Origin of the sequence: Halosolutus gelatinilyticus, from assembly GCF_023028105.1 — an archaeon.
Classification (GTDB): Archaea; Halobacteriota; Halobacteria; order Halobacteriales; family Natrialbaceae; genus Halosolutus; species Halosolutus gelatinilyticus.
The window spans coordinates 3542413-3598433 of the sequence record NZ_CP095491.1 but is presented as its reverse complement, the minus strand read 5'-3'; the positions used below and the strand labels follow the sequence as shown (position 1 = coordinate 3598433).

Sequence of the window (56021 nt, the reverse complement as noted above, 5' to 3'; positions counted from 1 at the left end):
GCTCGCGCTTCCGTACCTCTTGTTCGTTCCGGGGTACGTCGTCGCCGCTTGTCTCCTCCCCGGAGGCGGCGGAATCGGTGGGGTCAAACGCGTCGCGCTCTCGGTCGGGCTGAGCCTCACGATCGTTCCGTTGGCTGCGCTCGGGCTCGTCGCGATGCAGCGGGATATCCACGCCATCCCCGTCGTCCTCGTCGTGAGCGGGCTCGTGCTGGTCATGACGCTGATCGCGGCCGGTAGACGGTGGCGTCTTCTCGACGCCGAACGGTTTCGTCTCGTCTCCCGAACGGGGACTGCGTCGGAACGGACGGGCGCTCGCCGGCAGCTCGCGTGGCGGGAGGTTGTGGTAACCGTTCTCTTCGTGGTTGCGGTGGTGGTCCTCATCGGGGTCGTCGGATACGCCGCCATGACGCCGCAGACCGACTCGTACTCGGCCATCTACCTCCTGACCGAGGACGAGGACGGCGAGCTGGTCGCCGACGATTACCCGACCGAGTTCGAACTCGGCGAGGAACGCGAGGTAATCGTCGGCATCGACAACCACGAACACCGGCCAGTGAACTACACTGTCGTCGTCGCGGAACAGGATATCGAGTCGAACGAATCCGAGGTAGTCGTCGACGAGCAACGCGAACTCGACAGGTTCGACATCCGCCTCGAACACGACGAGACGCGGCTCCGGACGGACGAATTCCAGCCGACGATCACGGGCCGGGACGTCCGAATCGTCTGGCTGCTGTACCTTGATGGGGACGTGCCGGACGACCCGTCCGTCAAAAACGCGGACTATTACGTCGACCTCTGGGTAGAGGTGACTGACGACGAAGCGTAATGCTGCCGGCGGTTCGATCGGCGGACCGTCCGGTCGTCCATGGCGCTGCAGTGCACCGTTCGGGGACCGAGTCGGGGAGAGCCGGTCGAGCGACGGGACCGGTTCGTTGTCGGTGGCGATTCACCTATCGCTCGTTCACCGGGTCGGCGACGACCTCCCCGTCCTCGACGGTGATCCGGTAAGGGGCGCCGGTCGAACGGTCTCGGACGATCACACCGTTGCCGTCGTCGCCGCCGCAGTAGAGGTCGCCGTTGACGCTGTACTCCGCGAGCTGGGAGTCGTCCTCGAGCTCGAGTCCGTACGAACTCAACACCCACCGGAGGTCGAGGTCGCCGCCCTCGATCGAGGCGAACCGCGAGTTCTCGAAGTGCAACAGATCCGGATAGTGGGTCTGGTTCTCGCCGGCCGCGTTCACGGAGACGACGGGAGCGTTCTGCGGTTCGACGAACGAGACGAAGTTCGACACCGTGATCCGGGTGAACGCGTTGAACGAGAGCATGGGATGGTCGTCGCTGGGATCGTGGACGTGCGGCGCGACGATGTGCGCGTTGTTGATGCTCTCGAGGTAGTAGGCTTCCGCTGCCGGCCACTCGACGCCGCAGTGGTGGATCTCGAGCGCGATGTTTCGGTGGCCGTCGGTCCCGTGAAGGGAGTAGCCGCGTCGGGTTCTGTCCGCCGCACAGTTGACGAGACCCGCGTAATCCATCAGGTGAATCTCGTAGCCGTGACCGTCGTTGTCGAGGGAGTAACAGGTGGTAAACTGGGTCGACGTTCCGTGGCCGGTGACGAGAAAGCCGCTCCCGCCGTTGTACTGGGCGCGACAGGTGCCGATTCGCGAGACGATCGGCCGGTGGATCGCGAAGCCGTGACTCGCGGCGCGGATGCCGTGGACGTTCGTCACGTCGAGTACGATGTTCACGTCGGCACCCGATGCACTGATTCGAAGTGCGTGATCGGCGGCGCCGTTAGCGTCGACGGTCAGATCGCGGACGGTCAGATTGTGACCGTCGATCCACTCGGTTCGTTTCGGTCTGTTCAGGACGCCGTTTCCGTCCGGCCACGTTCCATCCGGGTCGGCTCGGATGGTGACTTCGCCGTTCCCGTGGAGGTACCGCGAATGCCCCCCGTGGCCGAATTCGATCGGTTCGGAGACGAGGTAGGCGTCCTCGGGTTCGGGAAAGAAGACGCCGAAATGAACGTCGTCTATCGCGTCCTGGATCGCCTGCGTGTCGTCGGTGACGCCGTCTCCGACGGCGCCGTACGCGGTAACGGGGACCGTCTGTTCGGTAACGTTGCCGCGGTGTTCCCAGTCCGTCTCGGTGCCGACGTAGACGTCGCCCGTATCTCGGGCGAGGAACACCGAGTTTTCGTACGGGGTGTACCCGTCGCGATCGGCGTCGTCGGCGACGACCGGGACCCGCTCCTCGAGCGTTTCGAACTCGTCGTTGTAGTCCCACTCTTCGCCGCTCTCGTAGCCGAGATCGAATCCGTGGTTGTCGGATGGAGTTGGCATATGCGTGATTACGCTCCGTAGTGTTGGCCGTACGCAGAGAGACGTCCCGTCCTTCCGGCCTCGGCGTCCGATATCGTTCCGTTCGGGGATGCACCCCGACGGTGGTCTCCGGCCAGATACCGATCGCCCCGCGTGACAACGGCCACGAGAGCGGTAGCGATGAGAGCGAGAAGCGACCGTCGTCGGTACGTTCGAGGAGGGCGCTGCATGCCTACCGACAAGCACTCGTGCGTTTATAAAGAGATCGCCTAATATAATGTGAATTATTGGCAGTATGAGCAAATATATTTAAAAACCAAACGTTGCACAACGAGAGACGAACGGCGACCTCGTCGCTCGCATCCGAGGGGCAAGCGCGTTACCGGCCGGAGCGAAACCGATCGAGCGCTCCTCGACTCGCCCACTGACTTCCCGTCGCGTACTCATTAGCGACGCGACACTACCCGCATATATAAAATGTGCTGAATCCACCTATAATACCGTCGAGATCATACGTGTGCTATGACCGCCGTCTTCTTCCCGAACCCTTCATCAACCGACGGTAGAACGTTGGCGAGGATGACGGTAATCACGCTGTGCATTTACTGGCTACTCCAGTATCTTTGGCACTTCCTTTCCCCACAGTTTGCGGAGTATCTCACCGTCTGGATACGTCTGGGTATCGGAATCACCGGATTCGTTCTATTCGTCTGTGCGCCGGGTCTGCTGCTCTTCAGTTTCGATGATTCGGAAACCTTCTCCCCGGGCGAGACGACGATCCTCTCCGTCGGAGTGAGCCTGTTCATCTTCTCGGTGTTCGGAATAGCTATCAGCCTGGTCTCCCCTTTTTTCGACGTCTTTGCTCCCCTGGGCGAACCGTGGATCCACGTCGTCGCCACCGGATTGGTGCTCGGCCTCGCCGCACTAGCCTTTTTCGGCGCGAGTCGAGAACGGCCCGGTGACGACGTTATCCGCGTTCCGATATCCCCGGCCATAATCATCGCGGTGCTCCTTCCGGCGCTTTCGATCGCCGGAACGACGCTCTTTAACGTCCGCGATTCGAACGTGCTGTTACTGGTCCTCGTCCCTCTCGTAGCGGTGATCACGGTGCTCGTCCCCAAGATATCGCTTTCGAGAACGGACCGTTCGCTGCTGTTGTATTCGATCGCGATTTCGGTCCTCTTCCATCACGTCTTACTGACCGAGTACGTGACCGGGGCGGACGTTCAGATACACTATTATTTCGCCGAAATGGTGTACGCGGAGGGGAGATGGACGTCCGAGATCCCCAGCCTCGGCTCGCTTCCGGTGCTCACGATCCTTCCGGTCGTCTTCTCGGAATTACTGGGACTATCGCTTCACTACGCGTACAAGGTCGTATTTTCGATCGTCTTCGCGGCCGTGCCCGTCGGAATGTACTCCCTATTTCGGAGGTATATCGCCGAGACGGGCGCGATGCTCGCCGCCCTCTCGTTCGTATTTTACTTCCGATACTTCCACGAGACCCCCGAAAAGGAGCGGCTAGCGATGTTCTTCATGGTCTGCTTGCTCCTCGTGATCGTCGCTCGCTCCTCGTCGAAGCGGCTCACGTATCTTCTCGTCCCGACGTTCACCGTTTCGATAATCTTTAGCCACTACGGAACCGCGATTATCTTCTCGTTCAGCGTGCTGTTCGCGGCGGCGTTTCTGTTCCTGCTGTCGCTCTTCCACCGCCGAACGCAACCCAGCGTGTCACCAACCTTCGCGGGAGTATACGGTGTCGGAACGCTCGTCGGAACGCTCGGCTGGATGTTCCTCGTCGGGGAAGGGTCGACGTTCTTCTCTCTGCTCGACGTTCCGGGACACCTGCTCTGGGAATGGAACGCCATGTTTTCGGAGACGGACACCGCCTCGAGATCCGGTGCAGGGATTCTCAGTCAGCACCGCTCGCCGCTCGATCTGCTCACTGCCGGTGTGTTTGCCGCTATTCTGCTGACGATATCGGTCGGATTGCTCTCGGAGGTATGGCGGCGGCTCGATCGTCGGCCCGTCGAAACGCCGGACGTACTAGTATCGCTCTCGCTCGCGTTTTACGCGCTCATCGGGTTTTCGTTCTTCTTCGGCGGCGGGTACGGAGCGGATCGAGCGTGGCTCCTCTCGATGACCGTGCTCTCGCTGTACCTCCCGATCGGATATCAGGTATTCGCGTCTTCGATTCGGAAGCTCCTGTACGGCGTCTCGCTTCCGATACCGTCCGCGGGGACGACTTGGAGCGTGCTGGCCGTCGTCGTCGCGCTGTTCCTGTTGCTCAATTCCGGGTTCCTCTACTACGCCGCTGGCGATCCGATCCCGTCGGCGGCCGCGTTCGATTCCGACGCTCACACCCCCGTTTACGACGACGGAGAGCGCTCGGCCGGCCGGTGGATTTACGAGTCGAGCGAAAACGGAACGATCCTCACCGACGAGGTGACGTACCACCTGTTCTTTCCCTTCGCACTGGATTACGATGCGGCAGTACACGGGGATTCCGAAATCGAACGGGTAGAGTGGGTCGACGAAACGCAACAGGATCAGGGGGCCGCCTCCTACGTCTTCGTGCTGGAGAGCAATCCCGATCCCGACGCGATCGCTACCGAGCGGGACAACAGAATCTTCGACAACTCGAAGGCGGTCGTTTACGAAGTCAGGACCGGCGACGGAGCCGAATAGACGAGACGGTAGCGCGATCGAGCTAACGTCGTCTCGCAGTGAACGCCTAGGGTTGCGACGAGAGCGCGACCGCGGTGGAGTTGGCGAGACACTGAGATACAACGGCGTCCTCGTCCGGACTCCTTGCGGCGAGTCGCCGCGACCAGCGACGAAACTTGCAACGCCGTCGGAGCGGCGAGGACCGTCCGCTCTCTCCGATCTAGAGCATCTCACTCGTCACGTCCAGGATCATCTGCCGGTACGATGCGAACGAGAGTAACGCGGCAGTGTACACGACGCCTCCGAATGCCACGGTTGCGAGCAGAACGACGAGGGAGTCGATACGCACGAGTTCCTGAACCCCCCACAGGACGGATCCCATCGCTAGCGCCGAGAGAACCGACGTTCCGACCTCGTCGACGTTCACCGTCAAGCGTACGTACTTCGATAAGTACGTCGCGTTCATCGCCGTGAACAGGAAGTACGCCATCGTGGTCGCCACCGCGGCGCCGACGATCCCGTATCGGGGGATCAACGCCACGTTCAGACCGACGTTTAGTGCGACGAAAACGAGCGCCGTCTTCGCCACCAGACCGGGGCGATCGATCGCGAGCAGCAACGTTCCAAAGACGTAGTTCAGCGATTCCGCGATCTTTCCGAAGAGAATGATGACGAGCGCCGCGGCCGCGATCGCGAACTCGGGACCGAATATCAGCGAGAGGATTTCGTTTCCGAGCACCAGGCCGCCGATCACGCCAGGAACGACGATTACGATCGACCACGTGATCACGGTTGGAACGAGTCGCTCGATCTCGTCGAACTGCCCCTGAGTCGCTCGTTCGCTAACCGACGGGAAGAGCGTGAGCGCGATCGCCTGCGGCAGGAGTAAGAACACGACCGAAATCTGCCAGGCGACCTCGTACGCGGCGACGTCGGTGCGCGTGAGAAAAAAACCGATCAACAGAATGTCGATCCACCGATAGGAAGCGGTCATCACGGATGATGCGACGAAGTTGTACCACGAGAAGTCGAACAGCGATCGGACGATATCGATCGAAAACGTCCCCAGCTCGGTCGAGATCAGCCGGTAGCCGACGACGGACAGTACGAGCCAACCGAGACCGTATCCGGTTATCAGCCCCTCGACGCCGAATCCGCGTAGAATCAGTAAAACGCCCAGGAGGACGAACACGACGTTCTGGACCAGCGTGAGGTATTCGGCGGTAGCAACGGACTGTTCACCCCGAAGAATGGCCAGAATCAGCCACCCCAACTGCTGAGCAACGAGCACCGGAACGAGCAGCATCGTTACGTCGGCGCCGACGTAGCTATCGATGTAGCCGCGCGATGCGATGAGGATCGTCGCGACGAGTAGCATCGAGCCGGTTTTCAACAGCAACCCCGTCGTTAGCACGTCACCCGGGGGAACCGCGTTCCGCTGTTCGCTGATCCGCTTTTCCATCGCCTTATCGATACCGAGATCGAGAAACACCTCGAACACGCTCGTTACCGCGATGAAGAGGACGAATACGCCGAACAGTTGCGCGTCGAGAATCCTCGCGAAGGTAACGTACCCCAGAACCATGATTACCGATCCGGCGGTTCGCGCGCTAAATACGCGCCAGATCGCTCCGAGGACGTCTATATTGGCCATTTGAAGGTGTTCGACGAATCCACTCCGGGCGCGACTACAAAGCCGGCGGTTGGTTGTAGCCCACGCTCACGTTCAATGGATACTTAAAACCACTCTCGGATCGATCAGCCGACTATTGCGACGCGAAACGCACACTGTGTTTAGGTCGTCGGCCGCGAGAGGTTCGGGAAATGATGTCCTCACAGCCGGAACTCCGCGGAGATTACGAGCGCATCTCCGACCTATTACTCGACAGGTACCCGAACGTCCGACGCGTCGGCGTTCTCATCTCCACGCTCGACGAAGCGGAGGGCGTCGCCAGCGTAGTGATTCCGCAACTCGCGGAGTTGAACGAGGCGAACATTAGCACGAGCGTGTACCTGTTCGATTACGTTACCGAGGTAGACAGCGATGTCGTTTCTCTGGGCAATGACGCTCTCTCGAGTCGAATGCGAAGAGCGGAATACTTCGTAAACCCGCTGCGGATCGGGCGCTCTGCGCTCGAGCTCAAGGACGAGGATCTGCTCATCGTCCACCAACCGATACTCACCATTCCCGCCGTTCTCACCCAGTACCTCTTCGATACGCCCGTGGTTTTCGTCAATCACCGATCACCGGTCGACGAGGGTGCGTTTCTCCACCCGTTGCACGAACTGGCGTCGCTTTCGGATACGGTTGTGTCGGTCAGCAAGTACAGCCGGGACGGATTCGCGAACCGATACGGGGTTACTGGGCCGGTGATTTACAATACCGTCGGCGGATCGTACAACGAAAACGTCGACGGGAGCGCCGTCCGCAGAAAGCACTCGCTCGGAGACGATCCCGTGATACTCTACGTGGGACGGATCTCCCCCGAAAAGAACATCGAGAAGCTGATCTCCGTCTACGAGTACGTCCTCCGCGAGTTTCCGGACGCAGTCCTCCTCGCCGTCGGCCGAACGGACGACCGAGCGTACAAGGAGCGATTGGACGCCCTGGCGGCTACCAGCAACGGTACCGTGATCATGACCGGACGAGTTTCGGAGGAGGAGCTCCCACAATACTACGCCGCGGCAGACGTGTACGCGACTTGCTCTACACTCGAGGGATTTAACCTCACAATCGTGGAAGCCGAACAGTGTGGAACGCCGACGGTCGCCTTCGATATCGGACCGCACGCGGAAGTACAATCGTACGGTCGGACGGTCGAGCCGAGAAATCTCCCGGCGTTTGCGGATGCGGTGCTCGAGCTGTTGAGGTCGTAGTCAACCCCCCGATGTCGCTAAATTCGAAGATCCGTACGACTCGAGTCCGCGATATCGACACTCGCTGGCGGATCGGATTCGCTCGGGGAGCACCGGAATTCGTACGACAACCGTATCGACGTTTCGGCCTCCGTTATCGACCACATTCTTCTTCCAACCAAATCTCCTTCCAATCTTTCGGCCGTCGTTTCCGCAGTCGTTCGATATCTTTGATTTTCGCGTACGTCGAGACGTAGTGATTAATATCCGTAAACGCCATGTAGAACCCGCGATAGCCGTCCAGCGCGGCCCGTCCGATGACGAGTCGATAGAGCGCCGCAGCGATCCCTTTCGCCAGCAAAACGGCGGGGTTGCCGGGCTTGTTCAGCTCGACGATCTGGAACGCCTCCAGGGCGCTGTACTGCATCATCTTCGCCTCTCGCTCGGAGACCCGTTCGACCGTGTAGTTGTTGATCGCGTGCTTAAGGTCCCTCGTCCGCTCGGCGTACTCGTCGCTGATCGTCGGCCGCTCCCACAGGTGTTCCTGTTGGTAGTACAGCACCCGCCTGTTCGCCAGCACCGGCTGCTTGACGTGATACTGGTGGGACCACGCCCCGAGGATGTGCTCGCGCTTTCGGATGTAGAAGCCGACGATACCCGGCGAGCCGAAGACGTCGAAAATCTCCCGCCGGAGGGCCGGCGGCACCTCCTCGTCCGAGTCCAGAATGAGCACCCAATCGTTCGAGGCGTGTTCGATCGACTTCGTCTTGATGTCACCGAACCCCTTGAACTCGTGCTGGTAGACGTCGGCGCCGTACTCCTCGCAGATCTCGATCGTCCCGTCCTGGCTGTCGCTGTCCACGACGACGATCTCGTCCGTCCAGTCCTGGACGCTCTCGAGGCACCGCCTGATTATATCGGCGTTGTCCTTCGTCGTGATACAGACGGAGATCGGCAGCGTTTCCCGCTCGTCCGCCCGTTCGTCGGTCGTCGCGGCGCTCATTCCGGTGACCCGCGTCGAGTCGCACGGCTGCCAATCCGTGCGGAGCGCGAGCCGCGGGGGCCGCGGCTCGAGGTCGGTCCGCGACGCTCGAAACAGAACACATATTGTAACGTTGTCATCTTGGTTCGCTAGCATTCGTAGTCGCGGTCGGGCCAAATACCTGTGGGGAGATCGGCACCGACAATCGGGCGTTGATGACCATTTCATATCAGTAGGCCGAGGTTACGACACGGCGGCCGCGTGCCGATCGACGTCCCCCGTTCGGCACCTCGTCTCGAGGCGACGTTCTTCGGAGATCGGCGTTCGGAGTCGCCGGCGCGTTCCTCGAGACGCCGGCCCGCTACGGCGCGGCGCCCGGAGCGTCAGTCGGCTGCTCCGGAGCTTCGAGACGCCGACCGGTCGAGGCGCTAGCCGGGTGTCCTCGTGTACCGCGTGATAAGCCGGCCGCGGATTCGCTTCGGCAGCAACCGAACCGAAGCGCGCGTGAGGAGGTTGTAGAGGAGGATCGGCGCGTCGATGAACCCGGACCGGTAGAAGCTCCGCTGGAGACGGACTTCCGCCTTCGTGACCGAGAGTCCGCCGCGTTGGCCGTAGTCCCGGTCGATCCGCGCCTTCGCGAGCACGGACGGGACGTTGGCGAACGTCGCTTCGTTCGATAGCATTCGAACCCAGAGGTCGTAATCCTCCATGCCGAGGAAGTCCCGGTAGTTTCCGGCCTCGAGAATCGCGCGGCGGCGGGCCATCACGGTGATGTGGTTCATCGGGTTTCGAAACCGGGCTCGAGCGGCGATCGAAGTGTGGTTCGTGGGGACGATTCGGCATGCGAAGCAGTCGTCCGGATCGTCGTCGAACTCGGCGATGTAGCCGCCGACGACGTCGACGTCGGGGCGCCGTTCGAAGACGGCCAGCTGGCGTTCGAATCGATCGGGAACGCTGATATCGTCGGCGTCCATCCGCGCGACGAGTTCGTGCTCGCACCGGCGTACGCCGACCCGAAGCGCGTTCCCGATGCCGACGTTTTCGCGCAGCCGGTACCGCGAGAAGTGGTCCCCCTGCGCTCGCTCGTACGAGTCCAGGACGTCGCTCAGCGCGTCGGTGAGCGGCCCGTCCTCGACGATCACGATCTCGTCCGGCCGGACCGACTGGTCGACGACGCTCCGGAGGGCGGCCTCGAGGTGCGACGGATCGTCGCCTGCGTACACCGGCATCAGTACCGAAAACGCGGGGCTCATGGCGTCGCGAGCGACGGCCGGCGATTCGACCGGACGGCTCTTGCGAGCACGAGTACGCGCACGCGCCGCTTAGAGGAGCGGTATCGTTGCCGCGTTAGGCTCCGCTTGCCGGGGGCGTCCGAACGAGGGGGAGCGGCCCGCGACGCCCGGTGCGACGAATCGCAGTCGCTCGCCTCGGCGACTCGAGCGGACCGAGCGCGCCTTTTTTCGCCCCTGGCGCCGTCCGTCCGGACATCGCGGAGCGGTCCGAGCGCGCGGCTCGCCCGGTACCGCATCCGACGGCAGAACGAGGTCGAATGTTTCGAAATATCACCGCAGGCGGGCGCGAACGGCCCGGTAGCCCGACGGTAACGCACACCGTACTGAAGAGCGCGTGGGTCCGGCTGGCCCGCCTCGATTACTACGCGAAGGTTTCGTCGTGGGCACCGTGTCCGGACTCCGGGAACCGAATTCTGATGTATCACTCCGTCGGCGGCGGGTTTTACGACGACGTTTCCCCGGGCCGGTTTCGAAGGCAGCTCGAGCAGCTCACCCGGAAGTACGACGTCGTCGATCTGCCGGCCGTGCTGGAAGAGACCGCCGACACCAGGGTCGCGCTGACGTTCGACGACGGAACCGTCGATTTTTACGAGACCGTCCGACCGATGCTCCAGGAGTTCGACGTCCCGGCGACCGTGTTCGTCGTCGCCGATAGCATCGGAAACGCGGAGTTCCTTCAGGACGAGTGGTTCGACTACGAGTATATGACGGAAGCCCAGCTCGTCGATCTCGCCGACGACGAGCTCGTGACGATCGGGAACCACTCGAAGTCCCACCGGAAACTCGATACGCTCTCCGCAGGCGAGCTGGAAACCGAGATCGCGGAATCCAAGCTTGAACTCGAGGAGCGACTGGGGATCGACGTGGACCGATTCTGCTACCCGCAGGGCGAGTACTCGGCGACGGCCGTGGACCTCGTCCGCGACACTCACCGGTTCGCGGTGGCGGGACTGAACGAAATTCGAGTCGGGCCGGAGTCGGACCCGTGCCTGCTCCCGCGGATCAACGGCGCCGGCGAGCCGAAACAGCTCCGGTGGGAGTTCACCGACTGCAGCGCCTTCCTCGCGGGGACGATGTTCGACCTGCAGAACGGGCACCGCTGAGAGCGGTTCGCCCGTCGCGGCGACCCCTCTCATGGTCGCCCGTCGAACGCGACCGTCGCGCCGACGAGAGCGCCTTCGGATGAGTCCTCCCGATTTCGGACGCGCTCCGAGCGTTCCCGATACGGAGTCGATCGAAGCGACGGGTGCGTGTTCATTGCGTGGACGAACAGCGCGAATAGGACCATCGTTACCCCGGCGAACGCGAACGCAGCTGGCGCGAGTATCGAAATCGCCGGCACCTGCGCGGCGGACAGCTGTTCGATCGACCCGACGGCGATCGACGTGCCGAGTGCAGCGAGGAGCGTTCCCGGAAGCCCCAGCACGAGCAGGGGGTGCGTCCACTCGAGGTGGCCGAGAATGTTCCACACGAGTCCGGTACCGTGGGAGAGCGCGCCCTGGGAGCTGCCGTGCTCGACGTCGTAGTCGATGGTGATTCCGATCTCCTCGAAGTCGAATCCCGCGCGATGGGCGTGGTAAATGATGTCCGTGCTCGCGCCCATTCCGCTGCCCAGGTCGGCGGTCGTCGCGAGGGAGTCGACGGCCTCCCACGTGTATGATCGGAAGCCGCTCTGGGTGTCCCGAACCCACGTGCGCGGCCGGAATCGTCCCAGGCTCGCGTTCGTGAGGAGGTTAATGACGCCGAGTCCGAGCGAGCGGACCCGCGGCATCCGCGTCTTCGAATCGTCCGCGAATCGGCTCCCGATGACGATCTCGGCGCCGCTCGACTCCTGGGCCTCGACGAGCGTCGCGATGGACGCCGGATCGTGTTGCCCGTCGGCGTCCAGGGTCACGAGGTGGTCGGCCGCGAGCGTTCGTCCCTCCGCGAAGATAGTTTGGAGAGCGCCGCCGTAGCCGCGGTTGCGATCGTGACGGACGACGAGCGCACCGGCCCCCTCGGCGCGCTCGGCCGTGGCGTCGTCGCTCCCGTCGTCGACGACGAGAACCTGATCCGCGTGCGTGGTCGCTTCCCGGACGACCGAGCCGATCGTCTCCGCCGCGTTGTACGCGGGGATCGCCGCGAGAACGCGCGGGCGGCGGTCGACGACCGGCCGCGCCTCCGGAATCGCGTCGGTCTCGAACCGGCCCGGGACGAACGCTCCCAGGGTTCGCTCGTAGTCGATCCGCGGACACCCCTCCCGCTGGAAGATGATCCCGGAGCGGCCGTCGATATACGCCGCCGCGAAGAGGGCCGCCTCGAACTCGAGCCGGCTCGCGGCGACGGTGCGGGGTTCGACGACCGCGGCGCCGAGGCGGGCGGCGAGGCGACCGGGTTCGGAGTCGGGATCGACCGCGATGAGGTAGACCGCGAACCCCTGTTCGGCCGCTCGAAGGATCGTCCGGTAAACCGACTCGGGCTCCTCGCCCGCGGCCACGATGCCGACCGCGGGTCGGCGGCGGTCGTCGGCCGACGGCGACTCGTCGGCGGTGATATCGGTCGGCTCGAGGCCGCCGTCGGGGGAGACGTACGAACGCGGAGCATCGTCTTCGGCCGCGACGTTCCGGGGAAGGGTGGTGTCCATACCCGACCGGAGCACCGACGCGGGGCAATAGTGATAGCAAGTTGAAAGTTACGCGGGGTGGTTACCTCGAGGAAACCGGTACGGCACCAGCGGATCGCTCGGGGGTCGTCGAACGCCCCCAATACTCAAATCCGATCGAGGACGAAGGGTCGGTCGTGAGTACCGGACCCGAACTGGAGACCGTGACCACAGACGGCGCCGAAATTCCGGCGCTCGGCTTCGGCACGGCCCGGATGACCGGCGACGAGTGTCGCCGCGCGGTCGAGACGGCGCTCGAGGTCGGTTACCGCCACGTCGACACCGCTCAGATGTACGACAACGAGGACGCGGTCGGCGACGCGCTCGCGACGAGCGACGTCCCCCGCGAGGCCGTGTTCGTCACGACCAAGATCGACACAGACAACCTCGCCTACGACGCCGCCCTCGAATCGACCCGAGCGAGCCTCGATCGCCTGGGTCTCGACGCCGTCGATCTACTCCTGATCCACGCGCCGCGATCGCACACGCCCCTCGAGGAAACGATCCGCGCGATGAACGAGCTACAAGACGAGAGCGTCGTCGACCACGTCGGGGTCAGTAACTTCTCGGTGGACCAGCTCCATCGGGCTCGAACCCTCTCGGAGACGCCGATCGTCGCGAACCAGGTCAAGTACCACCCCTACCACCACCAGACGGACCTCCTCGAATACTGCATCGAGCACGGGATCTGCCTGACCGCGTACAGCCCGCTCGCTGCGGGCGCCGTCCCGGGCGACGATCGGCTCGCCGAGATCGGCGCCGCTCACGGCAAGTCCGCCGCGCAGGTCGCGCTGCGGTGGCTCCTCCAGCAACCGTTCGTCGCGGCGATCCCGAAGGCGTCGAGCCGCGAGCACATCGAGGCGAACGCGGACGTGTTCGACTTCGAGCTGTCGGGCGAGGAGATGCGCGACATCGGCGATATCGGCGGCCTCTGGGATCGACTGGCCGTCAAACTGGGACTGCGGTGAGCGATCGTCTCGGTTGGGTTCGCCCGTCGATCGCGCCCCGCCGGAGCGGCGACCGAATCCGTCCCGATCGACCAAAACAGTAACGCCCCTCCCTCGAGGACTCACGCGTGATGCACTTCGATCACGCCGGCATCGCGACCGACGACGCGCGAGAACTCGCCGACCTGTACGCCGACCTCTTCGGACTCGAGGTGGCCCACGAGGAGGAGTTCAACGGCATGCGCGTCGTCTTTCTCGACTGCGGAAACGGCTACTTCGAACTGCTCGAGCCGCTCGAAACGGGGACCATCTCCCGGTATCTCGAGAACAACGGCTCAGGCATCCACCACCTCGCGCTCGCGACCGACGACGTCGAGGGTGCGCTCGAAACCGCCCGCGACCACGACGTGCGGTTGATCGACGAGGAACCGCGGCCCGGCGCGTGGGGCCACACCGTCGCGTTCCTCCATCCCACAGACACCGGCGGCATCCTCGTCGAGTTCGTCGAACACTGAGGCCGATCAGCGCTCGTCCGGTTCGCCCCGATCGACGTCGATCCGGTGGGGTTCGACGCGATCGTCCTCGTCCCCGCCGCCGACGGGGATCTTCGTCTGGAGCGAACTGGCGAACGACTGCACCCGATCGACCAGCGTCTCGACTTCTTCCTGGAACTCCTCGACCGAACGTTCGACGTAGTGAACCCGCTTCGAGGGGATCCGTCGAACGATGTCGTTGCCCTCCTCGTCCTCGTCGGTCTTGATGATCCAGTGGTCCTGGAAGTACGCGATGTGCTCGTTCGGAACCGTCTTCCGAACCGTTCCTTCGTCCGGTTCGTCGTAGACGATCGTCGCCTCGCCCATATCCCGCTCTAATTCGAGGTCTTCTTCCACCATGGTGTGACTTCTGCGCGCGTACAAGCGTAGGTGCTGTGCTTGCGACCATCAGAGCAACCTGGGACCCTCAGTGCATCTGGTTCGAAAACACCGATTCACGGCGCGAACACCTCGAAAGCCCTTGGCCCCTTTCAGCCCCGCCCGCGGCGGCTTGACCGACCAGCCGATATGGGTGACTGAAAGGGGCTACCGTTGAGCGAAAACGTGCATCCGCTCGACGACGGGGGCTTTCGTGGTGTACTCAGGACCGCAACCTCATCGTCTTCCCGCCAATTCGACGAGCCTGTCGCAGTGATCTAGCCGAAGTTTTCGATCAGCGCTTCGTCCGAGTCGCCGCCGGCGTCGTCGATCGCGTCCGCGACGGCTCTGACGAAGTCCTCGAAGCCGAACGCGTAGACCTGTCCCTCGCCGTGGTGAGAGGCGATCGCCTCGGCCAGTTCGTCGTCGGCGTCCGCGCCGATAATCTCGACCGCGACGCCCTCTTCCTCGATCGCCTCGAGTCGATCGACGTGAGCCGGGTCGTCGTCCTGGTAGACGACGGTCGCGTCGTAGCCCGCGTCGTGGGCCGCCTCGGCGATCGCGACGGCGGGGCCGACGCCCGGGCCGCCGGCGACCGCGACGACATCTCGATCGCGCTCGTAGGTGATCGTGCCGAACGGCCCCTCGACGTGGACCGTCTCGCCGCCGTCCAGGTCCGCGAGCCACGGCGAGAGTTCGCCGTCGGGGTCGATGCCGACGGTGAGTTCGAACGTCTCGTCGACCGAGGGCGACGACAGCGTGTAGTGTCGCATGACGACGTCGTCCTCGTCGGCGGCCGTCTGATCGTCGACTCCGGGAGCGGCCCGCAGGAGGACGAACTGGCCCGGAAGCGCGTCGAAATCGCCGGGCGTTTCGAGTTCGAGTGCGATGGTGTCCGGCCCCACCTCGCGGACCGATTCGACGGCAACTGGCGTTCCGTTCATGTCGGATCGGTTCGGGGCGCGCGTGAAAAGGAATTCCGTTTACCCGCTGGAGAATAATTCGCCGTCGAGTAACAATTTCAGCCGGTGAAACGGTGGTCCGGCGGGGGTTTCAGAAGCCTTTTCATACGTGGAAGGCAAGTTCCGCCCTAACATGGCTGAGGATCTCAACTGGGCGATCGGAGGCGAGGCCGGAGACGGAATCGACTCCACCGGAAAGATTTTCGCTCAGGCACTGTCCCGAGCCGGACGGCACGTCTACACGTCGAAAGACTTCGCATCGCGCATCAGGGGCGGGTACACCGCATACAAGATCCGGACCTCGGTCGACGACGTCCAGAGCGTCGTCGATCGGCTGGACATCCTCGTCGCCCTGACACAGCGGACGATCGACGAAAATCTCGACGAACTCCACGAGGGGAGCGCGATCATCTACGACGGCGAGCGCTCCTGGGAGGCCGAGATCCCTGACGAGATGACGGCGGTCGACGTCCCGCTGAAATCGCTCGCCGAGGACGCCGGCGGCGCGATCATGCGCAACATCGTCGCGCTCGGCGCGGCCTGCGCGATCACCGGCTTCGACGTCGAGTACCTGGACGAGGCCCTGGAGAAGCGCTTCGGCGGCAAGGGCTCGAAGATCGTCGAGAACAACAAGGAAGCCGCCCGTCTCGGCCAGGAGCACGTCGAGGAGAACTACGACCTCGACCACCTCGGCTACAACCTCGAGACGACCGATAACGATTACGTCCTGCTGAACGGCAACGAGGCGATCGGCATGGGTGCGATCGCCGCGGGCTGTCGGTTCTACGCCGGCTACCCCATCACGCCCGCGACGTCGATCATGGAGTACCTGACCGGACGGCTCGAGGACTACGGCGGCCACGTCGTCCAGGCCGAAGACGAACTCTCGGCGATCAACATGTCCCTCGGCGCCGCACGCGCCGGGGCTCGATCGATGACCGCCACGTCCGGCGCGGGGATCGACCTCATGACCGAGACGTTCGGCCTGGTCGCGACCAGCGAGACGCCGCTGGTCATCTGCGACGTCCAGCGCTCCGGCCCCTCGACGGGGATGCCGACGAAGCAAGAGCAAGGCGACCTCAACCTAACGCTGTACGGCGGCCACGGCGAGGTTCCGCGGTTCGTCGTCGCTCCGACCTCGATCACCGAGTGCTTCTGGAAGACCATCGAGGCGTTCAACCTAGCCGAGAAGTACCAGACGCCGGTCTTCCTCGTCTCCGACCTCGCGATGTCCGTCACCGAGCAGACGTTCCCGCCGGAGGAGTTCGACATGGACGCGGTCGAGATCGATCGCGGCAAACTCGTCGATCAGGACGAGGTCGACGAGTGGCTCGACGAGCAGGGCCGATTCCGCGCCCACGCCGTCACCGACGACGGGGTCAGCCCGCGCGCGATCCCCGGCACGATCGACGGCGCGCACATGTCGACCGGGCTCGAGCACGACGAACTGGGCCGCCGGACCGAGGACCAGGGCGAGCGCGTCCAGCAGGTCGACAAGCGCTACCGCAAGGTCGAGACCGCCCAGGAGCGAGAGGAATGGGACTACCGCGAGTTCGGCGATCCCGACGCGGAGAACCTCGTCGTCTCGTGGGGATCGAACGAGGGCGCGCTCGTCGAAGCCCTCGGCTACCTCGAGGACGAGGGCGTCGACGTCCGCGTGATCTCGGTGCCGTACATCTTCCCGCGACCGGACTTGAGCGAGGAGATCGAGGCCGCGGCGGACGTGATCGTCGTCGAGTGTAACGCGACCGGTCAGTTCGCGGACCTCCTCGAGCACGACACCCTTACCCGCGTCAAGCGCATCAACAAGTATACCGGCGTCCGCTTCAAGGCGGACGAACTCGCCGAAGAGATCACCGAACAACTCGCAGCAGAGGTGCCTGCCTAATGAGCTCAGACGTTCGATTCACCGACTTCAAATCCGACAAGCAACCGACGTGGTGTCCCGGCTGCGGCGACTTCGGGACGATGAACGGCATGATGAAAGCCTTAGCCGAAACCGGCAACGACCCCGACAACACGTTCGTCGTCGCCGGGATCGGCTGTTCCGGCAAGATCGGGACCTACATGCACAGCTACGCGCTGCACGGGGTCCACGGCCGCGCGCTCCCGGTCGGCACCGGCGTCAAGATGGCCCGTCCCGACATCGAGGTCATGGTCGCCGGCGGCGACGGCGACGGCTACTCGATCGGCGCCGGCCACTTCGTCCACGCCGTCCGCCGCAACGTCGACATGTCCTACGTCGTCATGGACAACCGCATCTACGGGCTGACCAAGGGGCAGGCCTCGCCGACCTCGCGATCGGACTTCGAGACCTCGACGACCCCCGAAGGGCCGAAGCAGCCGCCGGTCAACCCGCTCGCGCTCGCGCTCGCCTCCGGGGCGACCTTCATCGCCCAGTCGTTCGCCTCGGACGCGCTGCGCCACCAGGAGATCGTCCAGCAGGCGATCGAACACGACGGCTTCGGCTTCGTCAACGTCTTCAGCCCCTGCGTCACCTTCAACGACGTCGACACCTACGACTACTTCCGCGACAACCTGGTCGACCTTCAGGAGGACGAGGATCACGACCCGAACGACTACAAGGCCGCCGAGAAGGTCATCCTCGACAGCGAGAAGGAGTACCAGGGCGTGATGTACCAGGACGACGAGTCGGTCCCGTACCACGAACTCCACGGCGTCACGGAGAACATGTCCGACATCCCGGAGGACGCCCCCGAGGACGCGATGGACCTGGTTCGCGAGTTCTACTGACGCGGTCCGTTTTTCGATCGGCGGTTTCGAGTTCGATCCGGATAGCGAACGGCCCGGCGGCCGTCAGATTCGAACCCGATCACAGGGAGGCGTCCGAACGCTCGATCTCGGCGCCGGCGATCGACGCGCTGCTCAGACCGGATGCTCGACGGACTCCATCAACACCTCGATCGCCGCCGATTCCTCGACGAACAGTTCGGGGTAGCTCCCGAGCAACACGATGCTGTCGTCCTCGTGATCGAACGTCGCCAGCTGGAGTTCGACGTCGACCCGCTCGCCGGCGAAGTCCGTTTCGCCGACGAAGACGGCGACGTCGCGCGTCCCCTCGAGGATCTCGAGCGTGAACGAGTCGTCGTGTCGAACGTTCTCGATCGCTGCCCCGCCGTCCACCCGGTCGAAGAACTCCGTGAGTAGCTCCTCGTTCGACATGTCGTCGATCGGATTGAACGAGCGGTCGGCGACGGCGATCTCCGGGAGCGACACGGCGGCGAACACGCCCGCCTCGCGAGCTTCGCCCTCGTATTCGATCGCCTTCGCGTACGAAGACGCCCAGTAGCTCGCCCGAACCTCCCGTTCGACACCGACCTCGACGGTCTCGTCGATCGCGCCGGTCTCGACCTCGCGCTCCTCGTACTCGGTATCCTCGAGCGCCGCTGGCGTCGGTGCGGCGCGCTCGGCGTCGAACTCGAGCGGGCCGTTGCCGAGCACGAAATCCAGACAGCCGGCAGTCAGTGCGAGTGCCCCAGTTCCCCCTGCGGCTAGTAGCGATCGGCGAGAAGTCCTCATTACGAAGGGAGAAGCCAGCGAACCGGTATATCCGTTTTGGCAGAATGATCAACACGTTGGCGAAAGTCGCCGACGGTGCGGAGGGGATCGCGGTACCGGGACATCAAGAGTTATCGGGATCCGCGCCACCCTGTTATGCATGACGGAATTTTCACGTCGGGTCGAGCAGGTGTCGATCAGCGGCATCCGCGAAGTGTTCGAAGCCGCGGACGAGGACGCGATCAACCTCGGAATCGGACAACCCGACTTTCCGACGCCCCAACACGCCCGCCGGGGCGCGATCGAGGCGATCGAGAGCGAACGGACCGACGCCTACACATCGAACAAGGGGACCCTAACGCTTCGGGAGGCGATCAGCGCGAAGTACGACCGCGACTACGGCGTCGCGGTCGATCCGGCGGACGTGATCGCCACCTCGGGCGGGAGCGAAGCGCTGCACCTGGCGATCGAGGCCCACGTCGATCCGGGCCAGGAGGTGATCTTCCCCGATCCCGGCTTCGTCTCCTACGACGCCCTGACGCGGATCGCGGGCGGAACGCCGAAACCCGTCCCGCTGCGCGACGATCTGACGCTGGACCCCGCGACGGTCGAGGAAGCCATCACCGACGACACGGCGCTGTTCGTCGTCAACAGCCCCGCGAACCCGACCGGCGCCGTCCAGCACGAGGACGACGTGCGCGAGTTCGCCCGCATCGCCGACGAGCACGACGTCCTCTGTCTCTCCGACGAGGTGTACGAACACATCGTCTTCGAGGGCGAGCACCGCTCGCCCCTGGAGTTCGCCGAGACCGACAACGTCGTCGTCGTGAGCGCATGTTCCAAGACCTACTCGATGACCGGCTGGCGACTCGGTTGGGTCGTCGGCTCGAACCGCCGGATCGAGCGCATGCTCCGGGTCCACCAGTACGCCCAGGCCTGCGCCTCCGCGCCCGCCCAGTACGCCGCCGAGGCGGCGCTGACGGGGCCCCAGGAACCGGTCCGGGAGATGGTCGACGCCTTCGAACGACGCCGCGACGTCGTCCTCGACGGACTCGAGGACGCCGGCCTCGACGTGCCGACTCCCCAGGGCGCGTTCTACGTCATGCCGAAGGTTCCCGACGGCTGGTGCGAGGAAGTGCTCGATCGGAACGTCATCGTCGTCCCCGGAGACGCCTTCGGCGCGAACGGCGAGGGGTACGCCCGGCTCTCGTACGCGACGAGCACCGAGGAGCTGAAAGAAGCGCTCGAGATCATCGACGGGGCGACGCGAGCGGTTCGGTAAGAACCCCGTGACGAGACTGGGTCGGATGATCGGGCGCTCTGTGGCGATCGGTACGCGACGAAGGGGCGACCTGACCGGCGCAATCACGCGACGATTCGGCGGACTTCGAGGGACGATTCAGTCGGCACTGTGGTGGGGGAGGAACCCACAGTTCCGGCAGCCGTTATGTTTCGTCGTCTGGTAATTCATCTTTGATCCACACTCAATGCAGTTGTAGTATCCTGCCGTCATCACCTGGCAGAACGATAGAAGCACACATATGCCTTGCGTGGGCGATGCCCACAAGAGTAGTATCTCGTAGTTATACATCACGAATGTTGATGAATTCCAGGAGAGATATTGGCACAGAATCGGTCGCCGATCGACCGAACAGCCGCCATCCCCGCCCGAAATCATCATCCCGTCTACAAAAATGACGATCAGCGAGACGTTATCGCGAGGCGCCACGACGACGAGAGAAACGAGAGATGTCCCGGCAGGCTCCTCGATCGACGGCGGTTCGCTCCTACTATCTGTACCGGGCGACCGATTCGGTCGGCTTCATCTGGCCCGTGTTCACACTGTTCCTGCTGTGGAACGATCTCGCGTTCACGCAGATCGGGACGCTCGGCGCGGTTTCGGCCGTCCTCGTCGTCGCGTTCGAGGTGCCGACGGGGTACGTGGCGGATCGGTTCGGTCGCCGGAACGCCCTCGCGCTCGGAATGACCGCGATGGCCGTTTCGATCGGCGGATTCGTTTTCGTCGACTCCTTCGCCGGCTTCGTCGTCCTGTACGCGATCTGGTCGATCGCGCTGTCGGTTCGGTCGGGGACGTCGGACGCGTGGCTCTACGAGACGCTCCGAGATCGAATGGACGAGCGGTCGTTCACGCGCGTCCGCGGCAGGGGCGGTTCGGTACACCACTGGGTTTCGGCGGTGACGATGATCGCGGGCGGATTCCTGTACGCGGCGCATCCGACGTATCCGTTCATCGCTTCGGCCGTCCTTCACGGTGCGGGCGTCGTTGTCGTGCTCTCCATGCCGAAGAACGGCCGATACGAAGGCTCGATCGCCGGCGAAGCCGGGACCGGCGTTCGCGGATCGCTCGCGCTGCTCCGCACGCAGTTCTCGCGGCCCTCGCTCCGGACGTTCGTCCCGTTCGTCGCGCTGTTCTTCGCGATCGTCAACGTCGCCGACACGTACGTGCAACCGATCACCGTTTCCGCGCTCGACGCGATCGACGTCGCGGCTCCGATCGGCGGAGCGATCCCCGAAGCGGCGATGCTGGGGGTGATCTACGCGGGGTTCGCCGTGCTAGCAGCGGTCGCGAGCTATCACGCGGAGACGATTCGAACGCTGTTCGGACTTCGGACGGCGCTGCTGGCGGTTCCCGTCGCGACGGCGACGCTGTTTCTGGCGGCGGGGATCACGCCGCTGGTGGCGATTCCGGTGTTCTTCGCGATGAAAGGGGCCGGCGCCCTGTACGAGCCGCTCGTGAATCAGTACCTCAACGGTCGGATCGAGTCGGTCGGACGAGCGACCCTGCTCAGTACGGCGTCGATGGGGTACGCGCTCGTCCGCGCGCCGCTGAAGCCGTTGGCGGGGTATCTCGCGGATCTGACGTCGCCGATCGCGTTACTCGGCGTCCTCGGCGGTGCGTTCGTGAGTATCGCTCTCGTCCTGGTCGCCGTGGCGACGCCGATCCCCGCCGACGGCGGGGCCGACTCGCCCGATCCCTCGGCGGACGTCGATTGAAATCTCGCCGGAGATCGATCGAAACCGGCGCCGGAAACCGGCCGTTCAGTCCGATCTGAACCCCTGCGGTTCCTCGCACGCGGATCGATCCTCGGCGGCCGGCGAGGTCGTCGGTACGCCGGGGAGTTTCGATCGAACGTCGAGGTCGTCGAGATCGATCGACGCGCTCCCAAGCACCGCGAATCCGGCGAAAATGGTCAAGAATCCGGCGACCGTCACGAGTTCGATGCGCTCGCCGAGGATCGCCCACCCGCCCACGGTCGAGACGACCGGGACGACGTAGAAGAGCAGGCTCGATCGGATAGCTCCGGCCTCGTCGAGGAGGGCGAAGTAGGCGATGTAGGCGAACACGCCGGCGACGATGCTCACGTAGCCGAGGGCGACGAGCGCCGCGGGCGTCCACGCGATCGCAGCGGTCGTCTCGCCGGCGGCCCGGGCGAACCCGTGACAGAGAATCGCCGCGAGGGGCAACCCCCATGCGATGCGAACCGTACTGGAGAGGGGCGCGTCAGCCCGACGAATGAGCACTGCGCCGAGGGAGGCGCTGACGGTACCCGCGAACAGGATCGCGCGGCCGAGCGCGTCGCCGCCAAGCAGCGTCGCGGTATCGGGCCCGACGACGAGCGCGACGCCGACGAGTCCGAGGCCCATCGCGACGGCGCCACGAAGCGACAGTCGCTCGTCCGAGAGGAGGACGGCGGCGAACACCGGCGTCAGGATCGGGTTGAGACTGAAGACGATCGCAGCGACGGCGCTGGTCGCGTACTGCTGCCCGACGAACAGGAGCGCGTTCGTCAGCCCGATGACGAGGGCGCCGGTCGCGAAGATGCCGACGAGGTCGCCACGCGTGGTGGGGAGGAGCTCCTCCCGCGAGTGGGTGACGAGGACGTAGCCGAGGAGCACGATCGCCGCGACGTCGAACCGAATGGCGACGAACAGCAGCGGACTGAAGTACTCCAGGCCGGCCTTCGCGGCGACGAACGTCCCGCCGAAGAAGAGGCTGGCGAGGACGAAGAAGGCGATCGCTCGGCGGTCCATCAGGCCGACACCTCCGGCGTCGAAGGTGCTCCCGTCGGGACCGCCACCCGGGAACGCGGACGGACGGTCGAGTATCGTTCTCGGGTCATACTAGACGAGAGGCGCCCCGTCCACATAAGATAATTCAGTAAAATTTTCACAGAAAGAAAGTATTGTTCGCCGTGTCGGCTTTTCTCGCCCCGTCGACCTTTCCGCCGGTGTCGGTCATTCACGACGTGAAAATTATTCACAACCCGAAACCCCTATCTCGGTTCGGGAACAGGCACGCGTATGGACCGTGCTCTCGAGGAGATCGAGTTTCTCGCGCGCTCCGCGAATCGCATCGAGGTGCTGAACGCGGTTCGCGATCAGCCGCGGACGCGCCGGGACTTACAGGAGCGAACGGGCGCGTCACAGCCGACCCTTGGCCGGATCCTCCAAGACTTCGCCGATCGAAACTGGGTCGTACGCACGGCCGACGGGTACGCGGCGACCGCGACGGGTCGCCTGGTCGCCGAGGGGATCACGGACCTTCGCGACATCGTCGAGACGGAACTCGAACTGCGGGGCGTCGTCCGGTGGTTGCCGACCGAGACGATGACGTTCGACCTTCGCCGCCTTCACAGCGCCACGATCACCGTCCCGAGCCAGACGCGGCCAAGCGCCCCCGTCCAGCGAGTAACCGAACTCGTCCGGCAGGCCGATCGGGTGCGGGTCGTCTCCCACGCGTTCAACGAGCGCACGCTGGAGGTCGTCCGAGAGCGGACCGTCGAGGCCGGCGGCACGTTCGAGGGGGTCTTCTCGGCGAGCGCGATCGAACCCGTCGCCGAAGACGCGGTGCTTCGGAAGCGCCTTCGCGACCTCGTGGCGGCGGAAAACGCCGAGATCCGGATCGCCGACGGCGACGTCCCGCTCGCGATCACCGTGACCGACGGCGTCGTCGCGTTGCTCGTCCGGGACGACAACGGGATGCTCCAGGCGTCGCTCGAGACGGACGACGGGCAGGTCCGATCGTGGGCCGAGGATCTGCACGAACGCTACTGGACCGAGGCGCGTCCGCTCGAGGAACGCGAACTCGCGGAGTGAGTCGAACGGGTCGAACGGCGTTCGCGGCGATCGACCGTCGAACTACCGCAGTTCGGCCAGGGCCTCCATCGTCGCGGTCTTGTCCGCCTCGGTCATCCCGTCGACGAAGCCGAAGCGAACTGCGTCGACGCCCTCGATCGCGGCGTACTCCGCGACCCACTCGCGAACTTCCTCGGGGGTCCCGGCCGGGGCCAGCTCGTCGAGCACCTCGTCGGGCAGTCGGGCGGCCATCTCCGCCGTGTCGCGATCCGCCCAAGCGTCCCTGATATCGGCGACGACGTCGGGATAACCCTGTTCGGCCACCGAATCCCCGTAGTAGGGGCCGTACGCACCGAGCATGAACGCGATCGTTCCGCGAGCCAACTTCCGGGCGCGGTCGCGGTCCTCCGAGGCGATCCCGCGGACGATCGGACTCACGCGCAGATCCGAGCGGTCCCTGTCGGCAAGTTCGGTGCCGCGTTCCAGATCCGCCAGTCGGTCTTCGAGGCCGTCCTTCGTGAACAGTTGCGGCGCCCAGCCGTCGCCGAACCGGCCGGCCATCTCGGTCGCCTTTGGGCCGAGCGTCCCGAGGTCGATCGGCGGCGGCGATTCGGGCGGCTCGCGCTCGTAGTTCAATCCCGATATCTCGAAGATCTCGCCCTCGTACGCCGGATTCCCCTCTTCGTAGACGGCCCGTATCACCTCGATCGCCTCGCGGGTGCGCCGCAGCGGCCGATCGAACGCCTCGCCGTGCCAGCGCTCGGTGATCGCGGGCGAGCTCGGGCCGAGGCCGAGCCGAAACCGGCCGCCGGAGACATCGTGCAGCGCGAGCGCGGTCTGGGCGAGCAGCGCCGGCGAACGACCGAACGGCGAGAGCACGTCGTTCGAGATCCCGAGCTCCTCGGTCCGATCGGCGGCGAGCGTCAGCGGCGGGACGATGTTCCACCCCGTCGTCTCGCCCGTGGAGATGCGATCGAACCCCAGCGATTCGGCCTGGACGGCCCGATCGGCGACGTCCTGCGGTCGATCGTAGTCGGTGAGCCGCACCAGCAGGTCGAGTTCGGCGTTCACGCGACTCCCCTCCTCGCCGGCTTCAGGTCGCAAACCATCATCATCTGTCATCGCGCGATCGATCACCTTAACATTCGGCGTTCGACTCGATCGAGTCATCGCTCCGAATGGCGGCTCTCGACACCGACGAGGGTTCGACACCTACGAGTCGAGAATATCGGCACAGCGTTCCCGCGCGGTCTCGACGTGTTTCGATGCCTCCTCGTGATCCGGGTCGCCGGCCTCGGCGAGCAGGTGCCGTATCTGCCGGACGCGTTTCTTCGTCGTTTCGCGATCGAGGTCGGTCGTCGCGGCGTCGCGAGCCACGGCCTCGGCCTCGCCCAGCCAGCGGTTGGTCGTCCGATCGATCGGCAACTCGGCGGTGGCCGCGAGGTGCTCGTGGAGATCGCGGACCCGCCGCGCGAGGGCGTCGTCGCGATCGTCAGCCGGGGTCTCGGTCACGGCTGCATCCATGGACGCGATCGCCGAGACGGTTTCGGGACGGGCCGATCGAGTCCTTCGAGCGCCGCGGCGATCGGCACCGGGTGTCGCGACGAACCGGTGGGAAACGTTGATACGACGCCTGATCGACGTTCGCGTATGGCACACGACTGTTCGTTTCTCGAGGCGCTCGGCCTCGCGGACGGCCAAGTCTCGTTCGCGGAGGGGCACAGGGAATCGCACGCCGCCGACTGGGGAGCGGAACAGCAGGATCGCGGCGTGGTTCCCGACGCCGTCGTCTATCCCGAGTCCACCGACGACGTCTCGGCGATTCTCGCGGCGGCGACCGAACGCGGGGTGCCGGTCACGCCCTACGCCGCGGGGACCGGACTTGAAGGGAACGCCGTTCCCGCTCGCCGCGGGATCAGTCTCGATCTCACGCGGATGGACGAGGTGCTCGACTACCGTCCCGACGACTTCCAGATCGACGTCGGCCCCGGGATTATCGGGTCGGCGGTGGACGAGCACGTCGCCGGGGACGGCCTGTTCTTCCCGCCGCTGCCGTCGTCGGGGGACATCTCGACGATCGGCGGGATGATCGCGACGGACGCGAGCGGGATGCAGACCGTGAAGTACGGCGAGATCGCCGACTGGGTGCTCGGCCTGGAGGCCGTCCTCGCGGACGGCACGGTGATCGAGACGGGATCGCAGGCGATCAAAACCTCGAGCGGGTACAACCTGACCGAACTCGTCGTCGGCAGCGAGGGGACGCTCGCCGTCGTCACGCGGGCGACGCTACAACTCGCGGGCCGACCCCGACAGATCCGCGGCGGGCGAGCGATTTTCGAGACCCTCGACGACGCGACCGAGGCCGTCTCCGACGCGGTTCGAACGGGCGTCGACGTCGCGCGGATCGAACTCGTCGACGGACTGAGCGCGCGGATGGCCAACGCCTACCTCGACACCGACCTCCCGGACGCGCCGATGGTCTTCCTCGAGTTCCACGCCGAACACGGTATCGAGGAGGAGATCGACCTCTGTCGAACGATCTTCGAAGACCACGACGCCACCCGCTTCGAGATGAGTAGCGACGACGCCGAGATGGACGACCTCTGGCGGGCCCGTCGAGAACTCGCGTACGCGGTCGCGACGTACGATCCCGACCGCAAGCCGCTCCACCCCGGCGACGTGACGGTGCCGATCAGTTCGTATCCCGATATCGTCCACGAGACGAAACGGCTCGCCGAGGAGTACGACCTCCTCGTGCCCTGCTTCGGTCACGCGGGCGACGGCAACCTTCACTACACCGTCCTCGTCGATCGGGACGACGAGGCGACGGTCGAGCGGGGCGAGCGGCTGTACCGCGAGATCGTCGAGCGGGCGATCGACCTCGGCGGGACGGCCACCGGCGAACACGGGATCGGCCACGGCAAACGCGAGTACCTCGCGGCCGAACACGGCGAGGGCGCGGTCGAGGCGATGCGCCGGGTCAAGCGCGCGCTCGACCCGACGGACACGCTCAATCCCGGAAAAATCTTCCCGGAAACGGTGGGCGGCGGCCGGATTCGTCCGCCCGAAGACGAGGGCTGACGCGTCAGTCGTGGACCAGCACGTCTAGCACGGTCGGTCCGTCGGTCGCGAGCGCCCGTTCGAGGGCGTCCTCGATCGCGTCGGGCGTTTCGACGAGTTCCGCGCCGGCGCCGTGGCTCTCGGCGTTCGCGACGAGGTCGATCGGGGGCTCGAAGTCCATTCCGACGAAGTCGTAGTCGTCCTCCTCGCCGCCCATGAGTTTCAGCGTGTTATCCTTCAGGATGCGGTAGTTGCGGTTGTCGGGGACGACGACGCTGAGGTCGAGGTCGTGGCGGACCGCGCTGTAGATCGCGTGGGGGTAGTACAGGTACGAGCCGTCGCCGACGAAGCCGACGACGTCCCGCGGATCGTCCCGCTGGCCTTCGGCGACGGCCGCGCCGATCGCCGCCGGAAGGCCGTAGCCGAGTCCGCCGCCCTTGTTCGAGATGTACTGTTCGGGGGCGAACTCCCACCGGGTCAGCATCGCGTACTTCGAGGTGACCCCTTCGTCGACGATGTAGGCATCACCGGCGACGCGCTCCATCGCGTCGACCAGCTGGGCCTTCGAGGCGCGCGGATCGTCAGGGGCCTCGTCCTCGCCCATCTGCGCGACCGTCGCCTCGACCATCTGCTTGATGGCGTCCACGTACTCCAAGCGCTCCTCGACGACGTCCTCGGAGAGTCGCTTCCGAACGCGTTCGATCAACTCCTGCATGACGAGCCCGGGATCCCCGACGACTGCCGCGTCGGCCGGCTGGTTCTTACCGACCTGCCAGGCGTCGTCGCCGACGTGGATGCAGGTCGTCTCGGGATCGACCAGCGCCTCCTCGTGGCGGGTCAGCGTCGTGTTCGTCGAACAGCCGACGAACAGGAGCGTATCGGCGTCCATCAGCGTCGACGCGAGGTTCTCGTCCGGCGGGATGTAGGAGACCCACTGCTCGTGATCGGTCGGAAAGTCGATCTCGCAGGCCAGGATCTCGCCGTGGACGCGGGCTCCCATCGATTCGGCGAGTTCGACCGCCGCGGCGACCGCGTCCTCGCCCGATCGGGCGACGTGGTCGCCGACGACCATCGTCGGGTTCTCGGCCTCGACGAGCAGGTCCGCGGCCCGATCGATCTGCGCGGGGTCGCCGCTGCCCGCGTTCGGAATCGCGCCCAGCCGTTCGGGTTCGGCGTCGGTTTCGGCCAGCATCGCGTCGAGCGGCAGCGCGAGGAAGACGGGGCCCGTCGGCGGCGTCATCGCGACCCGGAACGCGCGCCGGAGCATCGTCGGGAGCGCGTCGACGTCGAGCACCTCGTCGGACCACTTGCAGAATCGCTCGGCCATGTCGACGAGATTCCCGCTCAGAATGGGCTCCTCGTGGCGGAAGTCGGTGCTGTGGTTGCCCGCGGTAACGACCACCGGCGCGCCGGTGATCGACGCCGCATAGAGGTTACCGAGTCCGTGCGCGAGCCCCGGCGCGATGTGGAGGTTCGCCACCCCCACGGGCGTGATCGAGTCGTCGTGGTGGGCGTGGTACCGCCGCGTCTGGGCGTACCCTGAGGCCATCCCGACCGCGACGTCCTCGTGGAGTCCGAGCACGTACTCGAGGTCGCTCTCGCCGATCGCATCCACGATCGGAAGCTCCGTGGTCCCCGGATTGCCGAACACGTAGTCGATGCCGTAGGATTCGAGCGCGTCGACGAAGAGGTCGGCTCCGGTGTAGTTTCCCGTCATGATCGCTGGTGGCACGGCACACCCCATCAAACTGTGTGTTTCGGAAGTCGGCGGGACGGCCGATCGTCGGGGCGGAGACGTCGATCGATGGGACGCGCGTCGGCCGTCGGATCCGACCGGTGCGAACGCGGCCGGGGTATTATATTTCGGTCCGTCGTCACTCGCACTATGTCCCTCGCGAGACGCGGGACCGGTGCCGGGGCGACGGCGCTGGCGTACTGGTCGCAGGTCCATCCCGTGTTCATGCTGCCGCCGCTGGCCGCGTCCCTGTTCGGCGCGATTCTCGCGGACGCGTTCGATCCGACCGTCGCGACGGTCCACGTCGCCGCGATGTTCGCGGCCGTGTACACGGCCCACCTCAAGGACGGCTACGTCGACTTCTACGATCGCGGCGAGGACGACGATCACCCGCTGACCGCGCGGGGCTGTCGCGTCGGGCTCGCGCTCTCGACGGCCGCGTTCGCCTGCTGTTGCGCCCTGCTGTTCGTCCTCGTCGGCCCGATCGCCGTCGCGCTCGCGCTCCCGACGTGGGCGATCGCCTACCTCCACGCGCCGCAACTCGATACGAACCCGGTGACCGCGACGATCGGCTACCCCCTCGGGATCGCGCTGTCGCTGCTCGGCGGCTTCTACGTGCAGGCCGAAACGATCGCGCCCGTTCCGCTCGGGTTCGCGGTCGTCTTCCTCGTGCTCCTCTCGGGAATCAAAGTGATCGACGACGCGCAGGATTACGACTACGATCGATCGATCCGGAAACGAACGGTCGCCGTGGCCGTCGGTCCCGGACGGGCCTACTCGGTCGCGTACGGGCTCATGGCGACGGCTCTGCTGATCGTCGTCGCGTTCGCCGTCGCCAGGGTGTTCCCGCCGACGGCCGTGCTCGCGGCGCTCGCGTTCGGCGCGGTCGCGATCGCCGCTCGTCGGGCGGGACCGGAGATCGCGACGATGCTGCTCATTCGCGGCTCGTACGTCTTTCTCGCCGTCTTGGTCGCCGCCGTGTGGTTCGAACCGCTCGCGTCGATCGGCTGACGGGCGATCGTCGCGCTGTACGATCGATCGGCGATTCGGAGTTCAGTTCTCGGACGAGAATGTACGGATATCCTGGATGAACTATTACAACAGACTTTTGTAAGGGTTCGTGTAACGAGGTGCCATGGAAACCGCCGATCGGAGCGAATCAAACAGCGCGCGTCGAACGGTGCAGTTCCGCCGCGACTGGTCGACGACGGCGCCGAGTCACGCCGTCCTCGAGGCGCTCGCGATCGTCGAAGACACGACGCTACTGGCGCTCCGGGACGAGCTCGGCACCGCGCTGTACGATTACGTCGATCCCGAGGCGCTCGACGCGATAATCGGGAGCGGCCGATCCACGCCGATCGAACTCTCGTTCGAGGTACAGCACCTTCGTGTGACGATCGCAACCGACGGCAGACTCGTCGTCAGCACGACGCGCGAGTGACGCCCCGCGCAGGACGAGACGACACCTGTCTCCGATCGGCTCGTCCACGGTCCGGAAGCGGCTCGCCCGTCTCGACGAACTCGTGATCGGGTGCTCCCTGATCCCGACGCCACGGGCCGCCAACTGCTCGACCTCTTCGACCGATGTTAGTTCGTCGAGACGATCTTGATCACGTCTCCCTCCTCGAGTTCGTAGCTGTCGCTGACCTCCCGATTCGATCGGGCGTCGACCGCGTGGAGGTAGCCGTCGCCGATGTCGGAGTGGACCGAGTACGCGAGGTCGACGGGCGTCGAGCCCCGCGGGAGCAGGAACGCGTCCGGCAGGATATTGCCGCTGCCGTCGGACCACTTCGAGGCGTCCTCGACCGGGTAGGCGGTGAGGTGATCGAGCAGGTCGTAGACGGCGTAATCGAGCGCCGACTGGACGCCCGTGCCGCCGTACTCGGCCATCGTCTCGGCCAGCCCCTCCAGGGCCTCGCGCTGGGCGTCGCTGACGCCGTCGCCGATCTCGATCGTCTCGTCGCCGGGATCGTACTCGACGAGGCCGTTGTCCGCCGCGCGTCTGAGCGCGAGTTCGCCCTCGGCAGTGGTCGGGATGACGGGCTTGTCGAGGTCGAGCAGTTGTTCGACGTTCTCCGCGGGCGCGACGTCGATCTTGTTCGCCGCGACGACGATCGGTTTGGTGCGCCGGCGAACGTCCCGCGCGAGCGCCTCGCGGTGCTCGTCCTCCCACTGGATCGGGTCCTCGGGGTAGTCGAGGTCGCGGAGGACGGTCGCGATCTGGGTCGGCGAGGCGCCGAAGCCGGAGAGCATCTCCGAGAGGGCGTCGTCGATGTCGAAATCCGGCGACCGGGACTTGCGTTCGATCGACTCCCAGTTGCGATCGACGATCCCCGCGAGCCAGAGGTCCATCTCCTCCTCGACGAAGTCGATGTCCTCCATCGGATCGTGGGCGCCGATGTCGACGGGTTCGCCCTTCTCGTTCGTCCCGCCGGAGGCGTCGATCACGTTGACGATCACGTCCGCGTTCGTCAGTTCGTCGAGGAACTGGTTGCCCAGGCCCTTCCCCTCGTGGGCGCCGGGAACCAGTCCCGCGACGTCGATCAGTTCGATCGGGACGTAGCGCTTGCCGTCCTCGCAGTTGTCGGCGTTGCAGCGCTCGTCGCGGTCGAGGCAGGGGCACTCGGTCCGGACGTAGCTCACCCCCCGGTTGGCGTCGATCGTCGTGAACGGATAGTTGGCGACGTCGACGTCCGCCATGGTCGTCGCCGTGTAAAACGTGGACTTGCCGGCGTTCGGCTTTCCGGCAAGCGCGATCGAGAGCATGCCCTCTCGTAGCGTCGTCCAATCAAATTGTCTTTCGGTTCCTACGTATCAAAGCGGACTGCGTACGCGTTTTCGAGACTGATTCGATCGAGAACACCACGAAAGTACCACCCGTGACGGCCGATCGGCCTTGCCACCGCGGGTGGGACTGGAAGGAGCGAGTCGCTGGGCGAAGGCGGACGACGTAAGCACTTTCCGAACGGAGTGAGGGAAGCGCACAACGAGTCTCCCGAGGCCAGCGACTCGGGGCTTTCGCGATGTTTGCAGTGCCATAGTGAGTAACTTGCAGGCCAATTCGATCGGGACGCCATCAGTTGATATCGACGAACAGCCCTTCAACTGAAGGGTTCAGTCTCATCCCATCGGCGGCGGAACTGGCGGATATGGAGTACGCTGACTTCATCGGAGAGGTACAGCACCGCGCACAGCTCGACTCCCGGGAGGCCGCCTTGAGCGTCTCACGGGCGACGTTGACGACGCTCTCCGAACGCATCGATCCGGGGCAGGCGGAGAACCTCGGCGCGCAACTCCCCGAGGAACTCGGTCGCTTCCTAGAGGAGGTCGACGACGTCGAACGGTTCGACTTCGACGAGTTCGTCGATCGGGTCGCCGAACGCGAGAGGGTCGGCGAGGAGGACCCGGCAGAAGCCGCGTTCCACGCGCAGACGGTCATGGACATCGTCGAGGAAGCCGTCACGGAAGGCGCCCTCCGGGACGTGAAAGATCAGCTACCGGACGATGAAGGCTACGGGAACCTGTTCGAGATCGCCGAATCCGAAGAAAGCCCGACGTAACGAGCGGTTAGGCCGGTCCGGACGGTTCGCACAGCGCAGCGACGTCCCGCGCTCTTTTCACGCCGACCGCATGGCTGGCGTCGGTTCCACACGATCGCGTCGGTGCCACGCGATCGCATCGGCGTACGGCTTCCGCTCGATCGCGCGTGCAGCCTCGAGTCCGGCGACGCCGAGTAGCGGAGTCCGATCGCCGGCTCGTCGAGTCGGTCGTCGATCGACGGCCGCGATCCGGTCGCGGCGATTTACAGTTCGACCGCCATCATCACTTCGTCGACGTAGTCGCCGTTGAGTTTGTAGTGATCCTCGCGGACCGCTTCGGTCTCCCAGTCGTGCGCTTCGAGGAACGCGATCGCGTCGTCGTTCGTCGAGGGGACGCTCTGGTAGACCTTTTCATAGCCGTTCGAGCCCGCCCACTCGAGCCCTCGCGAGAGGAGGTGCGAACCGATGCCGTGACCCCGATAGCCTTCGACGACGCCTACCGTGAGTTCGGCGGTGTGCGAGAGTTTCTCCAGTTCGGGCGCGTGGAGGTGGACCCAGCCGACCACCTCGTCGTCGACGGTCGCGACGAAGAACATCCGCGACTCGAGTTCGTTGTGTCGGAGCAGCGTTTCCTCGTGATCGACCTCGTCGGCGACGCTCTCCGCTTCGATGTAAGTTCGCTCCTCGGCGACCTGCCGGATCGCGCCGACGATCCCCGAGAGGTCCTCCTGTCTGGCCGGCCGGATGTGGAACTCGAGGTCCTCCGAGACATACTCCTCTTCGGCTCCCGCCTCGATCGTCACGCGAAGCCGTCCATCGGTCTCCTCGAGCCGCCCGTCGCGCTTGAGGATCGCCACGTGGTGGCGGAACCCGCTCGGATCGATTCCGAGTCGATCCCGGACGTCGTTGGGGTCGACGGCGCCGTGGCGTTCGACGTGCTCGTAGATCGCCTTGCGATCCGCGTGACCGAACTCGAGAGATTCGCTGAAAGTCATGACACGGGGTACCACCCCACAATACTTAACCTCTAGCCCACCTCGCGGCGGCGAACTTAATGCGATGATCAGTGAACCCGATCGACCTTGCGGCTGGCCGCGCTCGCATCGAGTGCGTGGGATGCCCTCGACTACAGCGGAACGACGGTGATCGTCTCGAACGGGCGGACGTCCCCCTCGCGAGATGATCGGGATGGATGTGGTAGTTGCTGGATGCGTACTCGCCGTCGCCGTCGTCGCGGGACTGGTGGCCCACGAGTGGTCACACGCCCTCCTTCTGCGACTCGCCGGCGTCGAGCACACCATCGTGTATTTTCCTCGCCGCTCCGACGGCTTCGTCGGACTCCTCGCCAGCTGCCCTTGGGCGGTCGTTCGGCCCCATCCGACGGGCAGGGAGCCGCCCTGGGTCCTCCGCGTTACCGCCCTCGCCCCGCTTCTCCTCACAGTTCCCGTGCTCGGACTCGGCGTCGGCGGTTACCTAACGACCGCACAGCCCGTCCTCACCGCGGCTGCGATCGGCTGGCTCGCCTGTGCGATTCCGAGCCCGCAGGACTTCTCGGTGGTCTTTTACGCCCACCGGGTCCTCGATCGCGAGACGGGGCCGACAGATCGGACGCCCCGCGCCGACTGACGATCGAGCGGCCGCTACAGGGATTCTCGAAACGGGACGGTGCTGATAGAACGGTGGCCCGATCCCGAACGGAGCAGCCACACAGCTACGAATGACCGTCAGCGGGAGTCGGGTGCGAGCGCTTCACCGGCATACAGGGGCGGTCGGAAGAGGTTCGCCACAATCGGCGCAAAGCCGACGTATTTACTATACTATTGTATATATAAACTATTTCTTGGTGATAATACGGCCCACAGGCGAGTTCATCTGGTCACGTGGCCACTATTTGTAGCGGGAGGCGTCCAATGGCAAAGTAATCGCGATAGTTCCGTCGGAGAGCACGACGTTCGTTCGTAGCTCCCGTTCTCAGGGGTCCGACTGGAGCGGCGTCATTCCCGCCGAGAGTTCCGCATCGACCAGCGCCGCGTGACTTCGGCGGAGCCGTTCCGACAGCGCCTGGTGGGAGACGTCCAGTTCGTCCGCGAGTTCTTCCAGCGTGATCCGCCGCGGAACGTCGAAGTAGCCGAGTTCGTAGGCCTTGTAGATCGCCTCGTACTGGGTGCTCGTCAGCGGCGTCCGCGCGCTCGTGATGTCGTTCGTCCCGCTGACTCGCGTCACGGTGACCCGGAAATCGTACTGGGCGAACCGATCGTGGCACTCGGAGACGCGCTTGTGATCGGTAAAGAGCAGTTTCAGCGACCACCGCCCGTCCTGCCCGTGCGCCGCGAGAATAGTACCGTCGCTCTCCGAGACGATCTGCTGGAATAATTTCATGTCGTCGCCGAATTCGAGCTGGAACAACCAACAGTCGTCGTCCGTCTCCCTCCCGGTTCCGTCGGTCAGACTCGCGAGCACCTCGACTGACGGATCCGACTCGAGCGCTCGTTTGATCGTCAGGCGATCGGGTCCCGACGTCCAGACGAGCGGCGGCGACGTGCCGATAATGCCGCCGATCCGCAGCTCGAACGACGGAACCCGATCGAACGCCCGAGCGGCACCGAGTCGATCCGCCGGAACTTCGAGTTCGACGACCGTTGTCATCACCGGGTTCCACCACAATGGCGTATAGACGGGTTGTGTTTCCGGTAGCCTTTCCCGCAACCACTTTTCCGTGACTCTCACCGGTACGGGACACTTACGGTGCCAAATCGGATCGCGGCGGGCCGATCCTCGGCGGGATCATCACCGGTTCCGACGGCCGCCGCGTTCCAATATGCCGGCCGTACCCTTTTGCTGTTCAGGATCCTGTCGTCCGTATGGCGACTCGACCACCGCCGGAATGCCCGCTCTGCCACGCCGGAATCGGGCACGGACGGGGCCTGAAAGCCCATCTTCTGGAGGACCACACGAAACAATCCCTCGCGAAATTCGTCGTCGCCGAGGCCAGCGTCCTCGAACAGGAAGATATCTCCGAGTGACGTCCCTGGCGATCGGCGCCTCGTCTCGGGCTCCCGAAGACGGGTATCGATCGCGAACTGCACCCACCGTCACTCGAATTCCGGCTCCCGATCCTCCACGAACGCCGTCATCCCTTCGCGCTGGTCGTGCGTCCCGAAGAGGCTGGCGAACGCGCGTTTTTCGTACTCCAGCGCGGCCGACCGGGGCGCTTCGTGCGAGTAGTTGAGCGACTGTTTGGCCGTCCGCATCGCGACCGACGGCTTCGCGGCGATTCGGGACGCTAGCTCGTCGACGACGTCCTCGAGTTCCTCGTCGGGAACCACCTCGCCGAACAGGCCGGCCTCGGCGGCGCTCTCGGCGTCGAGGCGTTCGCCGAGGAAGATCATCCGCCTCGCAGTCTCGGCGCCGACGAGCCGCGGGAGTCGCTGCGTCGCGCCCCAGCCCGGAATGATCCCCAGGTCGATCTCCGTGTTGCCGATCACGGCCGACTCGCTCGCCACGCGAAGGTCGCAGGCCAGCGCCATCTCGCACCCGCCGCCGAAGGCGTAGCCGTTGACCGCCGCGATCGTCGGCGCGGGGAACGACTCGAGCGCGTCGGCGACCGCGTGACCGAGATCGCCCCACGACTGCGCCTCCGCGACCGACAGGTCCTGCATGTGGGCGATGTCCGCACCCGCGATGAACGCCGAATCACCCGCGCCGGTAAGCACGAGCGCGCGAGCCTCCTTTGCCTCCGCTTCAGCGATCGCCTCGGCCATCGCTTCCAGCGTCGGCTCGTTCAACGCGTTGAGCGCGTCCGGGCGATCGACGGTCACTGTTGCAACGGCATCGTTCCAGTCGAGCTGGACTGTCTCCCATGACATGACGCCCCGTTCGACGGAGGGGACGAAAAAGCCGATGGCAAACTCGGTCCGGTATCCGTCCCGAGACTGACGGGTGCGGCGGGCCCGAAAACCGATTGTACCGGGGCCGTGAGAGTTGTCGCTTTACGTGTGCGGCTGCATACACGGGTATGACTTCCGCCGGCGATGCAACCGAAGGCGGTGCCGAAGACGAGATCGACATCCTGCTGGTCGAACCGAATCCCGGCGACAGCCGCCTCTTCACCGAGACCTTTCGAGACGCGAAGCTCAGGAATATCGTTCATACCGTCTCCGACGGCGAGCGTGCGCTCGAGTTCGTCTCCCAGCACGGCGACTACGAAGACGCACCACGGCCGGACATCATCCTACTGGAACCGAAGCTTCCCGGAACAACTGGGATGGAGCTGCTCTCCGAGCTGAAAAACGAACCCGCGTTACGCGACGTTCACGTCGTCGTCCTCACCAGTTCCGACACCGGCGAAGAGATCGTACGATCCCACGGCATCGAGGCGGACGAGTACCTTCGGAAACCCGTAACGACCGCGGAGTTCATCGAGTTCGTCCGGGAGGTCGAGGAGTTCTGGTTCGCGATCGTCAAAACCGAGGATACCGACTGAGCGGCCGCCGGGACCACACTCGAGTTCATCTCAGGCGCCGAGACGCTCCGGTCCGGCGCCAGCGTCCGATTTGACGTGCCTCGCGGCGGACCGTTTTTCGAGTGCCCGTCCGGGCTATGAGTCGATCGCCGGCAGCGTGAACGAGAACGTCGTCCCCGCGTCGGGTTCCGACTCGACCCAGATGCGTCCGCCGTGTCGTTCGACGATCCGCTGACAGAGCGCTAATCCGATGCCGGTCCCGGAGTGCTCCTCGCGACTGTGGAGCCGCTGGAACACCTCGAAGACCCGGTCGTGATCGTCGGGATCGATCCCGATCCCCTCGTCGTGGACCGAGAGTCGCCAGTTCGGCCCTCGTCGATCGGCTTCGACGTGAATCCGAGGCGGCTCGTCGCCGCTGTACTCGAGCGCGTTCGACAGGAGGTTCTGGAACAGTTGTTGCAGTTGGCTCTCGTCGCCGTGGACGCGAGGAAGCGCTTCGACCGTGATCTCGGCCTCGTTCTCCTCGATCTTCACTTGCAGGTTTTCGAGCGTCTCGTCGAGCGTCGCGTCCAGGTCGACCGGTTCGAACGGATCGCCCTGCGTGTCGACCCGCGAGTACTCGAGGAGGCCGTCGATCATCTCGCGCATCCGATCGGCGCCGTCGACGGCAAACTCGAGGAACTCCTCAGCGTCCTCGTCGAGCTCGCCGGCGTACCGTCGCTCCAGGAGCTGGAGGTAGCTCGAAACCATCCGCAACGGTTCCTGCAGGTCGTGGGAAGCGGCGTACGCGAACTGCTCTAAGCGCTGGTTGGACTCCTCGAGCTGTTCGACGAGTCGTTCGAGTTTCCGTTCGCGTTCGTGCCGATCGGTGACGTCCTGCACCACGCCCACCGCGCGAACCGGCTCACCCTCGCTGTCGAAGTAGAACTCCCCCTGGGCGGCGATCACCCGCTGTTCACCGTCGACGCGCTTGATACGGCACTCGAACTCCCACTTTCCCGCCTCGAACGCGTCCTCGAATCGCCGCGTCACCTCCTCGCGATCGTTCGGGTGGACGTGCTCGAGGAAGGTCTTGAAGTTCCAGTCCTCGAGTGGCTCCTCGTACCCGAAGATCCGATCGTGCTGCGGCGACCGGATCGGCGCGTTCTCGGTTTGCAGATCGAGTTCCCACGTGCCCATCTCGCCGGCTTTGAGCGCGAGTCGCAACCGTTCTTCGCTCTCCTGTAACTCGCGGACCATCGCCGCGTGCTCGGCTTCACGCTCCTTGCGATCGGAGACGTCCCTGAAGTAGACGGACAGCCCGGTCTCCGAGGGATACGCTCGCACTTCGAACCACGTGTTCAGCGGCTCAGGGTAGTACTCCTCGAAGGAGACGGTTTCCTGTTCGTACATCGCCCGCTCGTACTGGGATTTGAACTTTCGTTCGGCCGCGTCGGGGAACTCCGTCCACATGTTCTTTCCGGTCAGCGACCGGCCCTTGGGGTTGATCAACTCGTGTGCGCGTTCGTTCAGGTGAGTGAACCGCCACTCCTCGTCGAGCGCGAAGAAGGCGTCCGAGATGCGTCCGTAAATCTCCTCGAGTTCCGCCTCGATCTGCTTTTGCTCGGTGACGTCCCGGAAGTATACCGACAGACCCGTCTCGGACGGGTAGACGTGCTCCTCGAACCACGTGTCGAGCGTGGGATAGTACGCTTCGAACGAAACGGACTCCTGATTCGCCATCGCCTCGCGGTACCGCGCTTCGAACTCAGTGCCGGTGACCTCGGGGAACGTCTCCCAGATGTTCGTCCCCAGCAACTCGTCGGCACTGCGGCCGAGGATCGTCTCAGCCTGCTGATTGACGTGGGTGAACTCCCAGTTCTCGTTCAGCGCCAGGATTCCGTTGGTGATTCGACCGTGGATCTCTCGCAGTCGGCTGTGTGCCACTTCGTTTTCGATCGCCGATGCGAGGACGTTCGCGATGCTCTGGACGAAGTTCGCGTCGTGTTCGTCGAACTCTCGACGGTCGGTCGTGTGCGTTTCCAGGACCCCACACGGTTCCTCGACGGAGCCGATGACGACGCTGATCCCGCTGACGACGCCGCGACTGGTGAGCAGTTCGGAACCGGAAAATCGCCCCTCCGTCCGGAGATCGTCGACGATAATCGGCTGCTCGGAGCGGAGCGTGTATCCCGCGTGCGTGTCCCGATCGGCCGGCACCGTCGCCGAGCCGGCGAGTCCGTCGCGCCAGCCGACCCCCTGTCTGAGAACGACCTCGTCGCCGCTGGGACACAACTCGAGCACCGTTGCGTATTCGCTGTCGAGCGTCTCGGCGACGGCGACGGTGGCGTCGTGCATCAGCTGACCGAGGTCGTCAGTCCGGAGTGCCTGCTGTCCGAGTTCAGCGACGACCTCCTGCTGACGGATGCGTTCGTGGACCCCCGAGTCCACACCCGATCGCGGAGATGAAGTCATTCGCAGTACGTATTGCGGTCAGGGCTATAAGGACTTCTCCTCGGTATCCGTGACTGTACGGCCGCGATCGGCACCCGAACTCGTCGACTATCGTCAACACGTACGCGACGAGACTGATATCGAGGCCGATGGCGTCGAGTCGGATCAGATCGACCGCATAATTCTGTCACGGTCGGATCGTCGACGCCGAAGACGGGTCGCTTGGTCGGGACGCCGCCGCGTCGATCGATCTCCGGAGTAGGTGTTGGCTCGGCTGTTGTTCCTCACCGAGTGACAACACGCTTATTCAAACAACCTGCGTTCGCTGCGCTGATGACTGGTAGCGACGAGAACGCGCGGTTTCTTGCCGCGTGTGCGGAGTGTGGATCAGTGTACGCGGCGCTCGAGCACGGAGACGGCGACATCGTTCCGATCGGGAAACCGGACGGCTGTACGTGCGGTGGGACAACCTTTTCCAAAGTAACGGACGACTCAAACTCGAATCCCGCTTCGACCGACGAACCGGACCGATTATGCGACGATTCGTCCGAGACGCCCGGGTAAAAGCGAGTTCGTCGACCGACGGCCGACATTCAACGGGACAGTACGTCGTTCGAATTCAACGTGACCGACGATCGAAACCTCCGTATAGATCTGTCGATCGCGGGTTCATCTCGGGCGTATCGATCAGAATTAACGGACGTCTTCGATGCATATAGTTGCTGCTTTAAACTGCCGGGTACATGGATAACTAATGACTGCAGCGGACGAGCGGATCGACGACGAGAACCGGGGCGATCCGATCGACATTCTGTTGATCGAACCGAATCCGGGCGACACCCGCCTCTTCGAGGAAAACCTCAGAAACGCCAAGTTCATGAACGACTTTTATTCCGTCACCAACGGCGAGGAGGCCCTCGATTTTCTTCATCAACGCGGCGAGTATGCGGATGCGCCGCAAATCGACCTGGTTTTACTCGAACCGCGCCTTCCCGGCAAGAACGGCGAAGACGTACTCGCCGAATTAGACGAGGAACCGTCTCTGCGCGACGTCCCTGTCATCATGTTGACGGGGTCGGAGACGGGGACCGAGATCGCGAAATCCAACGGGCTCGACGCCGACTTCTTCGTCCAGAAGCCGATGGGCGCCGACGATTTCCTCGAGTTCGTCCAGGAAGTCGAAGAACTGTGGCTCGCTATCGTCGACGCGTCCGAATCGAGATCGGACGCGGACAGCGAATAACCGTTTTCGAACGACCCGCTCGCTCCGTTCCGCAACGTATCGCAGTCGTCCGTTCCGATTGGCGACGTCGGGCGACGATCGTGAATCGTCGCCAGCGCCGCCGAATCGGTACCAGTACTCTCGAACTGACTCCGCGCCCGCGACGCCGAACCGCTCGATGCACATCGGCCGCCCCGTCATTTCGCGTTGTGTTCTCAGAATGTGAGACAGCTGATTGGTGTCCGAAACTAGTGAACAACTATAACCAGTACACCGACATTTTTGCTTCTTCCAACGTGATTTGGTGTCAGGTTGATCGAGATTGGGCCCAAACGTGTTTCCAATTGGATGAATGCGCGATGTCCAGAATGTAGCGACGGCTGGGGTGAACAAATGAAAAAATACGTCTCAGATGGAGAGACGATTGTCGATTTCGAATGCGCAGAATGCGGCCACGAGTGGTCATTGCCACTGTAACCGAGGCGAAATTCGTTCCCATCGGAACTAGTATTGATCCGTTCATTGAATTGGCCGTCTCGCATGTAGGCGCGAGAGGCGACCCCCTTCTTCGCAGTGACTCAACGAGCGAAGTTGAGATTTTGAGGGGGATTGAGCTCCGATTACGAGAGAACCAGCGATCAAACGGTAGGCTGTTTCCCAATGAATCGAAAAAGGTACGCAAGAATAGGTACGACGGCTCTCTGTTAACGCCGGTTTTCGAGATCGACGAACCCCAATCCGGCGGCGAATACCTGACTGAGGCGGACAGCACAACCGCTATTACAGCGTTCTCTTTCCAGTATCTCGGATCCTCCGTATTGTTTTAGTAGCTCATATTGTCGACCTTATCATACTGACTCCAATCCGGTATATTTCATTCCTCCTGTTGCGAAATAACGTGGCAAGAAAGGATGACGGTATCGGTGATTGATAGCTAGTCAGGCGATAGCAGATCGGCATTTCACAGCTTTGGAAAAACGGTTCTGATGTGCGTCCTCCGTCCGCGATACAGAGGAGATAGTTATTCAGTGGAGGCAGTGTGCTTTTCACAGCGCTAATCGATATTACAAATATGGTCTACGCAAACCGAAGCCCGTTCGTTAGGGACGCTGTCATCGCCACAGTAATTCTTGCGTGCCTGTCCGGTCTTACTTACGGAGTTCAGGTCCATCCCCTCCGAATCCCGGGCTATATTCTCCTCATTGGATTCGGCACCGTGGGAGGCGCTTTCGGGCCACGAATCATTTTCCCTGCGGTCTTTGGTGTATACCTCGTCGCTCTTGGACTGATCGGTGCTGCCGTCGTTCGCACTGTTCGCCGACGGATGCCTGAAGTCCACTTCGCCAATTGGCGACTCGGTGTGGCCAGTGCACTCGGTGTGACTGGCGTCCTCTCTGTTTTGTTCGCGATCGTTGTCCTGCTGGGAACATCTCAGACGGATGCTGTTCTTACGACTGGTCTCTCCGGAATCGTATTATTGGGCCTGGCTGCCTGGTTTGCTGGACTGTTCACTATCAACACAAAATACCTGTAAAACTCGTCACCTCTCGCAGTGATTCGACACTCGTAACGCCGAACTGCTTACGGCTCACCGGCCGTCATTCCGTTATTTCGCGTAGCGTTCTCAGAATTTGAGACGAATCGATCGGTACTCGAGTGAACTAATCGCCGTGTCGAATCGAGGCGTTCCGACCGATTGGGAGCGGTATAGCTAATTCAGGCTGCCTGTTTATCTTTGTTAGGAGCGTGAAGTTTGGTATGAGTGAGCTTACCGATCGCCTTCTGATACTACTAATCGCAGCAGTCGCGCTCGGAGGGATACTTGTGGGGTGGATCGGCGGATTCGTGGTGCCAGCACTCGGCGGGTGGTCAGACAATATCGGTATGGCGGTGATAGCCGTACTCTTCGTCGGTATCCTGATCGGGATCTGGATCGAATTCAACCATATCGACACGGATCGGGATTGATTCATACCGCTTGAGATACGATCGCTCACTGCTGCTCACCCCCGTCAGTCGCGACGTAGTCAGAATCCCCGTGGCAAACCGCTTGGACGTGAGACGGAAGATCCTCGTAGCACTCGTTGAACCGGGTGACCCTCGAACGGATCGGCTCCGCCGCTGCATCAAGTACCACCCCCGTTAGAAGAGAGTTCTCTAGGGGGGAACTATATGAAAATCACGGTAAATTTAAGACGTGAATGGGGTCGGAGGGATTTGAACCCCCGATCGACTGATATCTCCGGTGCGCCTCGGAACTCCAGAGGGTCATCACACGGACACTGATCAGGTGTCCGATCAGTATATCAGTCTGGAGTGTCGTCCCGGGCGCGGTGCCTCTGGAGTCAGTCGCCATGCCTGGCTTGGCCACGACCCCTCGTCACTCCGTTGGGGCATGCTCCCTAAAGTGGTTTCGATTCGCGTCACGGAACGGTCTCGTCCCACTGACGCGGGGTAGCAGTACGTGTCCGTCGATCGGAACGCAAGGACGCGACCGCAGAGCGGTTGTAAAACGAGTCGACTGCGCCCTCCGTCACAGCCACGGAGCTCGGCCTTCGGTCTCCGTGCTGTCGTCGCCGGGGTACGGCCCCTCCTCGACGCCGTCGTTTGCGTCCTCGTCCTTGCGCGCGTCGACGTCATCCGCATCGTCCTCGTTACTGGCACCGACAGACGATCGGATCGCCGAATCGATCGCGTCGATCGTCGACGAGCCGTCGGAATCGCCGCCGTCCGTGAGCGGGCCGGTACCGACGGCGGGGACGAACGACGAGGGCGATCGCGAGCCGCCGTCGGCGACCGACGACTCGGCGGAGCCGCGCGGCACGGACGGCATATCGCCGGGGTCGGCCGGTGCCGGCGACTTCTGAGAGTCAGAAGAGTCGGAGGCGTCCGACCCTCGACCGAACGGGATGTCGAGGGCGAAGACGGCCGCGACCAGCAGCGCCGCCAGCGGGGCCTGGCCGAACGCCATCCCGAGCAGCGACAGCGGGAGCAGGCCGAGCGCGACCGCGCTGCCGAAGCGGAACCGATCGATATCCATGTACTCGCGCAGGTACGGGCCGCCGAGCGCGATCGAGAGCGCGAAGGCGACGCCGACCGCCGCCGCGAGCGTCGCGTGCGCGACGAGGACCGGGTCGTCCATCACGACGATCGAGGCGCCGGTTGGGTCGAGGCTTGCAACTAGTCCGAGTCCGATGATGGTGACGGGACTGGGCAGGTAGTCGCCGATCGTCGCGCTCGCGGTCTTGGCCGCGATGGCGGCGATCACGAGCGCGGCGAACCGCTCGAAGATAACGATGTCGACGACGCTCTCGATCGCCGGTGCGAGCGCCGCCTGCACAGCCGCGAGCAGGATCAGCGGGACGCCGACGAGCAAGACGATCCCCGCCTGTTCGCGGGGCGTGCCGCTCATCTCGGCGAGGATTACCGCGACGGTCGCGCTCCCGCCGAAGATCAGCAGGCCGACCTGGATCGCGCCCATCGGGCCGTCGAGCGCGCCCGCGAGGATCAATGCGGGGAAAATGCCGTCGACTAACGGCAGCATCATCACCAGCGCTAACAGCCTCGCGTCACCGCCGACTATCCGCTCGAGACGAAGGGCGACCGGGTGTCGAGACGCACTCATCTCTCAGGGTCGATGGCCGTGACCCGAGGCCATCGGGTGATGAGGTGGACGGTGCGATCCTGACTCCGAACGCGGAAGCCAGTTCATCGTCCGTTTGCGGCCTCGTGCTGTGAGTTTCAGTGTAAAATTCCCGAAATTAAAGGAGGCGTCCGAGTCGACACTCGTCTGGCCATCGAACCGGGAAGCACTGGAACTCACAGTGTACATAGAGGATACGAGAACCGGGGCCTCAATAAGCCTTCCGTGGGATGGCGTTGCACAACTCGGCGATATTTCCACAATAGCACGCATTTCCCGACGAAGGTGAACGAATCTGCAACTCGGGTAGACGACCGACAACCGAAAGACGGCGCGCCGACACGTCGGCCCCGTCCGCACGAGCTCCGAAAACCCAGCGATTCGATCAGCACACCGACCTGAAGCGACGACCCGCGAGTCGATCGGCGCTCGGCGGTCAGCCGATCGAACTCGCCCGCGGGCGGTCCGAACGGGCGCTACGTTCGGTGACGGAAATCGACCGTCGACGGCTTCGTCACGCGTTCACACCCGGTTCTATCTCGCAACGCTTTTTGCCGACGGGTCCGGACGGTTGACATGGCGAACGACGTTCCCGAGCACGAGCCCTATTCTTCGAAACTGCGAGTACCGGAAGCGCTGACGTTCGACGACGTCCTCCTCAGACCCAAGGAGAGCCGTGTCGAACCGGACGACGCCGACCTCACCTCCCGGGTCTCGAAGTCCGTCGAGGTGGCGGTCCCGATCCTCTCGGCCGCGATGGACACCGTCACCGAGAGCGACATGGCGATCGCGATGGCTCGCCACGGCGGCCTGGGCGTCCTCCATCGCAACATGAATGTCGACGAGATGGTCGAGGAGATCGAGCAGGTCAAGAGCGCCGACGAGCTCATCATCCCGCACGACTCGGTCGTCACCGCGGACCCGGAGATGACGGTCAAGGAGGTCGACGAGATGATGGCCCGCGCGGGCGTCGGCGGCGCCCCCGTCGTCAACACGCGCGGCGAAGTCCTCGGGATCATTTCGAGCACCGACATCCGGCCCCACCTCGAGGTCAACGAGGACGACCTCGTCACGGAGGCGATGACCGACGAGGTCATCACGGCCCCCGAGGACGTCGACGCCCGAGAGGCGTTCGATCTGATGTACGACCACAAGATCGAGCGCGTGCCGGTCGTCGACGACGAGAACCTGCTGGTCGGCCTCGTCACGATGCAGGGCATCCTCCAACGCCGCGAGTACAAGGAGGCCGTTCGCGACGAAGAGGGGCGGCTCCGCGTCGGCGTCGCCGTCGGCCCGTTCGAGGTCGATCGGGCCGAGGCCGCCGACGAAGCGGGCGCCGACGTCCTGTTCATCGACTGCGCACACGCCCACAATCTGAACGTGATCGACAGCGCCCGGGAGATCGCGGACGCCGTCGAGGCGGACGTCGTCGTCGGGAATATCGGGACGCGCGAAGCCGCCGCGGACATCGTCGATTTCGCCGACGGCATCAAGGTCGGCATCGGACCCGGCTCGATCTGTACGACCCGCGTCGTCTCCGGCTCCGGGATGCCCCAGATCACGGCCGTCGCGCAGGTGGCCGACGTCGCGAGCGAACACGACGTGCCCGTCATCGCCGACGGCGGCATCCGCTACTCCGGTGACGCGATCAAGGCGATCGCCGCGGGTGCGGACGCGGTCATGCTTGGCTCGTACTTCGCCGGCACCGACGAGGCCCCGGGCCGCGTCGTCACCATGAACGGCAAGAAGTACAAGCAGTACCGCGGCATGGGCTCCGTGGGGGCGATGAAATCCGGCGACGGCGATCGCTACCTCAAGGACGATCCCGAGGACGAGGAGGAGTACGTCCCGGAGGGCGTCGAAGCCGCCACGCCGTACAAGGGCACGCTCCAGTCCGAACTCCACCAGCTAGCCGGCGGCATGCAGTCCGGCATGGGCTACGTCGGCGCGGAGACGATCCCCGAGTTCAAGGAGCGCTCAGAGTTCGTCCGCATCTCCTCGGCCGGCCAGGCCGAGAGCCACGCCCACGACGTCGTCATCACGGACGAGGCGCCGAACTACTCGCCCGACGGCGACTAAACAGTTCGCTATTTGAACGACCGAGACACGTATTCCGGAGTGCCGTTTCTAGCACCGGCTATTCACGAAGATATCGACTTCCGCTGAAATCAATTCCGGCGCCTCGACGGGACCGCTGTGGCCGATAGCGTCGAACTCGACCAGTCGGCTGTGCGAGAGCGCCTCGTGGACTTCGCGAGCGCCTTCGCGAAGGAAGTCGGGTCCGTGAGTGCCGGTCAGTACGAGCGTGGGGACGTCGATATCGAACCGGTCGGGAAGCCGGTACTGCTCGACGGCACGATTCATCCGGGCAACTTCCTCGGCGAGGTCGACGCAATCCGGCCAGACGGGCCAGTCCGTTAACCACGCGTCGAGGTCGTCGATTTCGCCGGAATGGAGAACTAGATCTACGTATCGTTTTACCGCTTCACGGCGTTTCCCGTCTGCGATGAGTTCTTCCATCCGATCGGCGAGATCGACTCGCATTCGGAACTCGCGGGGGAGCACTGCTGGTTCGTAGGCGACGACCGCTTCGACCATCGCATCGGTCGCCGCCTCGATCGCGGTAAGCCCGCCGTAGGAGTGACCGAAGAGCACCGGAACGCCGTCGACGTCGTCGACGAGCGCTCGCACGTACTCGGTCTCACGCGTCAGTATTTCGTCTGCACCCGTTGCCGGTTCATCAAGACGCGTTCCAAATCCCGGTCGTTGAGGGATAACGATCGTATACGCCTCGAGATGCGGAACAACTGGATTCCAGTACTCTCGAGGAGCCATCCCGCCATGGAGGAGGATCAACGACCGACCGTCGCCGTGCCGTTCGTAACTGACTTCAGTTCCATTCGTCGTGTATGTCGTCTGCATGTCTATCTGCGTTCGCGTGCGGTCGGACTAAGCTGCACTCTCAGCGATGCGGGCGTTTATAAGAGGTGATTGGCTGCCGAAACGACCACGCCGTTCGTTGCAATACACCGACGTTTCGACGATCCCATTAGCATCCACGCGAACGATACCGTATGAGCCTCGTCGCTGAGTTCGAGATTCACTGCGATGCGCTTCCGCTCGTCGAGGTTGCGAAGGAAGCGGCCGAAGCGACGATCACGCTCGACCTACAGTTCGCTCACGGCGAGCGGCCGTTGTTTCTCGCTACTGCCATCGGCGGATCTCGGACTGCGATCGAGGGCGCCTTCGCTGCGGCTGACGATGTCGGGGCGTGGACGCTGATCGGGCGGGCCGAGGAGACGCGCCGGTATCAGATAGAGCCCGCGTTGAGCCTGGAAGCGCAACTCGGCGACGACGTCGACGATCTTGCGGGCCTCGAGGCCCTCGCCACGGCTGATGCCGTTATCGAACGAATCGAGGTGAAATCGGACGGATGGCAACAGACGGGCTGGTTCGCCGATCGGAACGCCTTCACCGCGTTCTCGTCGTTTTGGCAACGCAACTGCGGATTCCAGTTACACCGTCTCACCCGTGATCGAGAGTCTGAGTCACCGGGAGACGGACTGACAGACCGTCAAGACGAGGCTCTTCGAACGGCCTACGAACTGGGGTATTTCGACATCCCTCGTCGAACGACCTTGCGGGAGGTCGCCTCCGAGCTGGGCGTTTCCGCCTCTTCGGTATCCGAACGACTCCGCCGCGCACAGACCCAACTCATACGAGAGACCGTGGCGACGACGTGGCCGCCGCTCCCGAATTGACGACACAAACGGCCCGGATGCGGCCGCGGGCGTCGAACTCGCATTGCTGCTACGATCGTAACGCCGACCGCCGGATCTTCCCGGTCGTCGTGGTCGGCAGCTCGTCGCGGAACTCGAGTTCGCGCGGATACTCGTATTCGGCTAATTTCTCGCGAACCAGATCCTGAATCTCGCTTCGCAGGTCGTCGCTCCCGGAGGCGCCGTCGACCGGCTGGACGACCGCCCTGATGATCTCGCCGCGCGTCTCGTCCGGCACGCCGACGACGCCGACCTGTTCGACGGCCTCGTGCTCGAGAACGGTCTCTTCGACCTCTCGCGGCGCGACGCGGTAGCCGCTCGTGTTGATGAGGTCGTCGTCGCGCGAGGCGAACCAGAGATAGCCGTCCTCGTCACGCTCGGCCAAGTCACCCGTGAGGTGCCACGTATCGCCATCAGACGGGACGTCTGATGAGGATCGCATCGCATCGCTCTGCTCACCGCAGCCCGGCCCGTCCTCGAGCGTCACCCGTGTGGTCTTCTCGGGGGCGTTCCAGTACTCCCGGAAGAGCACCGGATCGTCGCCGCGCCGGACCGCGATCTCGCCGATCTCACCGGGTCCGACCCGCTCGCCGGTTTCCGAATCGAGCACGGCGACGTCGTGGCCCGGAACCGGTTTCCCCATGCTGCCCGGCTTCGCGGGGAACCACCCCCGACAGTTGGTCACGAGCAGGTTCGCCTCCGTCTGGCCGTAGAGTTCGTTGACGACCACGCCCGCGAGTTCCTCGTCGGCCCACTCGAGGATCTCTCGCGTCAAGGGTTCCCCGCCGGAGCAGATCGCCTCGAGCGAGAGGTTGTATTCCTCTGTCGGTTCGTCGACGCCCATGAGCATCCGGATCGCGGTCGGCGGGAGGAAGGCGTGTGTCACGTCGAACGTCTCCGCGATCTCGAACGCCCGCCCGGGATCGAACGAGCCCGTCGGGTGGCCCACGACGGGCCGGCCGTAGTGCCAGGCCGGGAAGACTACGTCGCCGAGCGCGCCGATCCAGGCCCAGTCGGCCGGCGTCCAGTAGACGGCGTCCTCGCTGCGAACGTCACGCTCGAAGTACATTTGGAAGGCGGGGCAGTGGCCGAGCCAAACGCCGTGGGCGTGGAGGACGCCCTTCGGTTCGCCGGTGCTGCCGCTGGTGTAGATGATGATCGCGGGCGTGTCGGCGTCGGTGTCGGCGCGGTCGAACGCCGTCTCGTTCCGGTCGACGGCCCCGTCGAACGGTTCGGCCGTCGCGTCGCCGGTTCGAGTCGCGTCCGCGAGTCCGCCGTCGACCACGAGGACGGACTCGAGAGCCGGACAGTCCGGCGCGACCTCGCGCAGCGTCTCCCACTGACCGGCGTCGACGACGGCTGCGCGGGCCTCGCTGTCGGTGAGCCGGTAGCGCAGCGCGTCGTCGCCGAACAGCACCGACAGCGGCAGCGAGATCGCGCCGAGCTTCCAGCAAGCGAGGTGCGTGAGGACGTTCGCGGGCTTCTGCGGCACGACGACGGCAACCCGATCGCCGCGCTCGACGCCGCGGGACTCGAGGGCGCTCGCGACCGCGTCGGACCGCGCGTCGAGGTCGGCAAAGGTGTACTCCTCGCGGTGACCGTCGTCGTCGAACTGGTAGAGCGCGACCCGATCGCCGTCGTGTTTGCCGACCAGATCGTCGGCCGCGTTGAACCCCTCCGGCGCGTCCCACGAGAACGACTCGCGAGCCTCTTCGTACGTCTCGCCGCTGACGGTGACGTAGTGCGACATACCGTGCTATTTGTCGACACGAATCAAGAAGGATTCGCCGCGACGCCGCTGCGGCGGCCGGCGCACGCGAGCGGCTTCGGGCGACCCGAGTGAGGACGTCGGGCTACAGGTCGATGTCCGGTGTCGAGAACGCGCCTTCGTCGACGTCGGGGTCGTACTCGTCGAGCGCCGTTCGGACGAGCTGGAACACGCTTTCCTTGCTCCAGCGGGCGGTGTTGACGTTGAGATCGTAGAACTCCCGATCGTCGATGTCGATCTCGTAGTACGATTGGTAGCGGCCGGCCTCGCTAACCTCGCGGACGCGCATCTCGGCTTCGGTCTCGACGCGGTCTGCGATTCGCCTCGAGCGAACGTCTTCGGGTGCGTCGAGCCAGATTCGGAGGTCGGCTCGATCGCCGGCGAGCCAGCCCGCGAGGCGGGATTCGAGGATGAACGGCTTGTTCGCCATCCCCCACTTCTCGGCGATCTGCTGGAGGCGCTGATCTAACGCACGGTCGATCTCGTCCGACGACTCGGCCTCCGCGGTCAGCTGAGTCAAGCTCATGTCTCGTTCTTCCGCGATCTCGCGGAAGATGTCGCCGCCGGAGACGTACGGACATCCCATCGCCGCGGAGAGTCGTTCGCAGAGCGTCGTCGCGCCACACCCCGGCGGACCGGAGACGGTGATGAACAGTGTCGTGTCGATCTCTGCCGCCGATGGATCCGGTGTCGACATGCGTGGTACCTCGTTGTTCTCCGTGAAAAACCGTCCGTCTGATGCCTCGAGCGGCCCGAAATCGACTCCGAGATCGCGTCTCGATCGGTCTTCGAACGGCGCGTCCCGGTTTTTGACGCGCGCATGACGGGTCCGTTGGCCATCGGTACCGAACCCCGATCGAAAACCGAAGTCGATGCTCGACCTTCGGAAGCAGGAGTCGAACGTGACGATTCTGATACGAGAAGTCGATGACATCTATCCGAACCACTACCAAAGTAATTAAGCGTCAGGGTGACGGAATCTGGCGCGTTATGGCGATCGAACCGGACGAGCGAACGGTGATCGTAACGGGCTCGACCAGAGGGTTAGGAAAACGGATCGCGACGCGGTTCGCGGAGAACGGCGATAACGCCGTGATCTGTTCGCGATCGATCGAGGACTGCGAGCGAGTCGTCGACTCGATCGAAGCGAACGGCGGCTCGGCTCACGCGGTCGAGGTGGACGTGAGCGAGAAACCGTCCGTCGAAACCTTGATCGACGAAACCGTCGATCGCTTCGGTCGCCTCGACGTGCTGGTGAACAACGCCGGGATCAACATTCGCGGTCCCGCGGAGGAGATCTCGCCCGAGGATTGGCAACAGGTCGTCGACGTGAACTTGACGGGCTCCTTCTTCTGCGCGCAGGCGGCCGGAGCCCGGATGATCGAACAGGGAGACGGCGGGAGCATCGTCAACATCTCGAGCATGATGGGAAGCATGGGTCAACAGGACAGGACGCCGTACAACACGACGAAGGGCGGCGTTAACAACCTCACCCGGTGTCTCGCCGTCGAGTGGGCGGAACACGACATCCAGGTGAACGCGCTCGCGCCGGGGTACATCATGACCGAGATGGTCGAACAGGCACAAGACGAGACCGGATTCGACAAGCAGGATATCAGAGATCGGACGCCGCTCGATCGGTTCGGAACGCCGGACGAAGTCGCGACCTGCGTCGAGTTCCTCGCGTCGAGAGACAACTTCGTCACGGGAGAGGTGCTCACCGCCGACGGCGGCTGGACGGCGTTCGGCTGGGGGTGTAAAGATAACTGAATACCGTCGTCAGCCGTCCGGTGTCCGATCTGCTCGGCGTCCGCGCAGCGCGATCGGCGTTCGGCGAGGCCGGCAAGGCCGCCTCAGAAAAACGGCCAGCGCGGCGTTTCGAGTTCGATATCGACGTGTTCGAGGCGGGGGTCGTCCTCGAGCGCGGCGACGAGAGCCGTCTGTGACTCGGCCGCACCGGTGCTGACCAGCGCCATCTCCCCGCCGTACCGACTCCCCTCCTCGTCTCGCCACTCGAGTTCGAGTCGGGCGCGTCGAAACCGCGTTCCGTCGACGTGACGAATCGCCTCGAGGGCCTCGATCGGCGCGGAGAAGTTCCGTTCGTCGAGGTCCTCCAGCTCGCCGATCGCGCTGTCGGCGACGATCGCCCGGTCGCGTTCGCCCACGTCCGCACGTAACAGCAGCGATCGGTAGGACTCGCCGACGAAGCACCAGACGAGGCGTTCGTCGGTTACCACCAGTTCCCAGAACTCGATCGAGTTCGGACGCCGGCGGAGCCACTTCGTGAACCGGGCGAGTTCGACTTCGTCGTCCTTACAGGCCATCGCTATCGTACCCATCGCGCTATCGCTCCATGAGCGTGTGCAGGTCGGCCGGCAGTTCCGCGCCCTCCTGGGTCAGGAGCGAGCCGCCCACGAACAGGACGATCGCCACCAGCAGCGCGACGGTGCCGACGGGGAAGACCTCCGGGTACGGGTACCACCCCATGATCCACTCTGCCCAGTCATCGCCTCCGGCGACGTCGAGGGCCATGGGCAGGGCGCTAAAGACGATGTTCACGAACAGGCCGCCGAGGACGGCCAGGATCGCCCCCTCTTTCGTCGCCCCCTTCCAGTTCATGCCGAAGACGACGATCGGGACGAACGCGGCGGCGAAGAAGCCCCAGCCGATCGTTCCGAGGATGCCGACGAGCGCGTCCGAGAAGTAGACGACGCCGGTCGCGAGCACCGTCAGCCCCGCCAGCGCGGCCTGGGTGACCCGCAGCTCCGTCCGGTCGTCCTCGATCGGGCGGCCCATCGCGCGCGGGATGTCCCGCGAGACGGCCGCCGCGCCGATGTTGAGAAACGAGTCGCTCGTCGACATGATCGCCGCCAGCAGCGCCGCGAGGATCAGGCCGGCGACGACGCTCGGCGTGTACTCGAGGACGAAGACGGGGCCGACCTCCGAGGCGTCGAACGTCTCCGAGATCTCGCCGGCCTCGACCATCGCCCGCATCGACAGTCCCGCGGAGAAGGCGATCATACTCGAGATCGCGTACGAGATGGCCGCGATCGGCGCGCCCCACTTGAGGATCGTCATGTTGCGGCTCATGTAGAATTTCGTGATGAGGTGGGGCTGACCCGCCGCGCCGACCGAGAACAGGATCCACCAGGCGATCGCGACGAGTACTGCGGCGGACGCGCCGCCCATCGCGCCGAACGGGCCGATGAGCGAGGGGTCGGCGGTCACGAGGTTCCGCGAGATCGTCTCCATGCCGCCGCCGAACGACATCGCGTACGCGAAGACGAACGCGGCCCCGACGATCATCGTGAGCGCCTGCAGGAAGTCCGTCCAGACGCCGGCGATCATGCCGCCGAGCATGCTGTACAGCAGCAGAATCAACGCGCCGCCGAGCAGCCCCCAGATGACGGGGATGCCGAAGATCGCGCGCATGACGAACTGGAGCGCGGCGAGATTCGTCGCGAGGTACGCGATCACCCCGACGACCACGGCGAGGCCGGTGAGCCCGCGGACCCAGTCGCTCTCGTACCGGACGTACATCGCGTCCGCGAGCGTCAACACGTTGCGGATGTCGGCGAGCAACCGCATCCGCTTTGCGAGTACGATCCACGTGATCAGGAAGCCAAGCGGCGCGGTGAAGAAGATCCACAGCGGGGTCGTTCCGAACGCGTAGACCAGTTCCGGGCCGCCGACGAAGCCGAAGCCGGACTGGATCACCGAGAAGGCGGTCATCGCGAGGACCCACGTTCCCACGCTCTTCCCGGTGATCAGGAAATCGCTGGTGGAGTGGGTCCGCATGTACCCCCACGCGCCGATCAGAACGACGACGAACAGGTACGCCGCGCCGAAGGCGATGATCACCGGGTCTTCGGCGACGGGGATCCCGCCCTCCTGGAGCGGGGCCAGCGGGAGGTCAGTCATCGGTCACCTCCGTCGCGGCGGGCTCCGTCTCCGGTCGCGAGCCCTCCGGCTGGAGCGGGAACGACTCCCGCCGTTGCCGTTCGCGCGCGTCCCCGATGATCTCGTCGACGATCTCCTCGCCGGCGATCCGATCGAACGCCAGCGAGTAGTAGATCGCCACCGCCAACGGGGCCAGCCAGATGAACGCGAAGTAGACCAGCGTGGACGTCGGCAGGCCGAGCGCGTAGCTGTACTCGGTGACGCCGGGGTCCCACAGCAGCCAGATCCCCGAGAGGCCGATCAGGAAGGTCGTCCCGAGCGCGGCGACCATCCCCGCGTACGGCGCGACGTCGAAATCGCCGTCGTTTTGTTCGATCGCAGCCGCCGCCACCACGGCGACGATGAACGCGGCTGCGACGTACGAGAACACCCGGTACCATCCGATGCTCGCCGCGATCAGCGATCCCAGCGAGAGACCGCCGATCACGGCCATCGTTCCGTTTCGTGTCATTGTCTCACTTCGTCGAGTCACGGTCCACGGTCGGTGCGCCGCGTTCGACGGCGAGCGGCCGTCGATCGATCTCCGTCGCGTCCCCCGCGGAAACCGATTCCGGCGTCGAAACGGCCGACCGCGCCAAACGTGCCACCGTCACTCACAGTACTGTCTAACACACCACATCTACGAAAGGAGCGATGTTGACATGTGAACGGTCCCCGCCGGTTCGACGGCGCGGACCGACGCGGGAGTCGACCGCCGCCCGGGACCGATCGCGGTCGGGCCGAACGGCGCCCCAGATTTAAGCGCCTGCCCGACACACTCGGCGGCATGGACATCGAAGGATTCTTCCAGGAGATGCCGTTCGCCGACCTGCTGGGCGTCGACGTAACCGCGGCCGAGGACGGCCACGCCGAAGGCCGACTGGAGATGCGCGAGGAACTGTCGTGGAACGCCGACGAACTGATGGCCCACGGCGGCGTCACCTTCACGCTCGCGGACACGGTCGGCGGCGCCGCGCTCGTCTCGATCGTCGAACAGCCGGTCCCGACGATCGACATGCGGATCGACTACCTGTCCGCGGGGACGGGTGACCTGTACGCCGAGGCGGACGTCGTTCGCTGCGGCGGCGACGTCGGCGTCGTCGACGTCGACGTCTACGCGACCGCCGCCGCCGACCCGACGGGCGACGGACCCGACGGGCCGCGGATCGCGAACGCCCGCGGCGTCTACAAGACCGGGTAATCGGGTTCGACCGATCGAATTCGGATCCGACTGACCGATCGAACCGGGTCCGGCGATCCTGGATCTTAGCCGAGCGTAACCGAGTTCTCGCACTCGGTGCAGGTCAGCCGGAACGCCCCCTCGTCCGTGAGTTCGAGGCCGTGGCCCAGTTCCGCCTCGCAGTGACGACAGTAGACCAGCGATTCGAGTTCGTTCCAGTCGTGTTGCGCGCCGGGGGCGCCGAACGCGAACCCGACGACCCGATCGTCGGAGTCGTTGTAGCCCGTCTGGAATTCGCCCGGCGCGAACCGGATGACCTCGTCCTCCTCGACCGTCACTTCGCCGTCTTCGGTGTCGAAGGTCACCGTACCCTCCTGCACGTAGAACACCTCCTCCTGATCGTAGTGGGTGTGCATCCCGCCGGAGAACGACTCGCCGGGTTCGAGTTCGAAGTAGTTCATCGCGAAGTCCGTGAAGCCGAGCGCCGCCGAGATCGGCCGCCTGACCGAGTGGACTTCCATCGGATTTACTTCGACGTCGACGTCGTCGATCGCGATCTTCTCCATGCGCGGTCATTCGTACAGTGTGATAAAAACCCTCGTGCGACCAGGTGACGAGGGGGAACGGACGAGGATGAGAATGGCTGGCACAGCCCCGGTACGTTTGTGACGATAGGACCGAACGGGGTCCCATGGACACTCGCGTACTCGAAACCGAATCCGAACGACGGCTGGCCGTTCCGATCCTTCGACAGCTCTGGACCGACGCAGACCCGGCGTCGGTCCTGTCCTGGACCGGCAGCGACGACTACCACCTGTTCGGCCGGTTCGACGGCAGGACTCTGATCGGCGTCGCCGGCGTGCTCGAGGCGCACCACCTCCACCACGTCCGGCACGCCTGGCTCTACGATCTGGTCGTCGACGGCCCCCGTCGGGGCGAGGGCCACGGCACGGCGCTCGTCGACGACGTCGAGTCGTGGGCGACCGACCGGGGGTGCGAGTACGTCGCGCTGGCCTCCCCCGCTTTGAAGGACGGAGTGCACGAGTTCTACGAGCGCAACGGCTAC

The 56021-nt window shown here is 64.4% G+C and carries 53 protein-coding genes and 1 tRNA gene (2 of these 54 only partly in view); 27 read left to right on the top strand and 27 right to left on the bottom strand.

Translation table 11 applies throughout. The annotated features are described in order from the left end of the window. Positions 1 to 829, top strand: the 3' portion of a protein-coding gene (locus MUH00_RS17635) for a DUF1616 domain-containing protein (protein WP_247000833.1). It extends 146 nt beyond the left edge of the window; the window shows 829 of its 975 coding nt (coding positions 147-975); the start codon falls outside the window, past its left edge; the stop codon is at positions 827 to 829. Between the two features lie 124 nt (positions 830 to 953). Here MUH00_RS17635 and MUH00_RS17630 read toward each other — a convergent pair whose 3' ends face one another. Next, on the bottom strand, positions 954 to 2342 hold the full coding sequence (locus MUH00_RS17630; RefSeq protein WP_321576078.1) for a glycosyl hydrolase family 28-related protein: 1389 nt from the start codon (positions 2340 to 2342) through the stop codon (positions 954 to 956). A gap of 558 nt (positions 2343 to 2900) precedes the next feature. Between MUH00_RS17630 and MUH00_RS17625 the strand changes: the two genes are divergently transcribed. Beyond that, complete coding sequence (locus MUH00_RS17625) at positions 2901 to 5009, top strand: DUF2206 domain-containing protein (protein ID WP_247000832.1); 2109 nt, start codon at positions 2901 to 2903, stop codon at positions 5007 to 5009. 199 nt (positions 5010 to 5208) lie between these two features. Here the strand turns inward: MUH00_RS17625 and MUH00_RS17620 are convergent, their stop codons facing one another. Beyond that, positions 5209 to 6573, bottom strand: a complete 1365-nt coding sequence (locus tag MUH00_RS17620) for a flippase (RefSeq protein WP_247000831.1) — start codon at positions 6571 to 6573, stop codon at positions 5209 to 5211. A gap of 239 nt (positions 6574 to 6812) precedes the next feature. On the opposite strand from MUH00_RS17620, the gene MUH00_RS17615 reads away from it, so the two are divergent. Next, positions 6813 to 7865: a glycosyltransferase family 4 protein gene (locus MUH00_RS17615; protein WP_247000830.1), complete on the top strand. Its 1053-nt coding sequence runs from the start codon at positions 6813 to 6815 to the stop codon at positions 7863 to 7865. A gap of 133 nt (positions 7866 to 7998) precedes the next feature. On the opposite strand, the gene MUH00_RS17610 is transcribed toward MUH00_RS17615, so the two are convergent. Then, positions 7999 to 8847: a glycosyltransferase family 2 protein gene (locus MUH00_RS17610; RefSeq protein WP_247000829.1), complete on the bottom strand. Its 849-nt coding sequence runs from the start codon at positions 8845 to 8847 to the stop codon at positions 7999 to 8001. 407 nt (positions 8848 to 9254) lie between these two features. Further along, positions 9255 to 10079, bottom strand: coding sequence for a glycosyltransferase (locus tag MUH00_RS17605; RefSeq protein WP_247000828.1), 825 nt, complete (start codon positions 10077 to 10079; stop codon positions 9255 to 9257). Positions 10080 to 10534: 455 nt separating this feature from the next. Here MUH00_RS17605 and MUH00_RS17600 point away from each other — a divergent pair, with 455 nt between their 5' ends. Next, complete coding sequence (locus MUH00_RS17600; RefSeq protein WP_247000827.1) at positions 10535 to 11221, top strand: polysaccharide deacetylase family protein; 687 nt, start codon at positions 10535 to 10537, stop codon at positions 11219 to 11221. Between the two features lie 29 nt (positions 11222 to 11250). On the opposite strand, the gene MUH00_RS17595 is transcribed toward MUH00_RS17600, so the two are convergent. Then, entirely contained in the window at positions 11251 to 12741 is a 1491-nt protein-coding gene (locus tag MUH00_RS17595) for a glycosyltransferase family 2 protein (RefSeq protein ID WP_247000825.1), read from the bottom strand. A gap of 155 nt (positions 12742 to 12896) precedes the next feature. On the opposite strand from MUH00_RS17595, the gene MUH00_RS17590 reads away from it, so the two are divergent. Next, positions 12897 to 13727, top strand: a complete 831-nt coding sequence (locus MUH00_RS17590; protein ID WP_247000823.1) for an aldo/keto reductase — start codon at positions 12897 to 12899, stop codon at positions 13725 to 13727. A 110-nt stretch (positions 13728 to 13837) separates the two neighbouring features. Further along, entirely contained in the window at positions 13838 to 14221 is a 384-nt protein-coding gene (mce, locus tag MUH00_RS17585) for a methylmalonyl-CoA epimerase (RefSeq protein ID WP_247000821.1), read from the top strand. Positions 14222 to 14227: 6 nt separating this feature from the next. Here the strand turns inward: mce and MUH00_RS17580 are convergent, their stop codons facing one another. Together MUH00_RS17580 and MUH00_RS17575 are read right to left on the bottom strand one after the other, a co-directional pair. After that, positions 14228 to 14599 carry a hypothetical protein gene (locus tag MUH00_RS17580; RefSeq protein WP_247000819.1) on the bottom strand — a complete coding sequence of 124 codons (372 nt, stop codon included), beginning with the start codon at positions 14597 to 14599 and terminating at the stop codon, positions 14228 to 14230. A 296-nt stretch (positions 14600 to 14895) separates the two neighbouring features. After that, the gene (locus MUH00_RS17575; RefSeq protein ID WP_247000817.1) at positions 14896 to 15561 is read right to left on the bottom strand and encodes an FAD-dependent oxidoreductase; all 666 of its coding nucleotides are present in this window, start codon (positions 15559 to 15561) and stop codon (positions 14896 to 14898) included. Positions 15562 to 15712: 151 nt separating this feature from the next. On the opposite strand from MUH00_RS17575, the gene MUH00_RS17570 reads away from it, so the two are divergent. Together MUH00_RS17570 and MUH00_RS17565 are read left to right on the top strand one after the other, a co-directional pair. Beyond that, on the top strand, positions 15713 to 17467 hold the full coding sequence (locus MUH00_RS17570) for a 2-oxoacid:acceptor oxidoreductase subunit alpha (RefSeq protein WP_247000815.1): 1755 nt from the start codon (positions 15713 to 15715) through the stop codon (positions 17465 to 17467). Beyond that, positions 17467 to 18333, top strand: coding sequence for a 2-oxoacid:ferredoxin oxidoreductase subunit beta (locus MUH00_RS17565; RefSeq protein WP_247000813.1), 867 nt, complete (start codon positions 17467 to 17469; stop codon positions 18331 to 18333). The genes MUH00_RS17570 and MUH00_RS17565 overlap by 1 nt, the downstream gene beginning before the upstream one ends. A 132-nt stretch (positions 18334 to 18465) precedes the next feature. On the opposite strand, the gene MUH00_RS17560 is transcribed toward MUH00_RS17565, so the two are convergent. Then, the gene (locus tag MUH00_RS17560; protein ID WP_247000811.1) at positions 18466 to 19119 is read right to left on the bottom strand and encodes a DUF6517 family protein; all 654 of its coding nucleotides are present in this window, start codon (positions 19117 to 19119) and stop codon (positions 18466 to 18468) included. Positions 19120 to 19258: 139 nt separating this feature from the next. On the opposite strand from MUH00_RS17560, the gene MUH00_RS17555 reads away from it, so the two are divergent. Beyond that, the gene (locus MUH00_RS17555) at positions 19259 to 20380 is read left to right on the top strand and encodes a pyridoxal phosphate-dependent aminotransferase (protein WP_247000809.1); all 1122 of its coding nucleotides are present in this window, start codon (positions 19259 to 19261) and stop codon (positions 20378 to 20380) included. A gap of 467 nt (positions 20381 to 20847) precedes the next feature. Continuing rightward, positions 20848 to 22113: an MFS transporter gene (locus MUH00_RS17550; protein ID WP_247000807.1), complete on the top strand. Its 1266-nt coding sequence runs from the start codon at positions 20848 to 20850 to the stop codon at positions 22111 to 22113. A gap of 45 nt (positions 22114 to 22158) precedes the next feature. Here MUH00_RS17550 and MUH00_RS17545 read toward each other — a convergent pair whose 3' ends face one another. Further along, positions 22159 to 23151, bottom strand: a complete 993-nt coding sequence (locus MUH00_RS17545; RefSeq protein ID WP_425603022.1) for a DMT family transporter — start codon at positions 23149 to 23151, stop codon at positions 22159 to 22161. A gap of 270 nt (positions 23152 to 23421) precedes the next feature. On the opposite strand from MUH00_RS17545, the gene MUH00_RS17540 reads away from it, so the two are divergent. Continuing rightward, entirely contained in the window at positions 23422 to 24216 is a 795-nt protein-coding gene (locus MUH00_RS17540; protein ID WP_247000805.1) for a helix-turn-helix transcriptional regulator, read from the top strand. Positions 24217 to 24258: 42 nt separating this feature from the next. Here the strand turns inward: MUH00_RS17540 and MUH00_RS17535 are convergent, their stop codons facing one another. Both MUH00_RS17535 and MUH00_RS17530 read right to left on the bottom strand, forming a co-directional pair. Then, complete coding sequence (locus MUH00_RS17535) at positions 24259 to 25266, bottom strand: TIGR04024 family LLM class F420-dependent oxidoreductase (protein WP_247004004.1); 1008 nt, start codon at positions 25264 to 25266, stop codon at positions 24259 to 24261. Between the two features lie 141 nt (positions 25267 to 25407). Beyond that, on the bottom strand, positions 25408 to 25707 hold the full coding sequence (locus MUH00_RS17530) for a DUF8152 family protein (protein ID WP_247000803.1): 300 nt from the start codon (positions 25705 to 25707) through the stop codon (positions 25408 to 25410). Positions 25708 to 25845: 138 nt separating this feature from the next. Here MUH00_RS17530 and MUH00_RS17525 point away from each other — a divergent pair, with 138 nt between their 5' ends. Continuing rightward, positions 25846 to 27276 (top strand): FAD-binding oxidoreductase, encoded by a 1431-nt coding sequence (locus tag MUH00_RS17525; protein WP_247000801.1) that lies wholly within the window; start codon positions 25846 to 25848, stop codon positions 27274 to 27276. Positions 27277 to 27280: 4 nt separating this feature from the next. Here the strand turns inward: MUH00_RS17525 and MUH00_RS17520 are convergent, their stop codons facing one another. Next, positions 27281 to 28972: a thiamine pyrophosphate-binding protein gene (locus MUH00_RS17520; protein ID WP_247000799.1), complete on the bottom strand. Its 1692-nt coding sequence runs from the start codon at positions 28970 to 28972 to the stop codon at positions 27281 to 27283. Between the two features lie 168 nt (positions 28973 to 29140). Here MUH00_RS17520 and MUH00_RS17515 point away from each other — a divergent pair, with 168 nt between their 5' ends. Both MUH00_RS17515 and MUH00_RS17510 read left to right on the top strand, forming a co-directional pair. Further along, positions 29141 to 30001: a UbiA family prenyltransferase gene (locus MUH00_RS17515; protein ID WP_247000797.1), complete on the top strand. Its 861-nt coding sequence runs from the start codon at positions 29141 to 29143 to the stop codon at positions 29999 to 30001. A 124-nt stretch (positions 30002 to 30125) separates the two neighbouring features. Then, on the top strand, positions 30126 to 30431 hold the full coding sequence (locus tag MUH00_RS17510; protein WP_247000795.1) for a HalOD1 output domain-containing protein: 306 nt from the start codon (positions 30126 to 30128) through the stop codon (positions 30429 to 30431). 146 nt (positions 30432 to 30577) lie between these two features. On the opposite strand, the gene MUH00_RS17505 is transcribed toward MUH00_RS17510, so the two are convergent. Beyond that, on the bottom strand, positions 30578 to 31756 hold the full coding sequence (locus tag MUH00_RS17505; RefSeq protein WP_247000793.1) for a redox-regulated ATPase YchF: 1179 nt from the start codon (positions 31754 to 31756) through the stop codon (positions 30578 to 30580). A gap of 383 nt (positions 31757 to 32139) precedes the next feature. On the opposite strand from MUH00_RS17505, the gene MUH00_RS17500 reads away from it, so the two are divergent. Beyond that, positions 32140 to 32550, top strand: a complete 411-nt coding sequence (locus tag MUH00_RS17500) for a DUF2267 domain-containing protein (protein WP_247000791.1) — start codon at positions 32140 to 32142, stop codon at positions 32548 to 32550. Positions 32551 to 32792: 242 nt separating this feature from the next. Here MUH00_RS17500 and MUH00_RS17495 read toward each other — a convergent pair whose 3' ends face one another. After that, positions 32793 to 33524, bottom strand: coding sequence for a GNAT family N-acetyltransferase (locus MUH00_RS17495; RefSeq protein ID WP_247000789.1), 732 nt, complete (start codon positions 33522 to 33524; stop codon positions 32793 to 32795). Positions 33525 to 33708: 184 nt separating this feature from the next. On the opposite strand from MUH00_RS17495, the gene MUH00_RS17490 reads away from it, so the two are divergent. Then, entirely contained in the window at positions 33709 to 34155 is a 447-nt protein-coding gene (locus tag MUH00_RS17490) for a hypothetical protein (RefSeq protein ID WP_247000787.1), read from the top strand. 345 nt (positions 34156 to 34500) lie between these two features. Here MUH00_RS17490 and MUH00_RS17485 read toward each other — a convergent pair whose 3' ends face one another. Further along, complete coding sequence (locus MUH00_RS17485; protein ID WP_247000785.1) at positions 34501 to 35175, bottom strand: helix-turn-helix domain-containing protein; 675 nt, start codon at positions 35173 to 35175, stop codon at positions 34501 to 34503. A gap of 215 nt (positions 35176 to 35390) precedes the next feature. Between MUH00_RS17485 and MUH00_RS17480 the strand changes: the two genes are divergently transcribed. Further along, positions 35391 to 35552: a hypothetical protein gene (locus tag MUH00_RS17480; RefSeq protein WP_247000783.1), complete on the top strand. Its 162-nt coding sequence runs from the start codon at positions 35391 to 35393 to the stop codon at positions 35550 to 35552. Positions 35553 to 35621: 69 nt separating this feature from the next. Here the strand turns inward: MUH00_RS17480 and MUH00_RS17475 are convergent, their stop codons facing one another. Then, positions 35622 to 36395 carry an enoyl-CoA hydratase/isomerase family protein gene (locus MUH00_RS17475; protein ID WP_247000781.1) on the bottom strand — a complete coding sequence of 258 codons (774 nt, stop codon included), beginning with the start codon at positions 36393 to 36395 and terminating at the stop codon, positions 35622 to 35624. Between the two features lie 149 nt (positions 36396 to 36544). Between MUH00_RS17475 and MUH00_RS17470 the strand changes: the two genes are divergently transcribed. After that, entirely contained in the window at positions 36545 to 37012 is a 468-nt protein-coding gene (locus MUH00_RS17470) for a response regulator (RefSeq protein WP_247000780.1), read from the top strand. A gap of 114 nt (positions 37013 to 37126) precedes the next feature. On the opposite strand, the gene MUH00_RS17465 is transcribed toward MUH00_RS17470, so the two are convergent. Next, positions 37127 to 39445, bottom strand: a complete 2319-nt coding sequence (locus MUH00_RS17465; protein WP_247000778.1) for an ATP-binding protein — start codon at positions 39443 to 39445, stop codon at positions 37127 to 37129. Positions 39446 to 39757: 312 nt separating this feature from the next. Between MUH00_RS17465 and MUH00_RS17460 the strand changes: the two genes are divergently transcribed. The 4 genes from MUH00_RS17460 to MUH00_RS17445 all read left to right on the top strand — a co-directional run bounded on the left by MUH00_RS17460 (position 39758) and on the right by MUH00_RS17445 (position 42614). Next, positions 39758 to 39988: a hypothetical protein gene (locus MUH00_RS17460; protein WP_247000776.1), complete on the top strand. Its 231-nt coding sequence runs from the start codon at positions 39758 to 39760 to the stop codon at positions 39986 to 39988. A gap of 190 nt (positions 39989 to 40178) precedes the next feature. Then, positions 40179 to 40667 carry a response regulator gene (locus tag MUH00_RS17455; protein ID WP_247000774.1) on the top strand — a complete coding sequence of 163 codons (489 nt, stop codon included), beginning with the start codon at positions 40179 to 40181 and terminating at the stop codon, positions 40665 to 40667. Between the two features lie 1051 nt (positions 40668 to 41718). Beyond that, positions 41719 to 42180 (top strand): hypothetical protein, encoded by a 462-nt coding sequence (locus tag MUH00_RS17450; RefSeq protein ID WP_247000772.1) that lies wholly within the window; start codon positions 41719 to 41721, stop codon positions 42178 to 42180. 224 nt (positions 42181 to 42404) lie between these two features. Next, entirely contained in the window at positions 42405 to 42614 is a 210-nt protein-coding gene (locus MUH00_RS17445) for a hypothetical protein (RefSeq protein WP_247000770.1), read from the top strand. A 234-nt stretch (positions 42615 to 42848) separates the two neighbouring features. Here MUH00_RS17445 and MUH00_RS17440 read toward each other — a convergent pair. From MUH00_RS17440 to MUH00_RS23340, 3 genes are all read right to left on the bottom strand, one after another. Continuing rightward, a tRNA-Trp gene (locus tag MUH00_RS17440) sits at positions 42849 to 43023 on the bottom strand. Positions 43024 to 43179: 156 nt separating this feature from the next. Beyond that, positions 43180 to 44271: a DUF5794 domain-containing protein gene (locus MUH00_RS17435; protein WP_247000768.1), complete on the bottom strand. Its 1092-nt coding sequence runs from the start codon at positions 44269 to 44271 to the stop codon at positions 43180 to 43182. Between the two features lie 3 nt (positions 44272 to 44274). Next, positions 44275 to 44478: a DUF8099 family protein gene (locus tag MUH00_RS23340; RefSeq protein WP_486606277.1), complete on the bottom strand. Its 204-nt coding sequence runs from the start codon at positions 44476 to 44478 to the stop codon at positions 44275 to 44277. Between the two features lie 387 nt (positions 44479 to 44865). On the opposite strand from MUH00_RS23340, the gene guaB reads away from it, so the two are divergent. Continuing rightward, positions 44866 to 46368, top strand: coding sequence for an IMP dehydrogenase (guaB, locus tag MUH00_RS17430; RefSeq protein WP_247000766.1), 1503 nt, complete (start codon positions 44866 to 44868; stop codon positions 46366 to 46368). A gap of 48 nt (positions 46369 to 46416) precedes the next feature. On the opposite strand, the gene MUH00_RS17425 is transcribed toward guaB, so the two are convergent. Further along, the gene (locus tag MUH00_RS17425; protein WP_247000764.1) at positions 46417 to 47211 is read right to left on the bottom strand and encodes an alpha/beta fold hydrolase; all 795 of its coding nucleotides are present in this window, start codon (positions 47209 to 47211) and stop codon (positions 46417 to 46419) included. A gap of 152 nt (positions 47212 to 47363) precedes the next feature. Between MUH00_RS17425 and MUH00_RS17420 the strand changes: the two genes are divergently transcribed. Next, entirely contained in the window at positions 47364 to 48050 is a 687-nt protein-coding gene (locus MUH00_RS17420; protein WP_247000762.1) for a helix-turn-helix domain-containing protein, read from the top strand. 49 nt (positions 48051 to 48099) lie between these two features. On the opposite strand, the gene MUH00_RS17415 is transcribed toward MUH00_RS17420, so the two are convergent. Together MUH00_RS17415 and cmk are read right to left on the bottom strand one after the other, a co-directional pair. Further along, complete coding sequence (locus MUH00_RS17415; protein ID WP_247000760.1) at positions 48100 to 49818, bottom strand: acetate--CoA ligase; 1719 nt, start codon at positions 49816 to 49818, stop codon at positions 48100 to 48102. A gap of 103 nt (positions 49819 to 49921) precedes the next feature. Then, positions 49922 to 50533 carry a (d)CMP kinase gene (gene cmk / locus MUH00_RS17410; protein WP_247000758.1) on the bottom strand — a complete coding sequence of 204 codons (612 nt, stop codon included), beginning with the start codon at positions 50531 to 50533 and terminating at the stop codon, positions 49922 to 49924. Positions 50534 to 50826: 293 nt separating this feature from the next. Here cmk and MUH00_RS17405 point away from each other — a divergent pair, with 293 nt between their 5' ends. Next, positions 50827 to 51606 carry an SDR family NAD(P)-dependent oxidoreductase gene (locus MUH00_RS17405; RefSeq protein ID WP_247000756.1) on the top strand — a complete coding sequence of 260 codons (780 nt, stop codon included), beginning with the start codon at positions 50827 to 50829 and terminating at the stop codon, positions 51604 to 51606. Positions 51607 to 51689: 83 nt separating this feature from the next. On the opposite strand, the gene MUH00_RS17400 is transcribed toward MUH00_RS17405, so the two are convergent. Genes MUH00_RS17400 through MUH00_RS17390 form a run of 3 tightly spaced genes read right to left on the bottom strand, consistent with a single transcriptional unit; the run spans position 51690 to position 54247 of the window. After that, a complete protein-coding gene (locus tag MUH00_RS17400; RefSeq protein ID WP_247000754.1) occupies positions 51690 to 52175 on the bottom strand; it encodes a hypothetical protein in 486 nt (161 codons plus the stop codon). A gap of 4 nt (positions 52176 to 52179) precedes the next feature. Then, positions 52180 to 53757: a sodium/proline symporter gene (locus tag MUH00_RS17395; protein WP_247000752.1), complete on the bottom strand. Its 1578-nt coding sequence runs from the start codon at positions 53755 to 53757 to the stop codon at positions 52180 to 52182. Then, entirely contained in the window at positions 53750 to 54247 is a 498-nt protein-coding gene (locus tag MUH00_RS17390; RefSeq protein WP_247000750.1) for a hypothetical protein, read from the bottom strand. The genes MUH00_RS17395 and MUH00_RS17390 overlap by 8 nt, the downstream gene beginning before the upstream one ends. 315 nt (positions 54248 to 54562) lie before the next feature. Here MUH00_RS17390 and MUH00_RS17385 point away from each other — a divergent pair, with 315 nt between their 5' ends. Beyond that, on the top strand, positions 54563 to 54976 hold the full coding sequence (locus tag MUH00_RS17385) for a PaaI family thioesterase (protein ID WP_247000748.1): 414 nt from the start codon (positions 54563 to 54565) through the stop codon (positions 54974 to 54976). Positions 54977 to 55041: 65 nt separating this feature from the next. Here MUH00_RS17385 and MUH00_RS17380 read toward each other — a convergent pair whose 3' ends face one another. Next, positions 55042 to 55521, bottom strand: coding sequence for a cupin domain-containing protein (locus tag MUH00_RS17380; protein WP_247000746.1), 480 nt, complete (start codon positions 55519 to 55521; stop codon positions 55042 to 55044). A gap of 125 nt (positions 55522 to 55646) precedes the next feature. Here MUH00_RS17380 and MUH00_RS17375 point away from each other — a divergent pair, with 125 nt between their 5' ends. After that, a protein-coding gene (locus MUH00_RS17375; RefSeq protein WP_247000744.1) for a GNAT family N-acetyltransferase crosses the window boundary here: on the top strand, positions 55647 to 56021 show its 5' portion. It continues 36 nt past the right edge of the window; only the first 375 of its 411 coding nucleotides appear in the window; the start codon lies at positions 55647 to 55649; its stop codon lies off the right edge, out of view.

Coding starts and splice junctions, on each gene's coding strand:
- MUH00_RS17540 (WP_247000805.1), top strand. CDS start 23,422: ATGGACCGTGCTCTCGAGGAGATCGAGTTTCTCGCGCGCTCCGCGAAT.
- MUH00_RS17520 (WP_247000799.1), bottom strand. CDS start 28,972: ATGACGGGAAACTACACCGGAGCCGACCTCTTCGTCGACGCGCTCGAA.
- MUH00_RS17465 (WP_247000778.1), bottom strand. CDS start 39,445: ATGACTTCATCTCCGCGATCGGGTGTGGACTCGGGGGTCCACGAACGC.
- MUH00_RS17515 (WP_247000797.1), top strand. CDS start 29,141: ATGTCCCTCGCGAGACGCGGGACCGGTGCCGGGGCGACGGCGCTGGCG.
- MUH00_RS17470 (WP_247000780.1), top strand. CDS start 36,545: ATGACTTCCGCCGGCGATGCAACCGAAGGCGGTGCCGAAGACGAGATC.
- MUH00_RS17475 (WP_247000781.1), bottom strand. CDS start 36,395: ATGTCATGGGAGACAGTCCAGCTCGACTGGAACGATGCCGTTGCAACA.
- MUH00_RS17550 (WP_247000807.1), top strand. CDS start 20,848: ATGTCCCGGCAGGCTCCTCGATCGACGGCGGTTCGCTCCTACTATCTG.
- MUH00_RS17435 (WP_247000768.1), bottom strand. CDS start 44,271: ATGAGTGCGTCTCGACACCCGGTCGCCCTTCGTCTCGAGCGGATAGTC.
- MUH00_RS17495 (WP_247000789.1), bottom strand. CDS start 33,524: ATGACTTTCAGCGAATCTCTCGAGTTCGGTCACGCGGATCGCAAGGCG.
- MUH00_RS17565 (WP_247000813.1), top strand. CDS start 17,467: ATGAGCTCAGACGTTCGATTCACCGACTTCAAATCCGACAAGCAACCG.
- MUH00_RS17405 (WP_247000756.1), top strand. CDS start 50,827: ATGGCGATCGAACCGGACGAGCGAACGGTGATCGTAACGGGCTCGACC.
- MUH00_RS17415 (WP_247000760.1), bottom strand. CDS start 49,818: ATGTCGCACTACGTCACCGTCAGCGGCGAGACGTACGAAGAGGCTCGC.
- MUH00_RS17445 (WP_247000770.1), top strand. CDS start 42,405: ATGAGTGAGCTTACCGATCGCCTTCTGATACTACTAATCGCAGCAGTC.
- guaB (WP_247000766.1), top strand. CDS start 44,866: ATGGCGAACGACGTTCCCGAGCACGAGCCCTATTCTTCGAAACTGCGA.
- MUH00_RS17385 (WP_247000748.1), top strand. CDS start 54,563: ATGGACATCGAAGGATTCTTCCAGGAGATGCCGTTCGCCGACCTGCTG.
- MUH00_RS17490 (WP_247000787.1), top strand. CDS start 33,709: ATGATCGGGATGGATGTGGTAGTTGCTGGATGCGTACTCGCCGTCGCC.
- MUH00_RS17575 (WP_247000817.1), bottom strand. CDS start 15,561: ATGAACGGAACGCCAGTTGCCGTCGAATCGGTCCGCGAGGTGGGGCCG.
- MUH00_RS17480 (WP_247000783.1), top strand. CDS start 35,391: ATGGCGACTCGACCACCGCCGGAATGCCCGCTCTGCCACGCCGGAATC.
- MUH00_RS17420 (WP_247000762.1), top strand. CDS start 47,364: ATGAGCCTCGTCGCTGAGTTCGAGATTCACTGCGATGCGCTTCCGCTC.
- MUH00_RS17510 (WP_247000795.1), top strand. CDS start 30,126: ATGGAAACCGCCGATCGGAGCGAATCAAACAGCGCGCGTCGAACGGTG.
- MUH00_RS17595 (WP_247000825.1), bottom strand. CDS start 12,741: ATGGACACCACCCTTCCCCGGAACGTCGCGGCCGAAGACGATGCTCCG.
- MUH00_RS17620 (WP_247000831.1), bottom strand. CDS start 6,573: ATGGTTCTGGGGTACGTTACCTTCGCGAGGATTCTCGACGCGCAACTG.
- MUH00_RS17380 (WP_247000746.1), bottom strand. CDS start 55,521: ATGGAGAAGATCGCGATCGACGACGTCGACGTCGAAGTAAATCCGATG.
- MUH00_RS17425 (WP_247000764.1), bottom strand. CDS start 47,211: ATGCAGACGACATACACGACGAATGGAACTGAAGTCAGTTACGAACGG.
- MUH00_RS17505 (WP_247000793.1), bottom strand. CDS start 31,756: ATGCTCTCGATCGCGCTTGCCGGAAAGCCGAACGCCGGCAAGTCCACG.
- MUH00_RS17625 (WP_247000832.1), top strand. CDS start 2,901: ATGACGGTAATCACGCTGTGCATTTACTGGCTACTCCAGTATCTTTGG.
- cmk (WP_247000758.1), bottom strand. CDS start 50,533: ATGTCGACACCGGATCCATCGGCGGCAGAGATCGACACGACACTGTTC.
- MUH00_RS17450 (WP_247000772.1), top strand. CDS start 41,719: ATGGTCTACGCAAACCGAAGCCCGTTCGTTAGGGACGCTGTCATCGCC.
- MUH00_RS17455 (WP_247000774.1), top strand. CDS start 40,179: ATGACTGCAGCGGACGAGCGGATCGACGACGAGAACCGGGGCGATCCG.
- MUH00_RS17400 (WP_247000754.1), bottom strand. CDS start 52,175: ATGGGTACGATAGCGATGGCCTGTAAGGACGACGAAGTCGAACTCGCC.
- MUH00_RS17545 (WP_425603022.1), bottom strand. CDS start 23,151: ATGGACCGCCGAGCGATCGCCTTCTTCGTCCTCGCCAGCCTCTTCTTC.
- MUH00_RS17500 (WP_247000791.1), top strand. CDS start 32,140: ATGGAGTACGCTGACTTCATCGGAGAGGTACAGCACCGCGCACAGCTC.
- MUH00_RS17615 (WP_247000830.1), top strand. CDS start 6,813: ATGATGTCCTCACAGCCGGAACTCCGCGGAGATTACGAGCGCATCTCC.
- MUH00_RS17630 (WP_321576078.1), bottom strand. CDS start 2,342: ATGCCAACTCCATCCGACAACCACGGATTCGATCTCGGCTACGAGAGC.
- MUH00_RS17390 (WP_247000750.1), bottom strand. CDS start 54,247: ATGACACGAAACGGAACGATGGCCGTGATCGGCGGTCTCTCGCTGGGA.
- MUH00_RS17570 (WP_247000815.1), top strand. CDS start 15,713: ATGGCTGAGGATCTCAACTGGGCGATCGGAGGCGAGGCCGGAGACGGA.
- MUH00_RS17525 (WP_247000801.1), top strand. CDS start 25,846: ATGGCACACGACTGTTCGTTTCTCGAGGCGCTCGGCCTCGCGGACGGC.
- MUH00_RS17485 (WP_247000785.1), bottom strand. CDS start 35,175: ATGACAACGGTCGTCGAACTCGAAGTTCCGGCGGATCGACTCGGTGCC.
- MUH00_RS17600 (WP_247000827.1), top strand. CDS start 10,535: ATGTATCACTCCGTCGGCGGCGGGTTTTACGACGACGTTTCCCCGGGC.
- MUH00_RS17460 (WP_247000776.1), top strand. CDS start 39,758: ATGACTGGTAGCGACGAGAACGCGCGGTTTCTTGCCGCGTGTGCGGAG.
- MUH00_RS17560 (WP_247000811.1), bottom strand. CDS start 19,119: ATGAGGACTTCTCGCCGATCGCTACTAGCCGCAGGGGGAACTGGGGCA.
- MUH00_RS17605 (WP_247000828.1), bottom strand. CDS start 10,079: ATGAGCCCCGCGTTTTCGGTACTGATGCCGGTGTACGCAGGCGACGAT.
- MUH00_RS23340 (WP_486606277.1), bottom strand. CDS start 44,478: ATGTACACTGTGAGTTCCAGTGCTTCCCGGTTCGATGGCCAGACGAGT.
- mce (WP_247000821.1), top strand. CDS start 13,838: ATGCACTTCGATCACGCCGGCATCGCGACCGACGACGCGCGAGAACTC.
- MUH00_RS17395 (WP_247000752.1), bottom strand. CDS start 53,757: ATGACTGACCTCCCGCTGGCCCCGCTCCAGGAGGGCGGGATCCCCGTC.
- MUH00_RS17580 (WP_247000819.1), bottom strand. CDS start 14,599: ATGGTGGAAGAAGACCTCGAATTAGAGCGGGATATGGGCGAGGCGACG.
- MUH00_RS17610 (WP_247000829.1), bottom strand. CDS start 8,847: ATGAGCGCCGCGACGACCGACGAACGGGCGGACGAGCGGGAAACGCTG.
- MUH00_RS17555 (WP_247000809.1), top strand. CDS start 19,259: ATGACGGAATTTTCACGTCGGGTCGAGCAGGTGTCGATCAGCGGCATC.